This window comes from Streptomyces sp. M41, from assembly GCF_043673425.1.
Classification (GTDB): domain Bacteria; phylum Actinomycetota; class Actinomycetes; order Streptomycetales; family Streptomycetaceae; genus Streptomyces.
In genome coordinates this window covers 1-57,671 of record NZ_JBIMKE010000039.1, presented here as the reverse complement: position 1 = coordinate 57,671, position 57,671 = coordinate 1, and the positions used below count along the sequence as shown (strand labels likewise).

Genomic DNA, 57,671 nt, shown 5'->3' with positions numbered 1-57,671 from the left:
CCGCATCTGCAAACGTGACTGAACTCCGCTGAAGCACCCCCCGTCACCGGCCGATCTCCGGCATACGGGAGAATCGAGCCATTGGCCCGCCCGTCTCCCACCACCACCCTGTTCGAGCCCTGCGGGCGCCCTTTTGGATTCAACCACGGGGAGGAACCGTGTCCGGATTCGTAGAAAAGCCTGAGCCGATCCAGGTTCCGGGCTTGGTGCATCTGCACACCGGCAAGGTGCGCGAGCTGTACCGGAACGAGGCGGGCGACCTCGTGATGGTCGCCAGCGACCGCATCTCCGCATACGACTGGGTGCTGCCGACCGAGATCCCCGACAAGGGCCGCGTGCTCACCCAGCTCTCCCTGTGGTGGTTCGACCAGATCGCCGATCTGATCCCCAACCATGTGGTGAGCACCGACCTGCCCGCCGGCGCCCCCGCCGACTGGGCGGGCCGCACCCTCGTCTGCAAGTCCCTGAAGATGGTCCCGGTGGAGGCCGTGGCCCGCGGCTACCTCACCGGCTCCGGCCTGGTGGAGTACGACGAGTCCCGCACCGTCTGTGGCCTCGCCCTCCCCGAGGGCCTCGTCGACGGCTCCGAGCTGCCCGCCCCGATCTTCACCCCGGCCACCAAGGCCGCCGTCGGCGAGCACGACGAGAACGTCTCCTACGAGGAGGTCGCCCGCCAGGTCGGCGCCGACACCGCCGCCCGGCTGCGCCAGGCGACCCTCGCTGTCTACGCCCGCGGCCGGGACATCGCCCGCGAGCGCGGCATCATCCTCGCGGACACCAAGTTCGAGTTCGGCTTCGATGGGGACACGCTCGTCATCGCCGACGAGATCCTCACCCCGGACTCCTCCCGCTTCTGGCCCGCCGACCAGTGGGAGCCGGGCCGCGCGCAGCCGTCGTACGACAAGCAGTTCGTGCGTGACTGGCTGACCTCGCCGGCCTCCGGCTGGGACCGCAGGAGCGAGCAGCCCCCGCCGCCGCTGCCGCAGGACGTCGTGGACGCGACCCGCGCGAAGTACGTGGAGGCGTACGAGCGGCTGACGGGCACGAGCTGGAGCTGACCCGCATGACCTGATCCGCATGACAAAGGCCCCGGTCGATGACCGGGGCCTTGATCTGGAGCGAACGACGAGGTTCGAACTCGCGACCTCAACCTTGGCAAGGTTGCGCTCTACCAACTGAGCTACGTTCGCATGCGCCGTGGCGCGAGAACCACTATACCCAACCTCGCTCCCGTGCGAGCCGCACCGCCGCGTGCCGGTTCTCCGCCCCCAGCTTGGAGACGGCCGAGGACAGATAGTTCCGCACGGTCCCCTGCGACAGCGCGGCCCGCTCCGCGATCTCCGCGACGGGCGCCCCGTCGGCGGCCAGTTCCAGCACCTCCGCCTCCCGCGCGGTCAGCGGCGAGTCCCCGGCGGCGATCGCGTCGGCGGCCAACTCCGGGTCGACGTAACGGTTTCCGGCGTGCACGGTCCGGATGATCTCCGCGAGCCGCTGAGCGCTGACGGTCTTCGGGACGAACCCGCGCACACCGGCCTCCAACGCCCGCTTCAGATGCCCGGGCCGCCCGTGACTGGTCACGATCAGCACCTTGCAGCCGGGCAGTTCGGCACGCAGGGATGTGGCGACCTTCACACCGTCCGCGCCGGGCATCTGGAGATCCAGCACGGCGACGTCGGGCTCGTGGGCCCGGGCCATCGCCAGCGCCTCGGGACCGGTGGCGGCCTCGGCGACGATCACGAGGTCGTCCTCCAGGGACAGCAGGGTGGCGAGCGCGCCCCGGATCAGATGCTCGTCGTCGGCGAGCAGCAGCCGCACCGCGGCGGTCGCGGTCATACGGTGACCTCCCGCAGGCCGGCCGCCAGCGGCACCTCCGCCACCAGCCGGAACTCGCCCTCGCCGACGCGTCCGGCCGCCAGCGTCCCGTCCACCGCCGCCAGCCGCTCCCGCAGCCCGGCCAGACCGGAGCCCCCACCCCCGTCGGGGGCTCCGGCCGCACCGTCGTTCTCCACCGTCAACACCACGTGCCCTTCCGTCACCCGCACTCCCACCGCGCATCGCCCGGCGTCCCCGTGCCGCAGCACATTGGTGGTCGCCTCCCGCACGACCCAGGCCAGCGCCGACTGCACCTCGACGGGCAGCCCGGCCGCCTTCCCGGTCACCTCGCACCGGATCCCGGCCGCCGTCAACACGCCCTGGGCTCCGGCGAGTTCGACCTCCAGGTCGGCCTCGCGGTAGCCCCGTACGACATCGCGCACCTCGCGCTGCGACTCCTGCGCGATCCGCTGCACCTCGATCATCTGCTCCACGGCCTCCGGCCGGTCGCGCCGCGCCAGCTGCACCGCCAGCTCGCTCTTGAGGGCGATGACCGCCAGATTCCGGCCCATCACATCGTGCAGATCCCGCCCGAACCGCAGCCGTTCCTCGGCGACCGCGAGCCGGGCGCGGGTCTCGCGGGCCTCGTCGAGTTCGTAGACGGCCCTGAGCAGCCAGACCGAGAAGACCGCGGTGAAGGCGATGAACGCGCCGCTGATCAGCACCAGCAGCGCTCTGACCAGCGCGGACAGGGCGGGCTGCCCCAGCAGGAGGGCGAGCAGTCCGGTGGCCGCCGCGAACCCGGTGACAAGGGCGGACACCCGCCGTCGGCTGCCCACCCCCAGCGCGATCATGCCCAGGCCGAAAGTGAGGACGACGCCGAAGGCCCCGTTGGCCGCGGGCGCGGCCCCGTCCGGACCGCGCTCGGCGATGGCGAGGGCCGTGACAGCGATCGTCGCGGTCACCGCGCCGAGCGTCCACAGCAGCCGTACGGGCTGCCCACCCCGGCCGCACACCCAGCTCAGCGCCCGGGACACGGTCAGCGAACACAGGGCCGCGTGCAGGCACACCATGAGCATCAGCCAGCCCGTCAGCTCGTGCCGGGCCTCGGCCATCGGCACCGTGGCCGACACGACCTCGGCCGCCGCGAAGAAGTGGAACGACGACCGTGTGTAGGTCTCCACCTTCGCCGGTGTGCTCTTGCTCCGCCACCACTTCCCCGGCCCGCGCATCCCGCCGCTCTCCCCCTGTGTCCCTACGTCACCGCCGTGGCTCCCACCTGAACCACCGCCGTACAGCAAACACGCCGACGGCCGTCCAGGCCAGGGCGGTCGCCACCGCCCCCAGCGCCTCGCCCGCCGCCAGCTCCCCGGTCCAGCCGCCGCGCACCAGCGTGATCACCGGGGTCAGCGGCAGCAGTTCGCACACCGAGGCCACCTTGTCGGGCAGCACCTCCAGCGGGACGGCCATGCCGGAGCCGAGCATCGAGACCATCACCACCGGCAGCGTGGTGACCTGGGCGCTCTCGGTGGTGCGGGTGAACGCCGAGGTGACCGCCGCCAGCGAGGCGCACAGCACCAGGCCCAGCAGCAGCGCCGGCACGGCGAGATAGGGGGCCGGCGGCGCGGGCATGTCCAGCAGGACCATGCAGCCCACCGCCAGCACAAGGGACTGCACCAGTCCCGTGGCGACCGCCGGCAGCGCGGACCCGGCGAGGATCTCGGTGTCCCGCAGCTCGCCGGTGCGCAGCCGCTTGAGGACGAGTTCCTCGCGCCGGGCGGTGAAGACGCCGACGAGGGCGCCGTACACCGCGAAGAGGAGCGAGAACCCGATCGCGGCGGGCAGGACGACGGTGCCGGGGGTCAGGCCGGACTTCTCCAGGTCCATGTCCTTGGTCGCGGACCACACGCTGAACGGCAGGACCAGCGGCACGAACAGGGCGGCGACGAGAGTCCCTCTGCTGCGTCCGAGCAGCGTCAGCTCGGCGCGGGCCAGCGCCGTCATCCGGCCCGCCGGGGTGGTGACCGTGCCGCTCATGCCGCGTACTCCTTCGTCGCCTTCTTCTTCGTCGCCGTCCCGTCGGAGGCCGCGGAGGCGTCCCGCGCGATCCCCAGGAACGCCTCTTCCAGCGAGGCGGAGCGCACATCGAGCCGGTGCAGCTCCACCCCGGCCTGTTCGGCCCAGACCAGCAGCCGGGTCGCCGCCCGTTGCAGCTGCCGGGTCCGTAGCCGGATGACCCGGCCGTGCACCTCGTGCCCGGACACGCCGAGCTCGGCCAGCGGCGGCAGGTCGCCGAGGAAGTAGCCCTCGGGCAGCTCGAAGGAGATCCGCGAGGGCTGGGCCGCGGTCACCTCGGCCGGTGTCCCGGTGGCCGCGATCCGCCCCTCGTGCAGGATCGCGAGCCGGTCGGCGAGGTCCTCGGCCTCCTCCAGGTAGTGCGTGGTCAGCAGCACGGTCGTCCCGGCGTCACGCAGCGCCCGCACCAACTCCCAGGTGTCCCGGCGCCCTTCGGCGTCCAGTCCGGTCGTCGGCTCGTCCAGGAACAGCACCTCGGGGTCGCCGAGCAGCGCGAGCGCCAGGTCCAGTCGCCGCCGCTCACCCCCGGACAGCTGCTTGACCCGGACACCGGCCTTCCCGGCCAGCCCGACCCGCTCCAGCACCTCCAGCGGCGGCCGTGCCCCGCTGACGCAGCCCGCCCACATCCGCGCGGTCTCGATGACCGTCAGCTCGGACGGAAAGCCCCCTTCCTGCAGCATCACCCCGGTCCGCGGCCGTACGGCGGCCCGCTCGGCGCAGGGGTCGTGTCCCAGCACCCGCACCCGCCCCCCGGAGGGCGGGGCGAGTCCCTCGAGCAGCTCCACGGTCGATGTCTTGCCGGCGCCATTGGTGCCGAGCAGTGCGAAGACCTCCCCGCGGTCCACGGAGAAGGAGATGCCGCGTACCGCCTCGAACCCGCCCCCGTACACACGCCGCAGGTCGGTGACCTCAATCACGTGTTCGCGTTCGTCGATGTTCATGACATCAGCGTCCCCGCGGCGGGGGCCCGGCAGCAGTGCGCGCTGTCACCACTCGGCATGACAAATGTCAGGCGCAGACGCGGGCCTCGGGAAACACGAAAAAGCCCCGGTCCGAAGGACCGGGGCTTTCATCAGAGCGGACGACGAGGCTCGAACTCGCGACCTCAACCTTGGCAAGGTTGCGCTCTACCAACTGAGCTACGTCCGCATTGCCTCCGACCGGCTCTCACCGATCGGTGCGAGCACCAGCCTACCTGATCCACAACAGTGGTCCGTACGGCCGATGCAGAGCGGGTGACAGGAATTGCACACTGCGCCTTCCCCCTGGAAGGGGGATGTTCTACTACTGAACTACACCCGCATGCCCTGCGAGCTGGACTTTTCCGTCCCGCCCGGCGGCGTGTCCCAGACATTAGCTGATCGGCAGGGGGGTAGCGCAAGTCGGTTGCGCCCCCCGTCCAAGTCGACTGTCCTCAGGGCCCGCTGACGGGCCCTGAGGACACCCTTCCGGTCACCTCACTGCGCGGAGGCGAAGGCCTCGTAGACCTTCTTGGGGATCCGGCCGCGGGCCGGCACCTCCATCTTGTTGGCCTGGGCCCAGGCCCGGACGGCCGCCGGGTCCGGGGCCACCTCGGTCTGCTTGTACGCCTTGCCTGACTTCGACCGCTTGCGGCCGGCGTCCACGTACGGCGCGAGCGCCTTACGCAGTTTCTCGGCATTGGCTTCATTCAGGTCGATCTCGTACGACTTGCCGTCGAGTCCGAAGGCGATCGTTTCCGCCGCTTCTGAGCCGTCGATGTCGTCAAAGAGAGTGACCACGACCTTCTGCGCCACGAATATCGGTCCCTTCGTACGGCACGCTGACAATTCATTTGTACCGTGCCCGACAATGCAATGTGAAGCTCGACTAAATCCTCCCGCGTGTCAGAAATCAAGGGGGAGCGGAAGTGACTTCGATGGAAGGGTGGTGGTGGGAGACGGGCGGGCGCAATAGGTATCGGGTGTCGATCCGGGATCTTTTCCGGAACTTTTCGCCGACGGGCGCCCCGACCCCTGCTCGTGACTGCAGTCACGTAGCTTCCTACAAGTCGACGCGCGTAGAAATTTTGTGCAGGTAGTCTGAAACCACTGCAGGAACCTGCTCAGCACCACACCACCGGGAGTGCACGTGGCACGCGTCGTAGTCGACGTCATGCTCAAGCCGGAGATCCTCGACCCCCAGGGCCAGGCGGTGCAGCGCGCACTGCCGCGTCTGGGTTTCGAAGGCATCTCGGACGTCCGTCAGGGAAAGCGTTTCGAACTGGAAGTTGAGGGGCCGGTCGACGAGGCCGCGCTCGCCCGCATCCACGATCTTGCGGAATCCTTCCTCGCCAACACCGTGATCGAGGACTTCACCGTCCGCGTCGAGGAAGTCGCGGAGGCCGTGAAGTGACCGCTCGTATTGGCGTCGTCACTTTCCCGGGCTCTCTGGACGACCGGGACACACAGCGTGCGATCCGGCTCGCGGGCGCCGAACCCGTAGCCCTGTGGCACAAGGACAAGGACCTCAAGCAGGTCGACGCGGTGGTGCTGTGCGGCGGTTTCTCCTACGGCGACTATCTGCGCGCCGGAGCCATCGCCCGTTTCTCGCCGGTGATGGAGCCCCTGCTGGAGCAGGCGAAGGCCGGTCTGCCGGTGCTCGGCATCTGCAACGGCTTCCAGATCCTCACCGAGGCCCATCTGCTGCCGGGCACGATGCTGCGCAACGACCACCTGCACTTCATCTGCCGTGACCAGAAGCTGCGCGTGGAGAACGCCGAGACCTCCTGGACCACCGACTACACGGCCGGCCAGGAGATCCAAATCCCGCTGAAGAACAACGACGGGCAGTACGTCGCCGACGCGTACACGCTCGACCAGCTGGAGGCCGAGGGCCGCGTCGCCTTCCGGTACCTGGTCCGCGGCGAAGCCGCTGATGGATACGGCAACCCCAACGGCTCGCAGCGGGACATCGCCGGCGTCACCAACGAGGCCGGAAACGTGGTCGGCCTCATGCCGCACCCCGAGCACGCCGTCGAGCCGCTCATCGGCACCGGCCGCACCGACGGCCTCCCCTTCTTCACCTCGATCCTCAAGAAGCTGGTCAACGCATGAGCCGGACGCCTCTGGACACGGTCGAGCACGCGGCCGCGACCCCCGACGTCGAGCTGCCCTGGGCCGAACTCGGCCTGAAGAAGGACGAGTACGAGCGGGTCGTGGAGATCCTCGGCCGCCGGCCCACCGGCGCCGAGCTCGCCATGTACTCCGTCATGTGGTCCGAGCACTGCTCGTACAAGTCGTCGAAGGTGCACCTGCGCCAGTTCGGCGAGAAGGCGCCCCAGTCGGACGCGCTCCTCGTCGGCATCGGCGAGAACGCCGGCGTCGTGGACGTCGGCCAGGGCTACGCGGTCACCTTCAAGGTCGAGTCGCACAACCACCCGTCGTACGTCGAGCCCTACCAGGGCGCGGCCACGGGTGTGGGCGGCATCGTGCGCGACATCATCGCGATGGGCGCGCGGCCCGTCGCCGTCGTCGACCCGCTGCGGTTCGGCGCGGCCGATCACCCCGACACCAAGCGGGTGCTCCCGGGTGTCGTCGCCGGAATCGGCGGCTACGGCAACTGCCTGGGCCTGCCCAACATCGGCGGCGAGGTCGTCTTCGACGCCTGCTACCAGGGCAACCCGCTGGTCAACGCCGGTGCCATCGGTGTGATGCGGCACGAGGACATCCACCTCGCGAAGGCGTCCGGCGCGGGCAACAAGGTCATCCTGTACGGGGCCCGGACCGGCGGTGACGGCATCGGCGGCGCCTCGATCCTCGCCTCGGAGACCTTCGACGACGCCAAGCCGTCCAAGCGTCCCGCCGTCCAGGTCGGCGACCCCTTCCAGGAGAAGCTGCTCATCGAGTGCACCCTGGAGGCGTTCAAGGAGAAGCTGGTCGTCGGCATCCAGGACCTCGGCGCCGCCGGCCTGTCCTGCGCCACGTCCGAGCTCGCCTCCAACGGCTCCGGCGGCATGCGCGTCACCCTCGACGACGTACCGCTGCGCGACTCCACGCTCTCGCCCGAGGAGATCCTCATGAGCGAGTCGCAGGAACGCATGTGCGCGGTCGTCGAGCCGGCGAAGGTCGACCGCTTCCTGGAGATCTGCGAGAAGTGGGACGTCATCGCCACCGTCATCGGTGAGGTCACCGACGGCGACCGGCTGGAGATCTACTGGCACGGCGGCAAGATCGTCGACGTCGACCCGCGCACGGTCGCGCACGAGGGCCCGGTCTACGAGCGCCCGTACGCCCGCCCGTCCTGGCAGGACGAGCTCCAGGCCGACGACGCGAACAAGCTGCCCCGGCCGGGGACGTCCGAGGAGCTGAAGGACCAGGTCCTGAAGCTTGTGGCGTCACCCAACCAGGCGTCCAAGAAGTGGGTCACCTCGCAGTACGACCACTTCGTGCAGGGCAACACCGTCCTCGCCCAGCCCGAGGACTCCGGCATGATCCGCATCGACGAGGAGACCGGCCTCGGCGTCGCCATCGCGACCGACGGCAACGGCCGTTACGCCAAGCTGGACCCGTACCACGGCGCCCAGTTGGCGCTGGCCGAGGCGTACCGCAACGTCGCCACGACCGGCGCCAAGCCGCTCGCCGTCTCCGACTGCCTGAATTTCGGCTCGCCCGAGGACCCGGCGGTGATGTGGCAGTTCGCGGAGGCCGTGCGCGGACTGGCCGACGCCTGCCAGCAGTTGGGCACGCCGGTCACGGGCGGCAACGTCTCGCTCTACAACCAGACGGGCGAGGCGGCCATCCACCCGACCCCGGTCGTCGCGGTCCTCGGCGTCATCGACGACGTGGCCCGGCGCACGCCGGTCGCCTTCCAGGAGGAGGGCCAGCTGCTCTACCTCCTCGGCGACACGCGTGAGGAGTTCAGCGGCTCGGCCTGGTCGCAGGTGATCCACGACCACCTCGGCGGCCTGCCCCCGCAGGTGGACCTGGAGCGGGAGCGGCTGCTCGCCGAGATCCTGATCTCCGCCTCCCGCGACGGCATGATCGACTCCGCGCACGACCTGTCCGACGGCGGTCTGATCCAGGCGGTCGTGGAGTCGGCGCTGCTCGGCGGCAAGGGCGCGCGTCTGGTCGTACCGGACGGGCTCGACGCCTTCACCTTCCTCTTCTCCGAGTCGGCGGGGCGTGCGGTCGTCGCCGTGCCGCGCTCCGAAGAGGTCCGCTTCAACGACATGTGCGGGGCGCGGGGTCTGCCGGTCACCCGCATCGGTGTCGTCGACGGTGACTCGGTGGACGTCCAGGGCGAGTTCGCGCTCGGCCTGGAGGAGCTGCGCAAGGCCCACGAGGAGACCATTCCGGCGCTGCTGGCCTGAGTTCCGAACCTCCCTCGAAGCCCCCGTCCGGTCCGCCGGTCGGGGGCTTCGGCGTGCGCGGGCCCCCTGTCCGCCCCGTTCCGCCGCTTGCACGTAATTACGTAGTTCCGTAATATCGAGGTGTGGAACTCGAAGAACGCGTCGCCGACCTGGAGCGACGACTGGCCGCGCTGGAAAGCGCGCAGCACACCGCTCCCCGCCTTGGCGAGGGAGACTTCTGGGCCCTGGAAGGGTTCAAGGAGCAGCTGGCCGAGCTGAAGGCGGTCGACGGAGGAGTGCTGTTCACCGGCGCCGTCCGGCTGCCGACCGGGGAGCAGTACGAGTGGCAGCACGGGACGCTGACCGAGGGGCTGCTGGACGACGACTGGGCCACGGCCGCCGAGTCGTTCGCGGCGCTCGGTCATCCGGTCCGGCTGCGGCTGCTCCGCGAGATCCTCGGCGGCCGGCGCACCGCGGCCGAACTGGCCGAGCCCGACGAGGTCGGCACGACCGGCCAGATCTACCACCACCTGCGCCAGCTCACCGGCACGGGCTGGCTGCACACGACAGGACGGGGCCGATACGAGGTGCCGCCGGGGCGGGTCGTACCGCTGCTGGTGGCGTTGTCCGCGGCCCGTCCGTAACAGCGACCGAACTGGGGAAACGATGTCCGGACGCAAGCTCGTCAAGATCGTCTACCGCGCACTGCACCTGACCTTCCTCGCCCTGGTGATCGCCGACCTCACCCTGGGCCTGGGCCATCCCATGTGGTGGAACTTCCTGCCGCTCGTCCTGTCCTATGTGATCCTCGTCGTGGCCCATCGCTGGGGCGGCGCCCCGGACAGCCCCCGCGCCGCCCGCGAGCCCGTCGAGGTCGCGCCGCCCGTCACCGGCCGCTGGTCCGCGCTGAACAGCCCGGCCGACCGCACCCCCAGCCACGGCACGCACGCCTACGGCCAGACCTACGCCATCGATGTCGTCGCCGAGCCCGAGCCGAGCGCCCGCCCCGCCTTCCGCTGGCTGTGGCCGATCGCCCGCCGCAGCAGTGCCTTCCCGGCGTTCGGCGCCCCGCTGCTCGCGGTGGCCGACGCCACCGTCGTACGGGCCGTCGACGACCAGCGCGACCACCTCAGCCGCACCTCACTGCTCGCGCTGCTGTACCTGATGGTCGTGGAGGCGTCCGTACGCGACCTGGCCGGCGTCAAGCGGGTCGTCGGCAACCACCTCGTCCTCGACCTCGGCGACGGCACCTTCGCGCTCTACGCCCATGTGCAGCGCGGTTCGTCCACCGTCCGCGAGGGCGACCGGGTGACCGCCGGACAGCAGCTGGCCCGCTGCGGCAACTCGGGCAACTCCACCGAACCCCACCTGCACTTCCAGCTGATGGACGGGCCCGACCCGGACACCGCTCGCGGCGTCCCCTTCACCTGGCGCGGCGTGGGCGTACCCCGCAACCGGGAGATCTTCGAGCTCCCCACGTCGGCCTCGCAACCCGCCTAGGCTGCCGTCCATGTCCCCGGCCAAGAAGCGCGCCCGCACCTACGACCCCGCCAGGATCCGCACCGCGGTCCTCGCCCAGTTCGGGAACGTCCGACAGGCCGTACGTACCCTCACCGACGACCAGCTCGCCGCCCCCACCCGACTGGCGGGCTGGACCGTCCGGGACCTGGCCGCGCACATGACCACGGCCGTGGAGACCGTCAGCCGCAACCTCGACCGGGACGAGCCGGCCAAGGCCGAGCTCACCCTCCTTCAGTGGCCCTTCACCACCGCCGCCCGCGCCGACGACATCGCCGACGGCACCCGCGAACTCGCCGCCGCCGACCGCGACCTCGACGCCCTGTACGCCCGCACCGAGGAACGCCTGGCCGAGAGGCTGGCGGACGCGCCCGGCGACCGGCTCCTCGCCACCCGCACCGGCGCCATGACCCTCGCCGACTACCTGGTCACCCGCACCGTCGAACTCGTCGTCCACTCCGACGACCTGAACGCCGCCGTCCCCGGCCTCGACCTGCCCTACGACCGCCAGGCCCTCGCCGCCTGCACCCGCTTCCTCGCCGACGCGCTCGCCGCGCGGGCGCCCGGCGGTTCCACCGAGGTGCGGATCCCGCCGTACGCCGTCGTGCAGTGCGTCGAGGGGCCGAGGCACACCCGGGGCACCCCGCCGAACGTCGTCGAGACCGACCCGCTGACCTGGATCCGGCTCGCGACCGGCAGGGTGACCTGGCCGGACGCGATAGCGCAGGCCAAGGTGAGCGCGAGCGGGGAGCGGGCGGACCTGAGCGGGCTGCTGCCGCTCATGGGGTGACGCCGGCGTATCCGCGGAACCAGTCCCGTTTCCCTCCCGTCCCACCGGCATGAACACATTCGGCACACTCGGCAAGGACAAGCAGCGACTGACCGCCCTCGCCACGCTGACGCTCCTCCCGCTCGCCGTCGCCTGCGGCAGCGAGGACTCGGGCAGCGACTCGGTCGGCGCCGGGTCGTCGGCCTCCGTCTCCGGCGTCCACTGGGCGGTGGACGACGTGACCGTCGACGGCAAGAAGAACGCCGCCCCGAGCAGCGCCTACCTGTGGATCGCCGACGGCGGCGAGGTCAAGGGCAACCTCGGCTGCAACAACTTCGGTGCCGACGCCTCCTTCGCGGACGGCCGCGTCGCCTTCGACAAGCTCCAGGCGACCGAGATGGCCTGCGACGGCGTCCCCCCGAAGTTCGAGGAGACCCTCGCGCGCACCCTCGCCGAAGGCGACCTCACCAGCGAGGTCGACGGCGACAACCTCACCCTCACCACGAAGGACGGCGACCGGGTGGCCCTCAGCAAGCAGGAGGCCGCCCCGCTCAAGGGCACGAAGTGGACCGTCACCAGCCCCGACGCCGACGGCAAGGCGCACCTCACCTTCGACGAGAAGACCGGTCAGGTGGGCGGAAGCCTCGGCTGCAACAAGGTGAAGGCGACGGCGACGGTCAGCGACGGCCGTATCACGCTGGGCACCCCGTCCACCACCCGAATGATGTGCGACACCTCACTCATGAAAACGGAGAAGGAGCTCCTGAAGCTCTTCGACGGCACCGTGAAATACGAACTGAACCACCGGAATCTCACGCTGACCAGCGAAAACGGTGAGAGCGTCAGCGCGGCGGCAGCTGGGTGATCCTTTACGGCCGCGTATCCCCAATTCGGACCAGTGGTCGATCTCGCCTACACTCGGAGCCGTGCCACGTGGTGACGGTCGACTCAATCACGATCTGCTCCCCGGCGAGAAAGGCCCCCAGGACGCGTGTGGCGTCTTCGGTGTCTGGGCTCCGGGCGAAGAGGTCGCAAAGCTCACGTACTTCGGGCTCTACGCCCTCCAGCATCGGGGCCAGGAATCCGCGGGAATCGCGGTCAGCAACGGCTCCCAGATCCTCGTCTTCAAGGACATGGGACTGGTCTCCCAGGTCTTCGACGAGACCTCGCTCGGTTCGCTCCAGGGTCATATCGCGGTCGGACACGCCCGCTACTCGACCACCGGCGCATCCGTGTGGGAGAACGCCCAGCCGACGTTCCGTGCCACCGGGCACGGATCCATCGCGCTCGGTCACAACGGCAACCTCGTCAACACCGCCCAGCTCGCCGAGATGGTCGCCGACCTGCCCAAGCAGGAGGGTGGCCGCACCCCGCGCGTCGCGGCCACCAACGACACCGACCTGCTGACCGCGCTGCTCGCGGCCCAGGTCGACGAGGACGGCAAGCCGCTGACCATCGAGGAGGCGGCCCACCAGGTCCTTCCGCAGGTCCAGGGCGCCTTCAGTCTCGTCTTCATGGACGAGCACACCCTCTACGCCGCCCGTGACCCGCAGGGCATCCGTCCGCTGGTCCTCGGCCGCCTGGAGCGCGGCTGGGTCGCCGCGTCGGAGTCGGCCGCCCTCGACATCGTCGGTGCCAGCTTCGTCCGCGAGATCGAGCCGGGCGAGTTCGTCGCCATCGACGAGAACGGCCTGCGCACCTCCCGATTCGCGGAAGCGAAGCCCAAGGGCTGTGTCTTCGAGTACGTGTACCTGGCCCGCCCGGACACCGACATCGCCGGCCGGAACGTGTACCTCTCCCGCGTGGAGATGGGCCGCCGCCTCGCCAAGGAGGCCCCGGTCGAGGCCGACCTGGTCATAGCGACCCCGGAGTCCGGCACCCCGGCCGCCATCGGCTACGCGGAGGCGAGCGGCATCCCGTTCGGCGCCGGTCTGGTGAAGAACGCGTACGTCGGACGGACGTTCATCCAGCCCTCGCAGACCATCCGCCAGCTCGGTATCCGGCTGAAGCTGAACCCGCTGAAGGAAGTCATCAAGGGCAAGCGCCTGGTCGTCGTCGACGACTCGATCGTGCGCGGCAACACCCAGCGCGCCCTGGTCCGCATGCTCCGCGAGGCGGGCGCCGCCGAGGTCCACATCCGGATCTCCTCGCCGCCCGTGAAGTGGCCCTGCTTCTTCGGCATCGACTTCGCGACCCGCGCCGAGCTCATCGCCAACGGCATGACGATCGAGGAGATCGGCACCTCGCTGGGCGCCGACTCGCTGTCGTACATCTCCATCGACGGCATGATCGAGGCGACCACCATCGCCAAGCCGAACCTGTGCCGCGCCTGCTTCGACGGCGAGTACCCGATGGAGCTCCCGGACCCCGAGCTGCTCGGCAAGCAGCTGCTGGAGACGGAGCTGGCCGCCGGCCCGGCCGCCACGGCCGCCACCGACGCGATCCGCCGCCCGTAGACGGCCCCGTAACACCTGCCGTACGACACGAAGGTTCTCATTAGCCATGTCTGAGACACCCATCGCCGAGGGCGGCGCCAGCTATGCAGCCGCGGGCGTCGACATCGAAGCGGGCGACCGCGCCGTCGAGCTGATGAAGGAGTGGGTGAAGAAGACCCAGCGCCCCGAGGTCCTCGGTGGCCTCGGCGGTTTCGCCGGTCTCTTCGACGCCTCCGCCCTCAAGCGCTACGAGCGTCCCCTGCTCGCCTCCGCCACCGACGGAGTCGGCACCAAGGTGGACGTCGCCCGTCAGATGGGCGTCTACGACACCATCGGCCACGACCTGGTCGCCATGGTCATGGACGACATCGTGGTGTGCGGCGCCGAGCCGCTGTTCATGACCGACTACATCTGCGTCGGCAAGGTCCACCCCGAGCGGGTGGCCGCCATCGTCAAGGGCATCGCCGAGGGCTGTGTCCTCGCCGGCTGCGCCCTGGTCGGCGGAGAGACGGCCGAGCACCCGGGTCTGCTGGGCGAGGACGACTTCGACGTCGCCGGCGCCGGTACGGGCGTGGTGGAGGCCGACCGGTTGCTGGGCGCGGATCGCATCCGTACGGGTGACGCGGTGATCGCCATGGCGGCATCCGGCCTTCACTCGAACGGGTACTCGCTCGTCCGCCACGTGCTGCTGAACCAGGCCGGTCTCGCCCTGGACGCCCAGATCGACGAGCTGGGCCGCACCCTCGGCGAGGAGCTCCTGGAGCCGACGAAGATCTACTCGCTGGACTGCCTGGCCCTCACCCGTACCACCGAGGTGCATGCCTTCAGCCACATCACCGGCGGTGGCCTCGCGGCCAACCTGGCCCGGGTGATCCCGGACGGCATGCACGCGACCGTCGACCGCGCCACCTGGACCCCGGCCCCGATCTTCGACCTCGTCGGCAAGACCGGCTCGGTCGAACGCCTGGAGCTGGAGAAGACCCTGAACATGGGCGTCGGCATGATCGCGATCGTCCCGGAGGAGTCCGCGGACGTGGCGCTCGCGACGCTCGCCGACCGCGGGGTCGACGCATGGGTCGCGGGCGAGATCACGGACCGAGGCGACCACACGACCGGCGCGGAGCTGGTCGGCGACTACGCGGTCTGAACACCTGCGACAGCAACACCTGCGGACAGCGCAGAACCCGGCCGGTGGCAGTGCCACCGACCGGGTGAGTGCTCAATGCATGGTCAAGCGCCGCGACGGTGTTGTGAAGAAGAGGGACCGTCGTCTTCGTCCTCGTCGTCGTCCTCATAGAGGTCGGCGTATCGAGAGTAAAGATCGTCCTCGTCATCCTCATCGTCCTCGAACGGCTCGCCGTTCGGCGGCTGGCTCGAAGTCGATGCGCCCAGTTCACTGGCCAGACGTGAGAGGTCCGTCCCACCGCTGTTGTACTTCAGCTGGCGGGCGACCTTCGTCTGCTTGGCCTTGGCCCGGCCGCGCCCCATGGCTCGACCCCCTCGGTGACGGGGCTCGACGGCCCCAGAGTCTGACACGCGTTCATGATCCGGAACGGACTCTCCATGGAGAGGCCGATCCGTAGGGCTTCCACGGTACCTGAGCCCGCGCCCATACGGTACGTCGCCCGCAGCACGCGCGTGTGCACAGGACCTTCGAGGTGCCCTGTCCTCGCTGGTCAACCGCGATTTTAACCACTTATCGGCGGTCGACCCGCCGGTAGAAGTGAGAGTTCTCTCCAACTGCCCACCGGCGGGTACCGGTCAAACCCGTGTCATGCATTTTCGTCGGCTCCGTCCGCGCGGAGCCGACGCACCCGTCACAGTGCCCCGCGTGCCTCCGCCATCCGCTGCTCGGCGATCCGGTCGGCCGCTGCGGCCGGCGGAATACCGTCCGTCTTCGCACGAGCGAATATGGCCAGCGTGGTGTCGTAGATCTTCGACGCCTTCGCCTTGCACCGGTCGAAGTCGAAGCCGTGCAGCTCGTCGGCGACCTGGATCACGCCGCCGGCGTTCACCACGTAGTCGGGCGCGTAGAGGATCCCGCGGTCGGCGAGGTCCTTCTCGACACCGGGGTGCTCGAGCTGGTTGTTGGCGGCACCGCAGACGATCTTCGCGGTGAGCGCGGGCACGGTGTCGTCGTTCAGGGCCCCACCGAGCGCGCAGGGGGCGTAGATGTCCAGGCCCTCGACGCGGATCAGCGTCGCGGTGTCGGCGACGGCCGTCACCCCCTCGGGGTGCGCGGCGAGGATCCGGCCCACGGCCTCCTCGCGCACGTCCGTGATGAAGACTTCGGCGCCTTCTGCCCGCAGGTGCTCCACCAGGTGATGGCCCACCTTGCCGACGCCCGCGATACCGACCTTGCGGCCCCCCAGCGACGGGTCGCCCCACAGGTGCTGGGCGGAGGCCCGCATGCCCTGGTAGACGCCGAAGGCGGTGAGCACGGAGGAGTCGCCGGCGCCGCCGTTCTCCGGGGAGCGCCCCGTGGTCCAGCGGCACTCGCGGGCCACGACGTCCATGTCGGCGACGTAGGTGCCGACGTCGCACGCGGTGACGTAGCGCCCGCCGAGCGAGGCCACGAACCGGCCGTAGGCCAGCAGCAGCTCGTCCGACTTGATCTTCTCCGGGTCGCCGATGATCACGGCTTTGCCGCCGCCGTGGTCGAGCCCGGCCATGGCGTTCTTGTAGGACATCCCGCGCGCGAGGTTCAGGGCGTCGGCGACGGCCTCCTCCTCGGTCGCGTACGGGTAGAAGCGCGTACCGCCGAGCGCGGGGCCCAGAGCGGTGGAATGAATGGCGATGACGGCCTTGAGGCCGCTGGCGCGGTCCTGGCAGAGCACAACTTGCTCATGACCCCCCTGATCCGAGTGGAACAGGGTGTGCAGGACGCCGTGTGTTACGTCGGTCACTGTGGTGACTCCTGAGTACTGGCGGCGGTTGGAGCGAGCTCCCGTACAGGTGGCGGGAACTGTGTGCATGAGATTAGACCCGTGGGCGCCCGCTGAACCCGCCGTGCTCAGGATCACCTACTCCCGGAGTACAGCCGTGCGACGATTTGCATAGATTTCCCGCCGTTTTGTGAGCGGGTTTCGCAGGTTTTCCTGGCAGACGGCGGGGGAGGGAGCAGGCGTGCCCAAGGTGTCCTCGGTGATCGTCCCGTATGCGGCCTATCTGCGGGTGTACGAGCCACTGGCCGCCTTCCCCGAGCCGGAGCGCGGCCACTGGGACCGCTACGCCCGCCGTGCCGACCGCCCCTCGTACCAGGACGAACTGCGCCGCTCCCTGGCCGACTTGCTGCCCACCCCGCCGATCCCCGTGCCGGTGCACGAGAGCAGTGACGCCTTCGTGGCCGAGGTCGACGGCGTGCTGTGCGTGTGCCCGTGGCGCACCCGGCTGCGCGGCTGGCAGGCCCTCGGCGAGCTGGGCGACGAGCTGCCGGGGCCGGTCCTGGACGCGGTCCTGCCGGAGGTCGTACGGCGCCAGGCGGCCCAGGACTACGAGCGCTGGCTGGCCCGCAACCCCGACGCCCGGCCCTGGATCCGCACCTCGACCTGGCAGGTGCCGCTGCACTGGTTCGTGCTGGTGTCGGACGGGGAGCGGCGCTTCGAGAAGGGCTCGGGCGAGATTCCCCCGATGCTGCGCTACCGCACGCCGATGGTGCAGGCGCGGCGGCGGGTGGCGCGGGCCCTGCGGACGCTGAAGGACGCCATCGACGAAGGGCCCCTCATCGACGGCCTGCTGGACGTGGGGCGCTGGCTGGAGGAGTTCCACCCGCGCTCACTGGTCGAGCTGGACTACGGCGGTCTGGTGCACACCCTGCCGGCCGGCGAGCTGGAGGACGACCACTCGGCGGCCGACGTGGCCGACGGCATCGACGCGCTGCGGCGGGGCGACGGGGCGGGCGCGGGGGAGGCCTACGGGCGGCTCGTGGAGCGTTGGCGGGCGGTGCGGGAGCGACGGTCGGCGAACTGAGCGGGCCTGGTGTGATGTAACCCACCGTGTGACATAACGAACTGGCGTTTGACGACACGCCCGTTTTGGGGTTTCGTGCTCGCTCTGGGGTTCTTGATGCCTCGTCAACAACGGACGTAGAACCCGATCCGGGCGTATGCATCAAGCTGGCCGCAACGCGCGTAAGCGTGACGGACCGCACGTACGCGGCTCTTGCGCCGCTAACCCCCCCTCGTGCCAAAATAGGACAAGGAGTCCGGGGAGGACTCTAGCTCGACATTGCACGCTTTGGGGGGTCTTGAGACTCCTGCACGCCACTGTGACTGATCGTCACAGTGGCGTGACTGTCCGCTATGGCATGGTCCATCGGCATCCGTCGCTGATGAACACCTGGGAGGGCAATTCCATCGGTTTGGCCGACGCGGCTGGACAGATGGTGTAGTTGTAGTGCCGAGGACAAGCCGTTCGTCCTATAACCGACTCGACTCGCGTCCGCCATTTCGGGCAACGCGGGTCAAGGTGCAGAATTTAGAGGAAAGAACCGAGAAGGTTCGGTTCTCCCGAGGAGGCCGCTCATGACCGCTCGCACCCCTGATGCCGAGCCGCTGCTGACCCCGGCTGAGGTCGCCACCATGTTCCGCGTCGACCCCAAGACGGTCACGCGGTGGGCGAAGGCCGGGAAGCTTACTTCCATCCGTACGCTCGGCGGGCACCGCCGCTACCGCGAGGCCGAAGTCCGCGCACTGCTCGCGGGCATCCCGCAGCAGCGCAGCGAGGCCTGAACAACTTCATAACCGGGCAAACCGGCGGCTCCCCCAACTCGCCGCGGCGCCCGGACACTAGCTTCAAGCGACGCGGGTTCTGCCCCAACAGAGCCCACGCCCGAGCCGTACAGAGCTCTTAGGCACGCAACAAGGGTGCGTCGTAGATCGCGCTGGACTCCGCCGGGTCCAGCGCGATCTTTTTTGTGCGCGGGTGTGCGGGAGTGTGTGTGGGGCCGGTGTGTGCGGGCCTATGGGTGTGGGGGGCATGCGAAGCCCGGCGGCCGGCCCGGGGCCCCCGCGGGCCCTGCGGACGGGCTTGGCGGGGGCTGGGTGAGGGTATCGGGTCTCCTGTGGGCCCGCCCCGGATGGTCGCTCTGCGTACACGGTATGAGTACCGGAAGCTGGTGCAATTGCACATATTAAATTGACCAGTTGTAGGCGGGCTGTAAGTACCGCACTTCGTGAAAGCAATGCGGTGACACCCGTCACACATCCCGATGCTTGTTGCCTTGGACCCCGGTGCGCTAAAAGAGCGAGCCCACCCCAGCGGCCCATGCCGGCACCGGAGTTGACCCGTCCGGCGCCCTTACGGACCGTCACACCGTGGAAGGGCTTTCCTCCTCGACGACCTCGCCTTTCACCACCCAGGCGGCACGCGGCGGGGAGTCCATCGCCAATCGCAGCAGGTGGCGGCAGATCGGGCAGTGACGCGTCAGATGTCGTCGATAGGAGGCGGCGGCGGACAGGTGCGCGCGGAGCAGGGCCCGCGTCTCGTGCCTAACCGATGCCGCCATACGCCACCTCCGAGGGGCTTCGCGGGAAGGTGCCCTGATTTGTGAGTACCGAGGGAATGTGACTCCGTCAAGGCGCACGGGAGCCCGTCGAGGGGCGCGGACACGAAGAAGGCCCGCACCCCTCGGGGTACGGGCCTTGCTTCCCCTTGCGGTCCTGGCGGGATTTGCTGTCCCCGATTGCGGCTGCGCCGCGGGCGCGGCCTCCGCCTCGGCGGGGCGGGAGGTGAGTGCGGTGAGGGTGCAGAAAGGCCCGCGTCCCTGAGGGGGATGCGGGCCGATCTCGTTATTGCGGTCCTGACGGGATTTGAACCCGCGGCCTCCACCTTGACAGGGTGGCGAGCACTCCAAACTGCTCCACAGGACCAGGTTTCGCGGCGCTGATTCGTGCGTTGCGCTGCGAGAAGAGACTGTACAGGAGGGTGCGCCCGCTGGTCGAACTCACCCAGCGTACACGGCCCGTTACGGTGCCAGAGCGTCGATCGTCTTCACGATCCGCTTGTCGGAGACCGGGTACGCCGTGCCCAGCGCATGCGCGAAATAGCTCACCCGGAGCTCCTCCAGCATCCAGCGGACGTCCAGGACCTGCTGCGGCACCGGACGGCCCTGCGGCATCTGCTCCAGCAGCCAGCCGTACTCGTCCTGCATCTCGTGGACCTTCTCCATCCGCGTGGTGTCCCGCTGGACGTTCGTCGGCATCTGCTGGAGACGACGGTCCACCGCGATCAGATACCGCATGAGATCCGGCATCCGCCGCAGGCCCGCCTCCGTCACGAAACCGGGCCGCACAAGAGCGTCCAGCTGCTTACGCACGTCCGTGAGGTTCGCCAGCAGCGCCGGACTGCCCACCGCCTTCAAACGCCGCTCAGCGGCCTGCCAGGCCGCCAGGACCTGCTGCACCTGGCCAACCGTACGCACCGTGGTGTCGACGATCTCGGCGCGCACCTTGTCGTACAGCTTCCGGTACGACTCCTCGTCCCACGCCGGGCCCCCGAAGTCACCGATCAGCTTGTCCGCCGCCGCCGTCGCGCAGTCGTCGAACAGGGCCTGGATCGAGCCGTGCGGATTCGCCGACAGGGCGAGCTTCTGGGCGTTCGTCAGCTTCTCGGACGCGAACTTCGCCGGGTTCACCGGGATGTTGCGCAGGATCAGCCGACGCGTGCCCTTCCACATCGCCTGCTGCTGCTCCGCCTCCGTGTCGAAGAGCCGGACCGAGACCGTGTCGCCGTCGTCCACCAACGCCGGATACGCCTTCACCGGCTGACCGGCGCGACGCGTCTCGAAGACCCGGGTCAGCGAGCCGATCGTCCAGTCGGTCAGGCCCCCGCGCTCCAACGACTCACCGCCCGCACGGGACGCCGTGGCCGCCGCGGCCTGCGAGAGGGCCTTACGCGCCTTCGGCTTCAGCCGCAGCCGCAGGGCCTCCAGATCCTTGTCCTCCGCGAGCGTGCGGCGTCGCTCGTCGACGACCCGGAACGTGATGCGCAGATGATCCGGAACCTTCGACCAGTCGAAGTCGTCGGCGGTGAAGGGCACCCCGACCATGCGCTTCAGCTCCCGAGCCATCGTCACCGTCAACGGCTCCTGCAACGGGACCGCGGCATCGAGGAAACGCTTGGCGAAGTTCGGCGCCGGCACGTAGTTGCGGCGGATCGGCTTCGGAAGCGAACGGATCAGCTCCGTCACCAACTCCTCGCGCAGACCGGGGATCTGCCAGTCGAAGCCGTCGCCCGTCACCTGGTTCAGCACCTGAAGCGGAACATGGACCGTCACACCGTCCGCGTCCGCGCCCGGCTCGAACTGATACGTCACCCGGAACTTCAGCTGGCCCTGCCGCCAGGAGTCCGGATAGTCCGCCTTGGTGACCGCCTCCGCCGATTCCCGGACGAGCATCTCCCGCTCGAAGTCCAGGAAGTCCGGCTGCTCATGCCGCTTGCGCTTCCACCACGAGTCGAAGTGCGCGCCCGAGACCACATGGTCCGGGACCTTCTGGTCGTAGAAGTCGAACAGCGTCTCGTCGTCGACCACGATGTCCCGGCGCCGCGCCCGGTGCTCCAGCTCCTCGACCTCGCTGAGCAGCCGGCGATTGTCCGCGAAGAACTTGTGATGCGTGCGCCAGTCACCCTCGACCAGGGCGTTGCGGATGAACAGCTCCCGGCTGACCTCCGGGTCGACCCGGCCGTAGTTCACCTTGCGCTGCGCCACGATCGGCACGCCGTACAGCGTCACCTTCTCGAACGCCATCACCGCCGCCTGGTCCTTCTCCCAGTGCGGCTCCGAGTACGTGCGCTTCAGCAGATGCCCGGCGAGCGGCTCCACCCACTCCGGCTCGATCCGGGCGTTCACCCGGGCCCAGAGCCGACTCGTCTCCACCAGCTCCGCGGACATCACAAAACGCGGCGGCTTCTTGAACAGGGCCGAACCGGGAAAGATCGCGAACTTGGCGTTCCGGGCACCCAGGTACTCGTTACGGCCGCCGTCCTTGCGCCCACCGGAACCCGGACCCGAGTCCTTCGATTCCTTCACGTCCTTCATGCCGATGTGCGACAGCAGACCGGCGAGGAGAGAGACATGGACCCGGTCGGCAGGAGCGTCGTCCTCGTTGAGGTGGATGCCCATCTGCTTGGCCACCGTACGCAACTGCGTATAGATGTCCTGCCACTCACGAATGCGCAGGAAGTTCAGATACTCCTGCTTGCACATCCGCCGGAACGACGACGAACCTCGCTCGCGCTGCTGCTCGCGCACATACCGCCACAGGTTCAGATACGCGAGGAAGTCGCTCGTCTCGTCCTTGAACCGGGCGTGCTGCTGATCCGCCTGCGCCTGCTTGTCCGCCGGACGCTCACGCGGATCCTGGATGGACAGCGCAGCCGCGATGACCATGACCTCACGCACACAGCCGTTCCGGTCCGCCTCCACGACCATGCGCGCCAGCCGCGGATCCACCGGCAGCTGGGCCAGTTTGCGGCCCATGTCCGTCAGTCGCTTCCGGACATCCTTCTGCGACGGATCCAGCGCCCCCAGCTCCTGAAGAAGCTGCACACCGTCACGAATGTTGCGATGGTCCGGCGGGTCGATGAACGGGAACTTCTCGATGTCACCGAGCCCGGCCGCGGTCATCTGAAGAATGACGGAGGCCAGGTTCGTCCGCAGGATCTCCGCGTCCGTGAACTCCGGACGGCCCTCGAAGTCGTCCTCGGAGTACAACCGGATGCAGATACCGTCGCTCGTCCGGCCGCAACGGCCCTTGCGCTGATTGGCGCTGGCCTGCGAGACCGCCTCGATCGGCAGCCGCTGCACCTTGGTGCGATGGCTGTACCGGCTGATCCTCGCGAACCCGGGATCGATGACGTACTTGATACCCGGGACGGTCAGCGAGGTCTCCGCCACATTGGTCGCCAGAACGATCCTGCGCCCGGTGTGCGGCTGGAAGACGCGATGTTGCTCCGCGTGGGACAGGCGGGCGTACAGCGGCAGGATCTCGGTGAAGCGGTACTGCTTCTTCGTCAGCGCGTCCGCCGTGTCGCGGATCTCCCGCTCACCGGAGAGGAAGACGAGGATGTCGCCCTTCCCCTCCCCCATCAACTCCTCCACCGCATCCGTGATCGCGGTGATCTGATCACGGTCGGTGTCGTCCGAGTCCTCCTCGAGGAGCGGCCGGTAGCGCACCTCGACGGGATAGGTACGCCCGCTGACCTCGATGATCGGCGCATCACCGAAATGCCGGGAGAAACGCTCCGGATCGATGGTCGCCGACGTGATGACGACCTTCAGATCCGGCCGCCTCGGCAGCAGCTGAGCCAGATACCCGAGCAGGAAGTCGATGTTCAGCGACCGCTCGTGCGCCTCGTCGATGATGATCGTGTCGTACGCGCGCAGCTCACGATCCGTCTGGATCTCGGCCAGCAGAATGCCGTCCGTCATCAGCTTGATGAAGGTGCCGTCCGGGTTCACCTGGTCGGTGAACCGGACCTTCCAGCCCACGGCCTCCCCGAGCGGGGTGTCCAGCTCCTCCGCGACCCGCTCCGCGACCGTACGCGCCGCGATACGACGCGGCTGCGTATGCCCGATCATGCCGCGTACACCGCGTCCGAGCTCCAGACAGATCTTCGGGATCTGCGTCGTCTTTCCCGACCCCGTCTCACCGGCGACGATCACGACCTGATGGTCACGGATCGCGTCCGCGATGTCGCTCTTCTTCTGGCTGACCGGCAACTGCTCCGGATACGCCACCTCGGGCACCCGGGCCCGCCGGCCGGCGATGCGCTCCTCACCCTTGGCGATCTCCGCCTCGATCTCGGCGAGCACAGCGGCACGCGCCTCCGGCTTACGGATCTTGCGCGCACCTTCGAGCCGCCGGCCGAGCCGCTGCGCATCACGCAGGGAGAGCTCGTTCAGGCGGGAGGCGAAGGCGCCGAGGGCGGGGGCAGGGTGCGTAGACATACGCGATCCAGGATCTCATCCCACCGAAATCTGTGGCGAACGCTTTTGCCGCGCGGGCGGTCGAGCGGCGGATGAGGCGGATGAGCCCGGAAGCACGGGAACACAACAAAGCCCCGATCCGAAGGTCGGGGCTTTTGCTGTGGCTGGGGCCGGGGTCGAACCGGCGACCTATCGCTTTTCAGGCGATCGCTCGTACCAACTGAGCTACCCAGCCGCAAGGCTTCTTTCGAAGCCTTTGCGGTCCTGACGGGATTTGAACCCGCGGCCTCCACCTTGACAGGGTGGCGAGCACTCCAAACTGCTCCACAGGACCTTGCGATGCGTACGACAGTGTCGCACACCGTACTGCGTGCCCCCAACGGGATTCGAACCCGTGCTACCGCCTTGAAAGGGCGGCGTCCTAGGCCGCTAGACGATGAGGGCTATCGGCCCGCCTGGGCGCTTCTCAGCGCGTCGGGGACGTGAGAAGCATATGGGATGGCGGGAGGTATCGCCAAAACGGTTTACGGGGAGCGGCTGCCGGGGGCGGTCGGGGAGCCGGCAGAGGTGTCGGCAGGGGTGTCGGTCGGGGTGTCGGTCGCGCCGGGCTGGTTCTCCTCGACCAGGTGGCGTCGTACCTCCGCGGTGGTGAGCCCGAGGCCGCCCAGTTCGATCTCGTCCCAGGCCTGGAGGCGGCGGGTGTCGCGGTCGAAGTAGAGGATCGAGGTCTGGATCGGGTCGGGGTGCTTGCCCTCGACGGCGCGCAGTCCGCTGCCGCCCGTGGAGCCTTCGATGCGCAGGCGGGTGCCGTAGGGCAGCACCTCCATCTCCTGGTGATGGATGTGGCCGGCCAGGGCCAGGGGTACCTCGCCGTCGGTCTGCTGGGCGGCGACCGGTTCGTGGGCGACGGCGACGTCGACGGGGGTGCCGTCGGCCTTCTGGTCGCGCAGGGCGGTGGCGAGACGGGCGCCGGCCAGTTCGTTCGCGGCGTCGCCGCCGGGGACCTGGGAGCGGTCGGGGGTGAACTGGGGGTCGCCGATGCCGGCGAAGCGCAGGCCGGCGACGGTCTTGGCCTTGCCGTCGTCGAGGACGTGGACGTTCTTGAGGTCGCGGAGGTAGCGCTGGGTCTCGCGGGAGTCGTGGTTGCCGCGGACCCAGACGTACGGCGCGCCGAGGTCCTCGATGGGGTCGAGGAAGCCGTTCTCGGCGGCGGTGCCGTGGTCCATGGTGTCGCCGGAGTCGACGATCACGTCGACCCGGTACTGCTCGACGAGCGAGGCGATGATCTTCCAGCTCGCCGGGTTGAGGTGGATGTCGGAGACGTGCAGGACGCGGATGGTGCTCGGGTCCGGCGCGTAGGCGGGGAGTGTGGAGGTGGCGTCGTAGAGCTTGGTCACGTTGGTGACCAGCCGGGCCAACTCCTTTTGGTAGACGTCGAATTCGGTGACGATGCTGCGCGCGTTGCCGACCAGGGACGGTGCGGAGGAGAGCAGGCCGGAGAACTTGGGTTCGAGGACCGACTCGGGGTTCCAGGTGGCGTACGCGGTGCCGCCGGAGGCGGCGAGGAGGGTGAGGGCGAGGCCGCCGGCCGCGAGGGCGTGGCGGGGGCGCCGGTAGACGGCGAGGCTGAGGGCGGCGGCCCCGGTGACGACGGCCACGCCGCTGCGCAGGGCGAGGTCGCGGGTGCCGTGGGTGACGTCCTGGGTGACTTCGTCCTGGAGCCCGGAGAGCCGTTCGGGGTGGTCGACGAGGGCCTGGGCGCGATCGGGGTCCAGTTGGTCGACGTTGACGTCCAGCCGGACGGGGGCGATGTGGCTGTTCAGCTGGAGCGCGCCGAGCGGGGAGATGTTGATCTTCGTGCCGCCGGTGAGTGACGGGCGCAGCGTCATGGTGGTGTTCATGGGGCCGACAGGTACGCGTACGTTGCCGACGATCAGCAGGCCCAGCCAGGTGCCGATCAGGACGACGGTGACGAGGCCGAGCGCCCGGGTCCAGGGGTGGGGCTGGGTGACGAGCTCGGGTGTGGGGTGGGGTCGGCGGGTGGCGTAGCGGCGGGCGAGGGCGCGCGGGGCGCCGGGGAGGCGGCCGAGGGCTTTCAGGACTGCGGCGGGGACGCGGGCCATTGATCCCGTATGCCCGGGTGCGGGGGTGGATATGCGGGGCCGTTGGCGGCTCCTTCCCGGGGTGTGGTGCCGGACAATGGGGCTGTGCTGGAGATGACACGCGAGGCGTTCGAGGAACTGGTCGCCGAGGCGCTGGACCGGATTCCGCCGGAGTTGACGCGGTTGATGGACAACGTCGCGGTGTTCGTGGAGGACGAGCCGCCGGCGGACGACCCCGAGTTGCTCGGGTTGTACGAGGGGACTCCTTTGACGGAGCGCGGGGAGTGGTACGCGGGGGTGCTGCCGGACCGGATCACGATCTACCGCGGGCCGACGTTGCGGATGTGCGGGTCGCGGGAGGAGGTCGTCGAGGAGACCGAGGTGACGGTGGTGCATGAGATCGCGCATCACTTCGGGATCGACGACGCCCGGCTGCATGCGCTCGGGTACGGGTGAGACGTCCGGCCGCGTGCGCCGAGGTACGGGTGGGCGGCGGCTGACGGGGGGCGCGGGGGCCGTGCTGCGGGGCGCGTGTCCTCTTGTGGGCGGCGGGAGTTGGGCAGGTTGACTTCTCGCCCGCCCTGGAGGTGGCTCCCCGTGCGCCCTTTGTACGTTCATGTCCGTCTGGCTGCGGCGGTGGTGGCTGTCGCGGCTGCCGCCGGCTGTATGAGTGTCGGCGACGACGGTGGTGGGGGTGGGGCGAAGCCGTCGCCCTCGGCGGGGCTGCGTGGGGGTGCGGCGCCGGACGGCGGGTCGGCGGTGTCGGGCGGCGGGTCCGGGGCGGCGGCGCATGTGGAGGGCGGCAAGCGGCAGCGGGAGAAGGACGGCAAGGGCAAGGGCAAGGGGAAGCGTGGGGGCGGGAAGTCGGCGTCGCCGTCCGCAGGGCCTTCGGTGGAGGTGAGCGGGTCCGTTCCCGCGGGGGGCGGGGCGGGGCGGCCGGGGCAGAGCGAGAAGCCGGGGCCGACGCGTCCGGCGGAGCCGTCGCCGACGCGGACGCCGGATCCGCCGCCCACGCCGACGGAGCAGCCGGCGTCGCCGACGCCGACGCCCACGCAGGCGGAGCCGTCGTCGTCGGCGCATGAGGAGGCGGGGCCGCAGCTGGTGCAGCGGGAGCCCGCTCCGGCGGCGGGGTCGCCGGTGTGAGGCAGTGCGGGCGGGGCGGGGTGGGCGGTCCTCGGCCGGTGGTGGCGGGGCGGTCGGTGCTCGGCCGTTGGGGGTGGGGCGGCCGGTCGTGGGCCGCTGGGGATGGTGGCGAGTGACGTTGCCTACATGGGTGGCGGTCGGTTTGCCTCGGGGGGCCTGGGGTGCGTATGGTGGTAGATCGTTTGATCCCATTTGCCCGGCGCCATCGCAGAGCGCGCCGTGTGGCGCGTACTCTCCCTTGCCGTGGCTGACCGCATTGAGGCGGTCGTATTGCGAATCACGGAGTTGACGGGCGCGTGCCGACGAGACTCCGGAAGGTTTCGCATACGCATGTCCATTTCCAGTACTGATCACGTCGTCGTGCCCGAGAACGGCGAGAACGAGTCGGTCGAGGAGACCCCCACGGTCACCTTCGGCGACCTCGGTCTTCCCGAGGGCGTCGTGCGCAAGCTCGCGCAGAACGGCGTGACCACCCCCTTCCCGATCCAGGCGGCGACCATCCCGGACGCCCTGGCGGGCAAGGACATCCTGGGCCGTGGCCGCACCGGCTCCGGCAAGACGCTGTCGTTCGGTCTGCCGACGCTGGCGCGGCTGTCCGGTGGCCGTACCGAGAAGCACCGGCCGCGCGCGGTCATCCTCACTCCGACGCGTGAACTTGCGATGCAGGTCGCTGACGCGCTTCAGCCGTACGGTGACCAGCTCGGCCTGAAGATGAAGGTCGTCTGCGGCGGCACGTCCATGGGGAACCAGATCTACGCCCTGGAGCGGGGCGTCGACGTGCTGGTGGCCACCCCGGGCCGGCTGCGGGACATCATCAACCGCGGCGCCTGCTCCCTCGAGGATGTCGAGGTCGCCGTTCTCGACGAGGCCGACCAGATGTCCGACCTGGGCTTCCTGCCCGAGGTGACCGAGCTGCTGGACCAGGTTCCGGCGGGCGGTCAGCGGATGCTGTTCTCCGCGACGATGGAGAACGAGATCCAGACCCTCGTCGACCGCTACCTGAACGAGCCGGTCAGCCACGAGGTGGACGCGGCCCAGGGCGCGGTGACGACCATGTCGCACCACATCCTGATCGTGAAGCCCAAGGACAAGGCGCCGGTCACCGCCGCGATCGCCTCCCGCAAGGGCCGCACCATCATCTTCGTCCGCACCCAGCTGGGCGCCGACCGTGTCGCCGAGCAGCTGCGCGACGCGGGTGCGAAGGCCGACGCGCTGCACGGCGGTATGACGCAGGGCGCGCGGACCCGGACGCTGGCCGACTTCAAGGACGGGTACGTCAACGTGCTCGTCGCCACCGACGTCGCCGCCCGCGGTATCCACGTCGACGGCATCGACCTCGTCCTGAACGTGGACCCGGCCGGCGACCACAAGGACTATCTGCACCGGGCGGGCCGTACGGCGCGCGCCGGCCGCACCGGCACGGTCGTTTCCCTGTCCCTGCCGCACCAGCGCCGGCAGATCTTCCGGCTGATGGAGGACGCGGGCGTCGACGCCTCGCGCCACATCATCCAGGGCGGCAACGCCTTCGACCCCGAGGTCGCGGAGATCACCGGCGCCCGTTCGATGACCGAGGTGCAGGCCGAGTCGGCGGGCAATGCCGCGCAGCAGGCCGAGCGTGAGGTGGCCCAGCTGACGAAGCAGCTGGAGCGGGCGCAGCGGCGTGCCGGAGAGCTGCGTGAAGAGGCTGACCGTCTGGTGGCGCGGGTGGCGCGTGAGCGGGGCGAGGACCCCGAGGCCGCGGTGGCCGAGGCGCAGGCGGCGGCGGTGGAGGCCGTCGAGGTGACGGTGCCCGAGCAGCCGGTGGCGCAGGACGTCGAGCGGGGCGAGCGTGCGGAGGCTTCGGCGCCGTACGAGCGTCGTGAGCGTCGGGACGACCGGGGTGACCGGGGCGGATTCAACCGTGACCGTGAGCGTTCCTTCGACCGTGACCGTGGCGGGCGTTCCTTCGAGCGGCGTGACGACCGGGGCGGGTTCAACCGGGACCGCGACCGTGACCGTGGCTTCGAGCGTCGGGACCGGGACGGCGACCGCGGTGGCTTCCGCCGGGACGACCGGGGTGACCGTGGTGGGCGTTCCTTCGACCGCCGCGACGGTGACCGTGGTGGGCGTTCCTTCGAGCGCCGCGACGGCGACCGTGGTGGCTTCCGCCGGGACGACCGGGGTGACCGTGGTGGGCGTTCCTTCGACCGCCGCGACGGTGACCGTGGTGGGCGTTCCTTCGAGCGCCGCGACGGCGACCGCGGTGGCTTCCGCCGCGACGACCGGCCGGCGGGCCGTTCCTTCGACCGGCGCGACGAGCGTGGCGGTCACCGGGGCAGCGACCGCCCGTTCAACCGGGACCGCCGTGACGACCGCCCCGGCTTCCGCTCCGGCGGCCACGAGCGTCCGTACGGCCGTCGTGACGACCACCGCGGCGGCGGCTCCTTCGGACGCCGCGAGGACAAGCCGCGCTGGAAGCGCAACGGCTGAGGCCGCAGCCCCCTGCGCCTGAGGCCGGCGGCTGACGCCGACTGATCCGGAAGGGCCCGCACGACGGATGTCGTGCGGGCCCTTCGGCGTTTTGCTGCCTGGGGCGCCCGAACCGGTCAATCCATAGCACTCCGGTGCAGGAAGGCTCATTCGGCCGCCCTCCGCCACCGCCGACGCGGCCGTGACCCGGATACCCGATCGGCGTCGCGGCCACGTCCGGCTATGCTCGGGGTGGCAACATCGCCTGGGCCCTTAGCTCAATTGGCAGAGCAGTGGACTTTTAATCCATTGGTTGTGGGTTCGAGTCCCACAGGGCCTACGGTTCGCAGGCGGGCAATCTGCCCTCTGGCCTGCTGTGCGGCGCCCGGGTCGGCTTCGGTCGGCCCGGGCGCTGTTCGTGTTGTCGGCGGTCCCACCGCCCTTGTCGAGTACGGCGGACTGCCCCGTGCGGACCCGGGTTGCCGGCGCTGTGCGGGCCCGAGGAAGCGTGAGGGCTCGGAGCAGTCATAGGGAAGGTCGTCGGGGTTCGTGCTCACCGGGGAGGGGCTGCCTCACCCCACCACCCCCAGGATTGCCACACCCTGCCCCACTAAGTCCCCCCTGGCGCATGGCGAGTTTGCGTCAGTTGGTGATCTCTTCTCCGCGAAGTATCAACAGAAATAGGCCCCTTGAGGGAAGCTAGGCGATCATCCGGGATCACATTCCGGTCCGCGGCGGTCGAAGGTGCTCGATACGGCCGCCGACGTCTACGTTCCTTCAGCACCAGGGATCACCATGCCCCCCACCCCCCACCCGGCCCCGATACCGGGCGCCAAGCGCGCCGTTCGTATCGCCGTGGCCGCCGGACTCGTCGCCGCGCTCTGTGCGGCCGGGCCCGTGCCCCTCGCCCTCGCCGCGGACGGCGCACCCGCCGCCGCGGCCGACCCCGGCGTCAAGTCCGCCCACGACAAGCTCGGTTCGGACGACGCCGACCTCCTCGCCGAGGCCAAGGCCCAGCGCGACAAGACCGTCACGATGATGATCGCCACAGCACCCGGGCAGACCGAGAAGGCCGCCGCGGAGCTGGACGCGATCAAGGGCGGCTCGGTCGGCCGTACGTACGACAAGCTCGGCTACGTACGGGCGACCGTGCCGACCGGCAAGGCCGACGCGGCCATCGCCGCCGCCACGCGGCTCTCCTCCGTGCAGGCCATCGACCTGCGGGACGAAATACCCCTGGAGGAGCCGAGCCTCGACGGCGGCGGCAAGTCGGCCGCCTCCGCGGCCACTTACCCCGGCCCCGGGAAGAACACCCCGGCGAAGAACCCGTACAACCCGGCCTTCGAGACCGGCGCGGTCGACTTCGTGAAGAAGAATCCGAAGGCGGACGGCCGAGGCGTGACCATCGGCATCCTGGACTCCGGCGTCGACCTCGCGAGCCCCGCGCTCCAGAAGACGACCACCGGCAAGCGCAAGATCGTCGACTGGGTGACCGCCACCGACCCGATCACCGACGGCGACGGCACCTGGCGGGCGATGACCACCTCGGTGACCGGGCCTGCCTTCACCTACGGCGACAAGAGCTGGAAGGCACCCGAGGGCGCCTACCGGATCAGCACCTTCCGAGAGGCCGTCACCGCCCAGGGCAAGGTCACCGACGGCGACGCCGACGGCGACGTCAACCGCGACGGTGACACCACCGACGACTGGGGCGTGCTCTACGACCCGGCCACCGGCACGGCCACCGTCGACGTGAACGACAACGGCGACTTCACCGACGACACCCCGATGAAGCCGTACAAGGACGGCCACCAGGTCGGCCGCTTCGGCACCGACGACCCGGCCACGGACACCCCCGAGAGCCAGGACTTCGTCGTGGAGGTCCGCAAGGACGTCCCGATGGACCCGCTCGGCGGTGACTGGGTCGGCAAGAAGGCCGACTTCGTCAACATCGGCCTCACCGCCGGAGCGCACGGCAGCCATGTCGCCGGCATCACCGCCGCCCACGGCCTGCTCGGCAGCAAGAACATGAACGGCGCCGCCCCGGGTGCGCAGATCGTCTCCTCGCGCGCCTGTGTGTTCGGTCCCGGCTGCTCCAGCGTCGCCCTGACCGAGGGCATGATCGACCTCGTCGCCGACCACGGCGTCGACATCGTCAACATGTCCATCGGCGGCCTGCCCCCGCTGAACGACGGCAACAGCGCCCGCGCCGAGATGTACACGCGCCTGATCGACACCTACGGCGTCCAGCTGGTGCTGTCGGCCGGCAACTCCGGCCCCGGCGCCAACACCGTCGGTGACCCCGGCCTCGCCGACAAGGTCATATCCGTCGGTGCGGGTGTCTCCAAGGAGACCTTCGCCGCCAACTACGGCACCGGGGTGCGCTCCAAGTACCAGCTGTTCAACTTCTCCTCGCGCGGCCCGCGTGAGGACGGCGGCTTCACCCCGACCGTCGTCGCCCCCGGCTCCGCGGTCAGCACGATCCCGGCCTGGATGCCCGGCGCGCCCATCGCCGAGGCGGGCTGGAAGCTGCCCGCCGGCTACGCGATGTACAACGGCACCTCGATGGCGGCCCCGCAGGCCGCGGGCGCGAGCGCGCTGCTGCTGTCGGCCGCCGGACAGAAGGGCATCGACCTCACGCCCGAGCGGCTGCGCACCGCGCTGACCTCGACGGCCAGGCACATCAAGGGAGTTCAGGCGTACGAGGAGGGTGCCGGGCGCATCGACATCCTCGACGCCTGGAAGGCGATCAGGGCCGGCGCCACCGCCCACGACTACGCCGTCAAGGCCCCCGTCGACACCGCCCTCGACCAGGCGCTGAAGACACCGGGCTTCGGCACCGGCGTCTACGACCGCGAGGGCGGCCTGAAGGCCGGGAAGAAGCGGACGTACGACGTCACCGTCACCCGGACCTCCGGCCGCGCCGGCTCGCTGCCGCACACCCTGCGCCTGGCGAACAACAAGGCCCGCACCTTCTCGATCCTCGGCCCGCGCGTGGTGAAGCTGCCGCTGAACAAGCCGGTGACCGTGAAGATCCAGGCCGCGCCGAGGAGCGCGGGCATCAAGAGCGCGATCCTGGAGGTCGACGACCCCAAAACGGTGGGTGTGGACAAGCAGATCCTCAACACCGTCGTGGTCTCCGTCCCGGTGAAGCACACCTTCAAGTCCTCCGGCTCGGTGCAGCGCAACAGCTTCCGGTCGTACTTCGTGACCGTCCCCGAGGGCGCGAAGTCGCTCCAGGTCACACTGGGCGGCCTGAAGGAGGGCAGCCGGACGGTGTTCAGCGCCATCAGCCCGTACGGCGTCCCGGTCACGGACAGCGACCCGGACACGACGGACATCGCCTCCTACGAGGACCCGCTGCCGGGTGTCTGGGAGATCGAGGTCGACGCGCGCCGTACGTCGGCGCCGCTGGACAACCCGTACAAGCTGAACGCCACCGTGTACGGCGCGTCCTTCGACCCGGCGTCCGTGACCGTCCCCGAGGCAGAGGTCGGCACGCCGGTCGACGCCTCCTGGACGGTGACCAACAAGCTGGCGGCCGTCGACGGCACCCTGAAGGGCGGTGCCCTCGGCTCGTCGAAGACCGCGCGGCCGACCATCAAGAACGGTGAGACGCACACCAGCACCGTCGAGGTGCCCGAGGGCACCAGGTCGCTGGACGTCGCCATCGGCGGTGTCGCCGACGCGGGCGCCGACCTCGACCTGACGGTGTACGACGCCCAGGGCAAGGCCGTCGCCCAGTCGGCGGACGGCGACTCGGACGAGTCGGTCTCGGTCGCGAACCCGGCCGCCGGCACGTACACCGTCGAGGTGGCCGGCTTCGAGGTGCCGTCCGGTTCGACCGCGTACGACTACCGGGACGTGTTCTTCTCCTCCGCGCTCGGCAAGGTCGCCGTCGACGAGTCGACGCCGGTGAAGCTCGGCACGGGCGCCACCATGAAGGTGTCGGCGCAGGTCACGGTCGCCAAGGCGGTGGGCGAGGGCCGCGAACTCCTCGGTGAGGTGCGGCTGCTGAACACGCGCGGGACGACCGCGGGTGTGGGCGGGGTGACGATCGAGAAGGTCACGCCGTAGCCGTCAGACCAGTGCACAGCAGGTGAGGGGCGGGTGTCCGGTGCCGGACGCCCGCCCCTTCGGCGTACGTCGTCCGGTCGTCCGTCCCTTCGGTCGCCGGGTGCGCAGGATCGCCGTCCGCTCAGCCCGCGTCGAGTGCCGCGAGGTCGCCCAGCGGCAGGGTGTGCTGGGTCTGGAGGACCTTCGCACGCAGATAGCGGACGTTGTCCGGGGTGGCGAAGACCCCGGTGGGGACGCGGTCCCGGACCTCGATGCCGAGGGCGCGCAACTGGTCGGCCTTGTCGGGGTTGTTGGAGAGCAGGTCCAGTTCACCGATGCCGAGCGCGGTCAGCATCTGAGCCGCGGCCGTGTAGTCGCGGTCGTCCTCGGGCAGGCCCAGCGCGGCGTTCGCGGCGTAGGTGTCGAGGCCCTGGTCCTGGAGGGCGTAGGCGTCGAGCTTGTTGTAGAGACCGATGCCCCGGCCCTCCTGGCGGAGGTACAGCAGCACGCCGCCGCGCTCGGCGATGCGCTCGACGGCCTCGCGCAGCTGGGGGCCGCAGTCGCAGCGGGCCGAGCCGAACACATCGCCGGTCAGGCACTCGGAGTGCAGCCGGACCAGCGGGGTGGTGCCGGGGGCCGGGGCGCCGAGGACGACGGCCACATGCTCCTGGCCGTCGGCCAGCCCGTGGAAGGTGACCAGTTCGGCGTCGGCGCGATAGCCGTCGGGGAAGTGCAGCGGGACCCGGACACGGGCGCGCTGGGCGGCGGCGGTGAAGTCGGGCATGCGGGATCTCCGGGTTCCGTCTGTGGCCGACTGCTTCAAATTTGAAGCAGCTCCTCGGATCAGGACCCTACCTCATGCTTTAAATTTGAAGCAACAAGAGTCTCGCGTACGTCATGCGCCCGACGTCCGCCTCATGAACCGGACTTGAACCTCACGCACGGGCGGCCCGGAGCCTCATGAGCCGGACTCGAATCTCATGAGCAGGGCTTGGTGGAGCGCCGCCGCCAGGGCACGTCGTCCCCGCCGGCCTGTCCGCCGTCCCCCTGGAACCCCTTGCCGATCGCGGTGAAGATCTCCTCCAGCTGTCCGACTTGTCGTGGGGTCAGCCGGTCGAAGAGCAGGGACCGTACGGTCTCGACGTGGCCCGGTGCCGCCTGCTCCAGGACGCGCATGCCGTCGTCGGTGAGGGCGGCGACGCTGCCGCGCTTGTCCCAGCGGCAGTCCTCCCGCCGGACCAGCCCGTCCTTCTCCAGGCGTGTCACGGCGTAGGTCAGTCTGCTGCGGGTGATCTTCAGTCCCTCGGCCAGCTCGGTCATGCGCAGCCGGCGCTCCGGGGCGTCGGACAGGGTGGCGAGGATGGAGTAATACAGATGGGGCATGCCGGCTTCCTGCTGGAGCTGCCGGTCCAGCGCGTCCTCCATGAGCGCGGCGGCGGCGATGTACGCGCGCCAGGCGCGCTGCTCCTCGGGGGTGAGCCAGCGAGTCGTCATGCCACCAGGGTAGGTTTGTTTCAAACTTGAACCAAGCCTGACACTTGAAACAGCCCGAGACCGCCGAGCGGAGAGCGCGCCGATGCCGTACCCCTACGTCCTGCTGTCCGCCGCCGTCTCCCTGGACGGCTACCTCGACGACACCACCCCCGAGCGGCTGCTGCTGTCCAGCCCCGCCGACTTCGACCGGGTCGACGAGGTGCGGGCGTCGGTCGACGCCATCCTCATCGGCGCCGGCACCATCCGGGCGGACAATCCGCGGCTGCTGGTGAACTCGGCCGGGCGGCGGGCGGCACGGGTGGCGGCGGGCAGGCCGGAGTACCCACTGAAGGTCACGGTCAGCGCCTCGGGCGAGTTGGATCCGACGGCCAACTTCTGGCACACCGGCGGCGAGAAGATCGTCTATACGACGGAGACGGGAGCCGAGCGGCTGCGTCGGGCGCCGGTCGCGGCCGACGTGGTCGCGCTGGGCCCGGAGCTGGACTGGCGGGGCCTGCTGGCACACCTGCGCGAGGTCCGCGGCGTCGAGCGGCTGATGGTGGAGGGCGGCGGCACGATCCACACCCAGCTGCTCCAGCAGGGGCTGGCCGACGAGGTGCAGCTGGTGCTGGCGCCGCTGTTCGTGGGGGACCCGAAGGCGCCGCGGCTGTTCGGGCCGGGCGGGTACCAGGGCGGGCGGCTGCGGCTGATCGAGACGCGACGCATCGAGGACGTCGTACTGATGCGCTACGAGCCGACGGCACCCGGCACCGGCGCGCTGCCCGGCGCCGCCGACCGGCACTGGCTGGCACTGGCCTGTGACCTGGCCGCGCAGTGCCCGCCGTCGGGGACGGCCTTCAGTGTCGGGGCGGTGGTGGTGGCGGCCGACGGGACCGAGCTGGCGCGCGGGCACTCCAGGGAGGGCGGCGATCTGGTGGTGCACGCGGAGGAGGCGGCGCTCGCGAAGATCGACGCCGGGGATCCGCGGATGGCCGCCGCGACGGTGTACACCAGCCTGGAGCCGTGCACGCGCCGGGCGTCGCGGCCGTTGCCGTGTGCGCAGCTGATCCTCCGGGCGGGGGTGCGCCGGGTGGTGACCGCCTGGCGGGAGCCGGACACGTTCGTGGCCGGTGCCGACGGCAGCGGGATGCTGGCGGGACACGGCGTGGACGTCGTCGTCCTGCCGGAGTACGAGGAGCGGGCCAAGGCGCCGAACAAGCATCTGCTCACCTGAAAAATCGCAGGTGGCGGCCGGGGCGCGGAAAGGCGTGTGCTTTGGGCCCCGCGGATGGCGTACTATGGATTCACCGACGCGGGGTGGAGCAGCTCGGTAGCTCGCTGGGCTCATAACCCAGAGGTCGCAGGTTCAAATCCTGTCCCCGCTACTGAAGGCTCAGGGCCGGAACTCTTGGAGTTCCGGCCCTGAGTATTTCTGGCGCCAAGTGTGTGGGTCCAGATGTGGCGCTGAGTGCGTGGCGCTGAGTCTTCCCGCCCTGAGTCTTCCCGCCCTGGGTGTTCCCGCCCTGCGTGTTCCGGCGCTGAGTGCCGACCGGCCCGGCACGCCGCCGATCTCGTCCGGTCGGCCCCCACCGCTCGCCCACGGCCCCCGCTTCGGCAACCCTGGTGAGGTGGAGGAACGCCGGATCTCGTACGCACGCCGGGTGGTCCGATCGCTCCCCGCCCTGCTGATCGCGGCCGGAGCCGTGTACGACCACCTCACCCCGACGCCCTACACCGGCGCCCCGTTCTTCACCGCCGCGCCCCTGGGTGCCGCCCCGCTCTACTCGCTGCGCGGCACGGTGCTCACGGGCCTCGTGGCCATCGCGGCCCTGGCCGTGCTGCGGGTCCCGCACGGCGGGCTGCCGCTGGCGGAAGTGATCACCGAACTGGCGACCGTGATCACCGTCTCCGTCCTCGCCGTCCTCATCAACCTGCTCGTGCGCCGCAGCGACGCCCGCCTCGCCTCCGCCCGCGCGATCGCCGAGGCAGCCCAGCGCGCCGTGCTGCCCGAACCACCCGAGCGGATCGGCGGGTATCAGATCGCGGCGCGGTACGAGGCGGCACAGGAGGGCGCCTCCATCGGCGGTGACCTGTACGCCGTGCAGGACAGCCCGCACGGCATCCGGCTCGTCGTGGGCGATGTGCGCGGCAAGGGCATGGGGGCCGTCGGCGTCGTCGCCGTCGTCATCGGGACCTTCCGGGAGGCGGCCGAGCAGGAGACCACGCTGGAGGCGGTCGCCCAGCGTCTGGAGCGGGCGCTGACGCGTGAACGCGCGCGACGGGAAGCGGTGGACGCCCGGGAGGGGTTCACCACCGCCGTCCTCGCCGAACTGCCGCACGGCGAGGCGCTCGTACGGATCGTCAACCGCGGGCATCCGTCGCCGCTGCTGCTGTACGCCGACGGCACCGTGCGCTCCCTGTTCGCCCCCGAGCCCGCGCTGCCCCTCGGCATGGCCGAGCTCGGCGCCTGGCCCGACCGGGCCCAGGAAGCCGAGTTCCCGAGCAGGGCCACGCTGCTGCTGTACACCGACGGCCTGTCCGAGGCGCGCGACGAGAATGGGCGGTTCTACGACCCCGAGGTGCGGCTCGCGGGGCGGGCCAACGCCCACCGCGAGCCGGCCGCCCTGCTCGGCGCCCTCGCGGCGGAGGTGCGCCGGCACTCCGGGGGCGGGATGGCGGACGACATGGCGCTGCTCGCCGTACGCCGCCCCTGACCACCGTCACCACCAGTGACCGGATGAGAGCCCTCCGCATAACAACTGACGCACTGTCAGCAGTCATGCGACTGCTGAGCCTTGGCCAACTCGCCCGATTTGGACTGCTCGTGACCTGTTAGTCCCCGCGAAAATCGTTAACGATCAACCGGAACAGCTTGGAATCCGCACCCCGCGTCTATTAACGTTCGATAACGCAGCGCGGTCGTCCCAGCCGTCACAAGAGGCGGCTCCGTGCGCACGCGCCGAATCCTGTACCCAGTACGGGAACCGGGGAACCACCACCCTGGGGTGAATCGCGCTGAAACCACCGTGGACCCACGGCCGGTATACGCGCGTAGGAGACCTTCCTGCTCCGAACCCGTCAGCTAACCCGGTAGGCGAGAAGGAAGGAAAGGAGTACGCCCACGTGGCGTCCAACAGGCCTGCTACGCAAGCCCCGTTCATACCGGGTCAGCGCAGCACCGACACCTTCGGCTACGACCGCGACCGCACCACCGACGGCCCGTTCGAGGAGTGGAATCCCACCGCGGACACCGTTCGTCCCGTGCGCGGCCGGCATCGCGTGGCCAAGCAGCGCGGTGGGGGACTCGCCCGCAGCTCCACGGTTCTCGGCGTCGGTGTCATAGCCGCCGTCGGCGCGGGCGGCATGGCCACCGCGCAGACCGGCAAGCCGCCGGTTGCCATCACCATGCCGGACCTGCCGCTCATCGACGACGACGAGGCCGCCCCGGCGGACACCGGTACGGCGCTGAGCACCATGGGCGCCACGACCGAGGAGGCCACCGAGGGCACCGGCGACGCCGGTGAGGCCCTGCGGGCCCGGATCATCGCCCAGGTCGAGCAGCAGCAGGACCAGATCGACAGCAAGGCCGCCGCCGAAGCGCTCGCCGCCGCCGAGAAGGAAGCCGCCGCTGCCGCCGCCAAGGCGGAGAAGGAAGCCAAGGCCAAGGCCGCCGCCGCGAAGGCCGAGGCCGAGGAGGAGGCCCGCAAGAAGGCCGAGGCCGAGCGCCTCGCCGAGCTGGCCAAGCAGTACGCACTGCCGACCTCCTCGTACACCCTCACCTCGACCTTCGGACAGGCCGGCGCTTACTGGTCCTCCGGCTACCACACGGGCCTGGACTTCGCCGCGCCCTCCGGCACCCTGATCAAGGCTGTGCACACCGGCACCATCACCTTCGCCGGCTGGGACGGCTCCTACGGCTACAAGACGGTCCTCACCCTCGAGGACGGCACCGAGATCTGGTACGCCCACCAGTCCTCGATCAGCGCCAGCGTCGGCCAGAAGGTCAACACCGGTGACGTCATCGGCCGCGTCGGCGCCACCGGCAACGTGACCGGCGCCCACCTCCACCTCGAGGTGCACCCCGACGGCAGCGGCAGCGGCATCGACCCCCTGGCGTGGCTGCGCGGCAAGGGCCTCACGCCCTGACCCACGGCGGCCCCTGCGGCCACCGCCCCACGGCTGTTTCCCGGCGGCCCTGACGACGACCCCCCGACGTCAGGGCCGCCGGCCCTTTCCGTGCGCGCATTCTTCACACACGCTCATCGACGCCACCGCGGAATAGGCCCCGCACTCAGGGAAGTTGACGACGAGCATGACTTCTCTGCGCAAGCTCGGCTCCTCCGACCTCGAGGTCTTCCCGCTCTGCCTCGGCGGCAACGTCTTCGGCTGGACGGCCGACCAAGCCGAGTCCTTCGCCGTCCTCGACGCCTACACGGCGGCGGGCGGCAACTTCATCGACACGGCCGACTCGTACTCGGCGTGGGTCGAGGGCAACGCGGGCGGCGAGTCCGAGACCGTCATCGGCAGCTGGCTGAAGGCGCGCGGCAACCGGGACGACGTCGTGATCGCCACGAAGGTCAGCCAGCACCCCGACTACCAGGGCCTGAACGCCGCCACCGTCAAAGCCGCCGCCGACGCCTCCCTGCGCCGCCTCGGCACCGATCACATCGACCTCTACTACACCCACTTCGACAAGCCCGACGTACCGGTCGAGGAGATCATCGGCGCGCTCGACGAGCTGGTGAAGGCGGGCAAGATCCGGCACATCGCCGCCTCCAACATCTCCGCCGGGCGGCTGAAGGCGTCCCTGGACTTCTCCGACGCGGAGGGCCTCGCCCGGTACGTCGCCCTCCAGCCCCACTACAACCTGGTCTCCCGCCACACCTACGAAGGCGAACTCCAGGACCTCGCCGAGCGTGCGGGCCTCGGGGTGGTGCCGTACTACTCCCTGGCGTCCGGCTTCCTCACGGGCAAGTACCGCGCCGGTACGACGGTGGAGGGCCCGCGCGCCGGGGGCGCCGCCAAGCACCTTCGGACCGAGCGGGGACGCCGGGTGCTCGACACCCTGGACGAGATCGCCCGCGCCCACGAGGCTCCGGTGGCCACCACGGCGCTGGCCTGGCTCGCCGCCCAGCCCACGATCACGGCCCCCATCGCCTCCGCCCGGACGGTGGAACAACTGCCGGCACTGGTGGGAGTGGGAGAGCTGCGGCTCACCGAGGAGGAACTGGCGAGGCTGACGGCGGCTTCCGCCTGAGGCGAGCGCCTTCGCGGTCAGGTCCGGTACGGGTTGTACGCGGGGTAGGGCGCCGCGGGCCCGTACACCGGGCCATGGGGCCGGCCGGCCGGCGCTGCCTGTCCGACGTGCCCGGTATGGCTGACGTGCCCGGCATGGCCGTACGGCGGCCAAGGGGTCGGCACGGGCGCCCCATAGCCGTACGCCCCGTACCCCCCGTACCCGTGCCCCGGCGGCCATGCCCGCGTCACGGCGACCGCGTGCTCCAGCGCCGGTCGGGCGAACTCCCGGCGGTGCCACAGCTCGTGCAGCAGCTCCCGTTCCCGGAGGAGGAAGTCGGCGTCGGCCCGCCCGCGGCGCCCCCGGTGCCGCAGGAACGCCAGCGACGTGGCGTACGCCTCGTACTGCGCCACCGCACGGGCCGCCGCCCGGCCGCCGCGCCGGTGCGCATACTGCCGGGCCACCCGCCGCGCCCGCATCGAGCCCAGCGCGAACGGCTCGCCGGGGGCCAGCCACCCGGCGACGACATAGGCGGGCAGCTCCTCCCGCACGGTCCTCAGTTCCCGCTGCCGGGTCCAGATCACCAGCCAGGTCAGCAGCCCGAACGCGGGCACCATGAAGGCCGCGTACACGGCGAAGAACCCGTACTCGCCGAAGGCCGACGAGCCGTTCCACATGGCGTGCATGCCCATGGCGAGCAGCAGCCCGAGGAGGGGGAGCAGGACGCGGCGCACCTGCCGGCGCTCACCCGACAGCGCGGCGATGCCGAAGCCGATGCCGGTGAGGACCGTGAACAGGGGGTGCGCGAAGGGCGACATGATGACGCGGACGAAGAAGGTCGCGGCCGTGACGGAGGCGATGCCGCTGTCGCCGGTGAGCTGGTCGGTACCGAAGGCGGTGCCCAGGTAGAGGATGTTCTCGGTGAAGGCGAAACCGGTGGCGGTGACGCCGGCTATCACCACACCGTCGACGATCCCGGTGAAGTCCCGTCGTCGGAAGAGGAACACGAGCAGGATCGCGGCGGCCTTGGCCGTCTCCTCCACGACGGGCGCTATGACGGTCGCGCCGAGGGTGTCCGCATGCGACGGATCGGCCGTCGCGGTCGCTATCCACCGGGTCGCGAAGCTGTTCGCGACGATCGCTATCAACGCCGCCGCGCAGGCGCCCCAGGCGAAGGAGAACACCAGATTGCGCCAGGGCCCCGGCTCGACCCGGTCCAGCCAGCGGAAGGACGCGACGAGCAGCGGCACGGGCAGCACGGCGAGTCCGAGCCCGACCAGGAACCCCTCGGTGCCGGTCTGCTCGCGGACCAGGGCGAGGATGACCAGCCCGGAGAGCGTGAGCAGCGTGCTGAGCGCGCCGTAGCGCACCCACCGCCTCTGCCACCAGTGCGCGTGCCGCAGCGTGCCGCCGGTGGGACCGGTGGGGTGCGTCGGGTACGGGGGACGGGTGGCCACGGCATCGACCCTAACGAGACAGGGGCGCCGCCCGCAGCAGCGCGAAGGGGCACGGGCGCCGGCGGGGGACTGTCGGTGCTGCTCCTACCGCTGTACGCGCCGGAAGAGCAGGTCGTTCACCACATGACCCTTGTCCAGTCCCTGTCCCTCGAAACGGGTCAGCGGCCGGAACTCGGGACGGGGCGAGAAACCGCCGTCCGCCCGGGTGTTCTCGAAGTCGGGATGCGCCGTCAGAACTTCGAGCATCTGTTCGGCGTACGGCTCCCAGTCGGTGGCGCAGTGCACGAGGCCGCCGGGCTTCAGCCGGGTCGCGGCCAGGCTGAGGAACTCCGGCTGGATGAGGCGCCGCTTGTGGTGCCGCTTCTTGGGCCAGGGGTCGGGGAAGTAGACGCGCAGCCCGTCGAGCGCATCGGGGGTGAGCATCTCGCGCAGCAGGATGATGGCGTCGCCGTTGCCGACCCGGAGGTTGGACAGTCCGTGGTGGTCGGCGAGGTTGAGCAGGTTGCCCTGGCCGGGGGTGTGCACATCGACGGCGAGGATGTTGGTGGCCGGGTCGGCGGCGGCCATCTGGGCGGTGGCCTCGCCCATGCCGAACCCGATCTCCAGCACGACCGGGTTGTCGTTGCCGAACAGCTCACCGAGATCGACGACGCGCTGCCCGTCGATGTCGAGCCCCCACTTGGGCCACAGCCGCTGCAACGCGTCCGCCTGCCCCGCGGTCACCCGGCTGCGCCGCGGCTGGAAACTGCGGATCCGCCGCTCGAAGTGCGACCCCGCGGGATCGGCCTTGGGACCGTCCGGGAAACGGGGCTCGCCCTTGGCCCGGGTGTGCCGGACGGAGACACCGGGGGCGTGGTGGCCCTGCCCGTCGACGGTCTCGTGCTGAGCCGGGGTGCCGGGCTGGGGGGCTTCGGGGGCGTTGAGGGATTCAGACACAGTGGGGTCGATTTTACGGGGAGCGGGACACGGCCGGCCCGGGGCCGCCGCCCACCGGGCACATCAGGGGCGGCTGCTCCGACGTCCGCCCCCGGTCACATCTGCTCCAGCACCGCCAGCGCCCTGCGCGCCACCTCCCGCCCGATCGGCAGCGAGGCCGTCGCCGCCGGGCTCGGGGCGTTCAGCACATGCACGGCCCGCGGACCCTCCCGGATCAAGAAGTCGTCCACCAGCGACCCGTCCCGCAGCACCGCCTGCGCCCGCACCCCCGCCGCCGCCGGCACCAGATCGTCGGACGTCACCGCCGGCAGCAGCCTGCGCACCGCCCCCGTGAACGCCCGCCGCGACACCGACCGCCGCAGCTCCCCCGCGCCGTACCGCCAGTGCCGCCGTGCCATCCGCCACACCCCGGGCCAGGCCACCGTCGCCCCGACCTCTCGCGGTCGTACGACACCCCAGCCGTATCCCTCGCGGGCCAGTGCCGGCACCGCGTTCGGCCCGATGTGGACGCCTCCGTCGATCCCGCGCGTGAGATGCACGCCGAGGAACGGGAACGCCGGGTCCGGCACCGGATACACCAGGCCCCGCACCAGCTCGGGCCGTGCCAGCGAGTAGTACTCGCCGCGGAACGGCACGATCCGCATCTCCGGTTCGTCCCCCGTCATCCGGGCCACCTCGTCGCAGTACAGCCCGGCACAGTTCACCAGCGCCCGTCCGCGCACGATGTCGCCGCGCGTGGTCCGTACGGCCACTCCCAGCTCGGCGCGCCGGTCGACCGCCTCCACCCGTGCGCCGTACCGGATCTCCGCCCCCGATGCCTCGGCCAGCTGCCGGGCCACCCCGGCGAAGTCGCACACCCCCGTCGTCCCGACGTGTATCGCGGCGAGCCCCCGCACCTCGGGCTCGTACTCCGCGATCTGGGCGGCTCCCAGCTCCCGGACCGGAATGCCGTTCTCCCGGCCGCGCTGCACCAGGGCGTGCAGCCGGGGCAGCTCCTCCCGCTCGGTCGCGACGATCAGCTTGCCGGTGACGGCGTGCGCGATGCCGTACTCCGCGCAGAACTTGACCATCTCGGCGGCGCCCCGCACCGCGTACCGCGCCTTCAGCGACCCCGGGCGGTAGTAGATCCCGCTGTGGATGACCCCGCTGTTGCGCCCCGTCTGGTGCCGGGCTGGTCCCGGCTCCTTCTCCAGCACGGTCACCCGCGTGCCCGGAGCGGCACGCGTGATCGCATACGCCGTGGACAGCCCGACGATCCCACCGCCGATGACGAGCACGTCACAGTCGTAAGCGAGCCTGAGCACCTGCCCCACCTCCCGGTTCCGATAATGCACTGCGCCACTGACAACGCCCTCAAACCCGCGGCGCGCCGCCGGTGGCGCGGACGTGGGAAGGGGGACGTGCGGTCGGCGGTGCGGTCATCGGGGTCGTGGAAGCGGGCGCGGCCGGGCGGGACGACACGTCGGGGCGCCCCGGTCCGGGCAGGAGGGCATGGGCACGCTCAGGCGGGTGTCATCAGCAGGGGCCGCGCCCGCTCCCGCAGCTCGACGACCCTCGGTTCGTCGCCGTACGGCTCCAGGCGGTGCAGCAGGTCCTTCACGTACTCGGTGGTGCGCGCGGACGATATCCGCCCCGCGACCTCCACCGCCCGTACGCCCTGCTCGCATGCCGCATCGAGGTTGCCCGACTCGAGCTCGGCGACCGCGGACACGACGAGCCGCAGCCCGTGCGAGCGCACGAACTCCTCCGTCGGCTTCGACAGGGCCTGCTCCGTGAACCGCCGTACCTGGCGCGGAGCCTTCAGGTCCCGGTAGCACTCGGCGGCGTCCGCGCAGAACCGGTCGTAGGAGTAGAACCCCAGCCACGACGGGTCGTTGTCCCCGTCCCGGGACCGCTCCAGCCAGCCCTCCGCCGCCTTCAGGGCCGCGCCGGCGGCCTGTGCGTCACTCGCGCGTGCGTGTGCGCGTGCCTCGACCAGGCGGAAGAAGCTCATGGTGCGGGCCGTGGCGAGCCCCCGGTTGCGCTCCAGGGCCGCCTGGGCGAGGTCGACGCCCTCGTCGCCGAAACCGCGGTAGGTCGCCTGGAGGGACATCGACGCCAGCACATACCCGCCGAGGGGTACGTCGGCCGCGGCTCGGGCGAGCCGCAGCGCCTGGATGTAGTACCGCTGGGCCGCCTCCTGCTGCCCGGTGTCGAAGGCCATCCAGCCCGCGAGCCGGGTGAGCTCGGCGGAGGCCCCGAACAGGGCCCGCCCCACCTCGTCGGAGTACGAGCCGAGCAGCAGCGGTGCGGCCTCCACCCGTAGGCATTCGGGCACCATGGACGAACGCCAGTCGCCGCCTCCGTACTTGGAGTCCCAGCGCCTGGCGTCCTCGGCGGCCTCCCGCAGCTTCTGCACATCGCTGTGGCCGACTTTGAGCGGTGCGCCGGAGCTCTCGGACGGGCTCACCTCACGCGCGACCGAACTGTCGGCCGGGGTTATCAGCCACCGTGAGGCGGGCGTTGCGTATGCGCTCACCGCGAAGGAGCCGGCCAGCGACTGCCAGATGCCGCCGGTGCCGGCGCGGCGTCCGGCGAGGTCGAGACGGTACAGCTCGGTCGCCGATTTCACCGCCTGGCCGACGTCCCGGGGAAAGGCGAGGCCCACTTCGGGGGCGGGGTCCGCGTCCGCCAGGCCGATCTCGTGGAGCGGCACCGGACGGCCCAGCTTCTGGCCGATCGCGGCGGCGATGAGGTGCGGCGCGGCACCCTGCGGCACCATGCCCTTCGACACCCAGCGCGCCACCGACGTCTTGTCGTAGCGAAGAGTCAGGCCCCGCTGAGCGCCAAGGTCGTTGACGCGTCGGGCGAGTCCTGCGTTGCTGATTCCCGCGAGGGCGAGAACGGCGCCGAGCTTTTCGTTCGGCCCGCGTTGCTCCCTGGACATGCGCCACCCCTCGACACAGACGGCTGCCGCGCTGGCATAACCACGCGGCATTCGTAAACCCAGCGTAGTTCGCCGCATCCCAAGCGTTAAGGGGCATTCTTCCGGATGGCGGGATTGTGGTCCGCACTCAAGTGCGCACCCCCTACGCACAGTTGTGGCGTGCCCCCGCCGTGTGGCCGTGCGCCCGTCCGTGCGCTCTTCTCCGGCCATCGGGGGAGCGGTTCCATGGCTTCTGCGTGGGTCGGCCCGCTGTACTGGATCCAGTGGGCTGGGGGATTCCGCCGCCTCCATCCCCGCGGGCGGCGGAACGGTCCGGGGGGCGTCCTTTCGTTCCCCGGACTGCGCGCACGGCGAGCACGGCGAGTAGCGCGCGGCAGTGTACGGAGCGTGCGCGAGCCTGTCCTTGCGGCGCCGATTTGGCTGAAAAGCGACCCTGCGCTCTCGGGGTGATTGCCGCTCTCACCACGGAACTTGAGGGCGCGAAGGGCGTTTTCGGGGAGCGCATCGAGGGCGCATTCGCGCCGCAGTGCTTGGCCGACATCCCTGCCCCGCCCGGGAGTTCGAACAGTGTGCGCAGGCCACGGGGGCGCTCGCGCTGGCGCAATTGGGGGAGTTCGAGCGGCTCCGTCGCCGCTCCGGCACGCTTCCTTCATGGCAGCATGGTGAACCGGTTCGTACGGTGCACTGGTTGTCCACAGCCTGTGGAGGCGGCGATGCGGTGGTTGGTGGGATGGAGCAGCACCGCCGCGGTGACCGCCGGGATCGATTCCGCCGGGTCCACCGGAAGCGACGGTGAGACCGTGCACCCGGTCGGCTCCCAACTCCTGTGGGGCGACCCCGACCCGCTGTGGGCCGTCGGCGACTGGCGCCCCGACGAGGTGCGCGTGGTCAAGGCCGACGCACAGACCAGGATCGCGGTGCTGGGGACGTGCGGCGCCAGCGACGAACAACTGCGGGTCGGTCTGTTCGCCGCCAGGGGCGGGGCACTTCGGCATCTGACGGCGTGGTCCGGCAGCTACACGGCCGTCGTCCAGGTGGGCCGCAGGGTCACGGTCTGCGGTGATCTGGCAGGCGCGCGCCCCGTGTTCTACACCCCCTGGGCGGGCGGTACGGCGTATGCGACGGCCGCGCTGCCCCTCGCCGACCTCATCGAGGCCAACCTCGACTTCGGACACCTCGCCGCACTGCTCGCCGCCCCCGACGTCCCGGCTGCCGTGCACGACTCCACCCCTTACGACGGCGTACGGCGCATTCCGCCGGGGCATGCGCTGATCCTGCGCACCGGCGCGCGCGAGATCGCCGGGTACGAGCCGGTGGCCTCCCTCGCCGTGGCCGCGCCGGCGGCGGACCCGGACAGCGCGGTGGACGCCGTGCGCGACGCCCTGGTGGAGGCGGTACGCGCCCGTCTTTCGGCGCCCCGCCATGTGCCCGGCACCGACATAGACCCGGGCCCGGTGCCGGGGATGGGTCCGGCCGAGCGGCGTGCGGCGCGCGGGATGCCGGTGCCGGGCATCGGCGCCGACCTGTCCGGCGGCCCCGCCTCGGCCACCCTGGCGCTGCTGGCCGCCGGCCTCCCCGGTATGCCGGGCACGGTCCTGGGCCACGGCACGGGCGCGGGGGAGCGCCTTCTCGCGGTGACCTTCAACGACCTCGCGGTCGGCGGCCGGGAGGCCGAGCTGGAGCGGGCGGGTGCCCTCGCGGCCAACCCGCGCCTGCACCACGTGGTGGTCGCGGGCGGCGAGGAGACACTGCCGTACGCCGACCTGGACGGGCCGCTCACGGACGAGCCGGGTCCGAGCTTGGTGACGGCGGTGCGGCACCGCGCCCGACTGGCGTCCGGCAGCGCCGACCACTTCACCGGGCACGGCGCCCGCCAGGTCCTGGACGCCCACCCGGCCCGCCTCGCGGACCTGTTGATGGACCGCAAGCGGCGCCACCTGGTCCGCCCGGTCGCGGCGCTGGCGAAGGCGGACGGCTCGGTCCTGGTGCCCGCGCGCGTGTACGGCGCGGCACGCAAGCTGGCCCGCACCCCGTACCGGACGGGCCTGGACACCCTGGCCGACCGGCTCATGCACCGCCGCTTCGACGAGCCCGGAGGTGCCGTAGGGGCGTCGCTCGCCGCGCTCACCTGGGCCAGACCGGGCCCGGCGGCCCGGTGGCTGACCGGCGAGGCACTGGCTGAAGTATCGGTTCGGCTGCAAGCGGCGACGAACCGCAACGGGGTGGGCCCGGGGCAGCGCCCCGGTGACTACCGCGCGCGTGCGGCCCTCGCCCGGCACGCGGCCGACCTGCGCGTCCTCGAACAGGCCGCCGAGATCCGCTTCCAGCGCCTGCACGCCCCGTTCCTCGACAACCAGGTCGTGCGCGCCTGCCGGGTCCTACCGGAGGCCCTGCGCGTCCAGCCCGGCGCCCGCGCGGCGATCCTCCGTACGGTCCTGGAGGGCGCCGGAGTGGCCGACCTCCCCGCCGGCTGGGGCGTGCCGTCGCACGCTTCCTCGGCGGTGGCGGCACGCACCGGCATGAGAGTGGCCGCGGACCCGCTGATGTCCCTCTTCGGCACCCCCCTCCTCGCCGAGGCGGGCCTGGTGGAGGCCCGGGTCGTCCGCAAGGCCCTGCGCGCGGCGGCCGAGGGCGAACCCCTGCCCCTGGACGGCCTCGCCGACCTGGTCTCCCTGGAACTCTGGCTGCGCCGCCTCCTCGCCCGCCGCGGCACCTGCTGGACCGGCACCCCGGCCCGCCAGCGCGCGGTACCGGCGGGCATCCCGCCGCGGCGGGGGGCGTTGGGGGCGGGGGCGCGCCGGGGGTAGTGCGCGTCGAGGGTCGGTGAGTGTCAAGTGGCGGTCGGCGTCGAGGGGCGGTGAGTGGCCCCCCCGGCGCCGGCGCACCCGGCCGAACCGCCTCACATGCAGCTGAACCTCGACTCCGCCCAGTCCGCGAGCAGCAGGCTGTCGACGGTGCTGCGCGGTTCGACCACCAGCCGTACCGTCTCCCGCCCGGCGAGGTTCACATGGACCGGTACCGCGGGGTCCCCGCCCTCGATCACTCCCGACCGCCACAGCAGTACGCCGTCGGCATGGACGGAGAAGGAGAACGCGCCGAGCCCCAGGGTCGAGTCGTCGACCCCGACCATCGCGTCGTAGGCGGAGCAGCGCCGGTTGAGGTCGATGGTGACGGAGGACCGGCCGTGCACGGTGACCCCGTGCGCGTACCGCTTGCCGGCGATCGGCACGCCGTACCGCTGCCACACCCAGTTGCTCTCGCCGATCCGCATCTCGGGCGCATCGCCGTCACCGGCGATGTCGTAGGAGAGCCGGTTCCACTGGTAGACGACCGGGGCGGGCGGGGGAGCGGGCGCGGGCGGCGGAGGCGGGGTCGGCGTGGGTGTCGGGGTGGGGGTCGGAGTCGGAGTCGGAGTGGGCGTGGGCCGTGGGGTGGGTGTGGGTGACGGGGGCCTGGGCGGAGCCGGGGCCGGCTTCGGCCCGGTGGCCGGGTCGGCCACCGGCGGCTGTGCGGTGGGCTCCCGCTTCGGTGGCTTCGTCGGCTTCGGCGGTTTGGTGGGCGTCGGCGGCTCGGGCGTCGGCGTCTCCTCGACGACGGGAGACGGCACGGAGGGCGGCTTGGCGTCCTCCCGGCCGTCCGGTTTGTCGTTGCCGGCCAGCGCGAGCACGATCGCCGCCGTCACGCCCACGGCGACCACACCGGCCGCGATCCCGGCCTTCAGTGGTGCGCCGAGCCCCTCGGAGACCGCCGCGCCACCGCTGCCCGCCCCACCGGACGAACCGCCCCCGGCCCCACCGGCCCCACTCGCGGCCCCGCTTCCGGCCCCGGCACCGCTCGACGAGCCGCCCGCCACCGCGGTCGCCCCCGCCGCACCGGCCGCGCCCACTGAGGCACCACCGGCGATGAGACCGGCCGCCTTGGCGTACCCTGCGGCGCCGAACCAGCCGATGACGGCGACCGGCACGACGGCCGGGATGCCGCCGGCGACTTCCTTGATCTGGCCCGCGGCCAGCCGGCACTTGGCGCACTCCTCCAGATGCTTGCGCAGCCCCCGCTCGGCACGGGCGCGCAGACTGCCCCGGGCGTACGCCCCGAGGCGGTCGGCATGGCGGGCGCACTCCTCGTCGCCGGCGAGGCTGGCGCTGACATGGGCCTGGAGATAGGCCTGCTTGAGCCCCTCCCGGGCGCGGCTGGCCAGTACACGCGTGCCGTTGGCGTCGAGCCCGAACAGCGTGGCGACCTCGCTGGGCGACTCGTCCTCGACCTCGGTGTGCCACAGCACGGCCTGCCAGCGCTCCGGCAGCGACCGGAAGGCCCGCATGGCCATGGACCGTTCGGCCTCGTGCATCGCCAGCACATCGGCGCCCAGGTCCACGCTGTCGTGGTCAGCGACGTCGGAGACCCGCGCGGACTGCGCGGCGAACACCGCGAAGTCGTCGACCAGTTGCTCGCGCCGCGCCGACCTCGTCCAGTCCGCGGCGGCCCGCCGGATCGAGGTGAGCAGATACGCGCGTACGGCGTGCTCGGGGCCCGAGCCGCCGCGTACCGCCTGGAGCATGCGGGCGAAGACCTCGGCGGTGAGGTCGTCGGCGGTGTGGGCGTCACGGCAGCATGAGCGCGCGTACCGGCGCACCGCCTGCGCGTGGCGTCGGTACAGCTCCTCGTAGGCGGTGTCGTCGCCCGAGCGCATACGGCCGATCAGGTCGGCGTCCGACGGCGGCAGTTCGTGCGGCGGCAGTACGTGTGTCGGTGCCAGTTCGTGCGGCGATGGCAGATCGCGGGGAGGTTGCGGTTCGCGCGGCGATGGCAGTGCGCTGTCCTCGCGCCGGTCGCGCTGTGCCGGGACGACGCCCTCGGCGCCGCCCGGTGCGCGGCCCTCCGTGCTGCCGCCGCCCGGTGGCAGATCCGCCCGGCCGCCCTGACTCGGCACCTGCCCAGTCGCCGAGTCGTCGTCCCCGGGTGACTCGTCCCGCCCGTCAACGCTCATCGAGGAAAGCCCCCGCCGCCAGCTCCACCAGTCCAGGACACCGGGTCAGGGTGCCATATTGGCTTTTGGTCAGGCCCCGCGCCGACGGACATCCACCCGTCCGTGGGGACTTCCCGCATGGCAGTACTAGCCCTCGCCCGCACAGGGAAGGCTCGACCGACGCTCAACGGGCGGGAGTTGAGCACCATCCGGGACGTGCCCGGCAAGGGGTTCCCGTCGGTGTTCGAGGCGGGACGCCACAGCGCCGGGCACAGCACCCGGCACAGCAGCCCCCCGCCCCTCGGTCACTCCGAGCCGGCCGCGCGCCGGCTCACGCCTGAGGCCGCGACCGCAGCCCCTCCAGCAGGATGTCCAGCAGCCGTGACGACGCCGCCGCCTGCTGCGCCGCGTCCGGCAGCGAGGGCGCCGCCGTGGCGATCACCAGCAGCACGTCCGACACCGACACGTCGGCCCGCAGCTCACCCGCCGCGCGCGCCCGCTCCACGAGTCGGCCCACGACGTCGAGCAGCGCCGCCGCCCCCGCGTCGTCCACCGGGTCCGCCGGCACCGCGGCCGGCTGCTCCGGCACCAACCGCAGCTCCCCGACGCCCGGCTGCATCCGCTGCTGCGGCACCCGGGCCTCGTCGAGCGCGCCGCCGTCCTCGGCCACCCCGACCCGCAGCACCTGCGGCGGCAGCAGCCGGCCGGCGCCCGAGGCCACCGACGTACGCAGGAAGCGCGACAGCGCCGACCACGGCTCGTCCTCCTGGCCGAGCGCGGCACGCGCCTGGTCGGTCAGCCGGGAGGTCTCCTCCTGGGCTATGCGCCGCACCAGGACGTCCTTGCTCGGGAAGCGGCGGTACACCGTCCCGACGCCGACCCGCGCGCGGCGTGCCACGTCCTCCATCGGCGCGCCGTAGCCCAGCTCGCCGAAGACCTCGCGTGCCGCACGCAGCACGTGCTCCAGATTGCGCTGTGCGTCCACGCGCAGCGGCGTCGTACGCGCGCTGTCCGCGCGTCCGTTGCCTGTGGCCGCGCTCATCGCTGCGCCGACCGCTGCGCCGGCCGGTGCGATGGCCGCCGCCGAAGACCAACGAGAATCCTGAACATGCATAAGCGATCCCCCGGTAATGACGTCTCCCCCCGGAGACTCCCCGTCATTGCAAGCCGGAGCGTCGCGGAACAAGCCCGGACAACGAGCCCGCCCTGTGTCATCGCGGACCCGAGAGCGCATCCCCCTACACCCCGTCGACACACGAACATAGTTGAGAGGAAGTCAATTCAGAAGGGGCACGTTCCGCACGGAGCGCCCCCCGATCGGAGTACGGGTCGTTTACGTCCGGATTGCGCCACCCCAGTCCCCCCGGCGCACACCCTGTGACCTGCGCACTTTCCGCGCACTCCGGCATTTCGGCCAAATCGCGGCACCGACGGCCTCCGGTCACACAAATTGTCGAGCCTGTGGACAAACGCAAGCGCCGGGTGCGTCATGGGATGGTGAAGGAACGTGCGCGCATTCTCGTTGTCGGCGGCGGCTACGTCGGGATGTACACGGCCCTGCGTCTGACGCGGAGACTGAAACAGGAACTCGCGCGGGGCGAGGCCGAGATCACGGTCGTCACTCCCGACCCGTACATGACGTATCAGCCGTTCCTCCCCGAAGCGGCTGCCGGGTCCATCTCCCCACGTCATGTGGTCGTACCGCTGCGCCGTGTGCTGCCCGGATGCCGGATCATCATCGGCGAGGCCACCGCCATCGACCACGCGGGGCGCACCGCCACGCTGACCACCCTCGCCGCCGAGGAGGAGGGCACCGGCACCGAACAGCTGTCGTACGACGAACTCGTCCTCGCGCCCGGCTCCGTCTCGCGCACCCTCCCCGTGCCCGGCCTCGCCGACCACGGCATCGGCTTCAAGACCGTCGAAGAGGCCATCGGCCTGCGCAACCACGTCATCGAGCAGATGGACATCGCCTCCTCCACCCGCGACCCGGCGATCCGCGACGCGGCCCTCACCTTCGTCTTCGTGGGAGGCGGCTACGCGGGCGTGGAGGCGCTCGGCGAACTCGAGGACATGGCCCGCTACGCCACGCGCTACTACCACAACGTCCGGCCCGAGGACATGAAGTGGATCCTCGTCGAGGCATCCGACCGCATCCTGCCCGAGGTCGGCGCCGACATGGGCCGCTACACCGTCACCGAACTGCGCCGCCGCAACATCGACGTACGCCTGCACACCCGCCTCGACTCCTGCGTCGACCGCGTCGCCGCCCTCAGCGACGGCGCCCGCTTCCCCACCCGTACGGTCGTCTGGACGGCCGGCGTCAAACCCCACCCGGTCCTCGCCGCCACCGACCTGCCCCTCGACGAACGCGGCCGGCTCAGGTGCACCCCGGAGCTCGCCGTCCAGGGCACCACGCACGCGTGGGCGGCGGGAGACGCCGCCGCCGTCCCCGACGTCACCGCCGACGAGCCCGGCACCCAGTGCGCCCCCAACGCCCAGCACGCGCTGCGGCAGGCGAAGGTCCTCGGCGACAACATCGTCCACTCCCTGCGCGGCGAACCCCTTCAGACGTACGCGTACAAATACGCCGGCTCCGTCGCCTCCCTCGGCTTCCACAAAGGTGTCGCGCAGGTCTACGGACGCAAGCTGAAGGGCTACGCTGCCTGGTTCATGCACCGCGTCTACCACCTCAGCAGGGTGCCGACCTTCAACCGCAAGGCCCGCGTCCTGGCCGAATGGACGCTGTCGGGACTCTTCAAGAGGGAGGTCGTCTCCCTCGGTTCGCTCGAACACCCCCGAGCGGAGTTCGAACTCGCGGCCGGTGGAAAGCATCCACACAACCCGGGAGGCGACCCGAAGGGGTCGTCCTGACCGGACCCAGGAACTCCACCGACCGGGCGGGCGTCTGACGGGTGTCGGCCAGGTCGGCCGCACTGCCAGACTGATCCCGAACCGATCCCGACACCGCACGCGAACCGACCCCGACCCCTGGACGACCTCGGACGGGCCCCGCCCGCCCATCGACCCACAAGGCTCTCCCACAGTGCTGCAAACCCGGGGTACCGCCGCCCCTCAGGCCCCCGGCCGGGTCCGGAGCTGGCCGAAGACGACGACACGAGGCAAGGATTCGTGAACTTCACGCGCTGGAGCGCCCGGCTCCCCGGAACGCAGCGCCGCGCCGCAGCGCGGACCGAACCCACGGTGGCCCTCACGCCGGACCGCAGGGGGGACGGCCCCGGTGCCGTTCCCGCGGCCCGCGCCGAACATCTCACCGACGAGGACAAGCCCAACCCCGCCCTGGACGAACTGCCGGTCCGGGAGGTCCTGGACCGCGTCCCGTCCCTGGTCGCCCTCGTCCACGGCACCGACCACCGCCTCGCCTACGTCAACGACGCCTATGTGACCGCCTTCGGTGTACGCCCCCCGGGTGAACCCGCCCGCGAGGCCCTCCCCGAACTGGCCGAACTGGGCCTGCTTCCCCTCCTCGACCAGGTCCTGCGCAGCGGCAAGCCCCGCACCCTCAAGTCCCGCAAGGCCCCCGACGGCCGCTCCTACACCTTCATCTGCACCCCGGTGACCGAGCGGGACGGCGGTGTCCTCGTCTTCGCCACCGACGTCACCGACCACGCGGAGGCCGCCGAGCGCCTGCGCGCCAGCGAACGCCGCCAGCGCGAAACGGCCGTCACCCTCCAGCGCTCCCTCCTCCCCCAGGAGCTCGAACAACCGGACGACCTGCGGATCGCCGCCACCTACCACCCCGGCGGCACCGAGGCCGCCGTCGGCGGCGACTGGTACGACGTGATCACCCTGGGCGGCGGTCGCACAGCGCTCGTCATCGGCGACGTGATGGGCAGAGGCGTCCGAGCGGCAGCGGTCATGGGCCAACTCCGTACGGCGGTGCGGGCCTACGCCCGACTGGACCTCCCCCCGCACGAGGTCCTCCAGCTCCTCGACGGCCTGGCCACCGAGATCGACGCCAACCAGATCGCCACCTGCGTCTACGCCATCCACGACCCGAACGAGGGCCGCCTGGTGTACGCCTCCGCCGGCCACCTCCCCATCCTGGTCCGCGACGAGAACGGCCAGGTCCAGCGCGCCGACGAACCCACGGGCCCGCCACTGGGCACCGGCGGCTGGATGCACGCGTCCGGCTCGATCGCCCTGAGCCCCGGCTCCACGGCCGTCCTCTACACCGACGGCCTGGTGGAACGCCGGGACGAGGACCTCGACGAGGGAATCGCCTCGCTCGCACGCGCCCTGGCCGGCGCGACCGGCACCCCCCAGGTGGTCTGCGACCGCCTGGTGCGCAGCGCGGGCGTGACCGCCGACCACGACGACGACGTCGCCGTCCTGGTCCTCCAGCACCCGGCCCGCACCGGCCCCGACAGCGACCTCTTCCGCAACGCGGCCCTGGAGCTGCTGGGCGGCGTCGAGGCAGCGCCCCGAGCCCGCGCCTTCGCCTCCGGCGTCCTGACGAGCTGGCGTTTCCCGGCGGATCTGCACGACCTGGGTGTCCTGGCCACCAGCGAACTGGTCGCCAACTCCCTCCAGCACGGCACGCCACCCATGCGCCTGCGCCTGCGCCGCACCGACCGCCGCCTGATCATCGAGGTCACCGACGGCGACGACCACCTCCCCCGCCGCCGCCGAGCCGAACCGGGCGACGAGTCGGGCCGAGGCATCGCCATCGTCGCGACGATCGCCTCGGCCTGGGGCTGCCGCCGGACCCCCGGCGGCGGAAAAGCGGTGTGGTGCGAGTTCGCCCTGCCGAAAGGCGCGACCCGGGGCACCTAGGGCCCTCGCTCAGGCGTGCGCCCGAGCCTGCCCGGACGGCGCCGCGGTCCCCTGCGCCACGACCAGGCTCCCGGCGAGCGCCGGCTGATCCTGAACCGCGGTGAGCCGGCGCCCCAACCGCAGCGCGAGATACGTGATCCCCAGCGAGAACCCGAAGAACGTCACCACATACGGCCCGTGCAGCGCGGCCCCCATCGGCCCGCCCACCGCCGGCCCCACGGCCAGCGCAAGCTGCTTCACCAAGGCGAAAGCGGAGTTGTACTGCCCGGCCATCCCCTCCGGCGCCAGATCCGCCACCAGCGGGGGCACCGTCGGCGACAGCATCGCCTCACCGAGCCCGAACAGGGCGTAGGTCGAGATGAAGGCCGCCGTGGCCATCGCCTGACTCCCGTGTCCGAGCCCGGCATACCCCGCCGCGACCCAGGCCAAGGCCCAGATCAGGCCCACGGCCGCGATCACCCTGGACCGCCTGCGCCGCTCCACGAACTTCAGCACGGCGAACTGCGCCACCACGATCATCGCGGTGTTGGCCGCCAGCGCGGCCCCGAGCGCCGACGTCGAAACCCCGGCGGCTTCCACCCCGTAGGCGGCGAGCCCCGACTCGAACTGGCCGTAGCAGGCGAAGAACAGCACGAAGCCCAGCACACACAGCTGCACCATCGCCCGGTTCCCGAGCAGCTGCTTCCAGCTCCCCTTCGCCGAGGCACCGCCGGGTACCCCCTCGATCCTGGGCGCCCGCGGCATGCGCACGGTCGACATCACCACGACGAGCAGCAGGAACATCGCCGCCTGAATCGCGAACAGCAGAGTGAAGGACGAGACGCTCGACGCGTCGACGAGATGGCCGCCGATCAACCCGCCGACCCCGAGTCCCAGGTTCTGCAGAAAGAACTGCGTCGCGAACGCCCGCGACCGGGTCGCCGACGGAGAGCAGTCCACGATCATCGTCGCGAGCGCCGGCTGCATCACGGCCTGCCCCGCCCCGAGCGCCGCCGCCGACAGCAGTACGGTCGCCGCGGTCCCCGCGAGCCCGAGGCTCAGCGATCCCAGCGCGGCGGTGACCAGAGCGGCGAGCAGCACCGGCAGCGGGCCTCGCCGGACGATGGCCCGTCCGGCGAACGGCAGTACCACCAGCGCGGCCACGGCGAAGACGGCGAGGACCAGCCCCGCCGTCATGGCACCGAGCCCTCGCACCTGCGCGACGTAGACATACAGGTAGGGGACGGTGAAACCGAGCCCGAACGCGCTGAGTGCGTTGCCCACATGGATCCGGCGCATCGCTGCGCCCATCGCCCTGGTCACGTTCACCTCTCTCGATGTAGGTCTGAAGACTTCAAAGCTAAAGTTCGAAGCTAAAGAGTACACATCGAAGGACTTCAACGCCAAGCAGGCCCGTGCCATACTCGGCCCATGGGCGACACCCCCGGCATCAGCGAACCGACACTCGAAGAACAGATCGCCGCGTACCAGCGCGAGTTCCAGGACCTGGACCCCCAGGTCGAGAAGGTCGTCTCGGCCCTGTCCCGCCTCAACCGCCGCATGAACGTCGCCTACGGCCGTCAGACCGCAGCGCTCGGCATCAGCAACGCCGAGTGGGAGGTCCTCAAGGCCCTCGTCCTCTCCGGCGCTCCCTACCGCCTGGGCCCCAGCGACCTCGCCAAGCGTCTCGGCCTCACCCCGGCCGCGATGACCCACCGGATCGACCGCATGGTTTCCGAGGGTCTGGTGACCCGGGAACGAGACGAGACCAACCGGGTCCGCGTCATCGTGGAACTGACCGTGGAGGGACGGGAGAAGTGGCTGGAGGCGATGCGACTGGCGTCGGTCTTCGAGGAGGACCTGCTCCAGGACCTCTCGGCGGACGAACGCACCACCCTCGGCGAGGTGCTCACCCGCCTGCTCCGCAGGGTGGAGGACGCACAGCCGGACGCCGGCGGGCGCCTGAGCGACCTGGACTGAGCCGGGCCTGCCCGCCCCACAAAAGATCTTGACAGTGGACGCTTGACAGCCCTCTGCCCGGTCCGTAGTGTTCTCCGGGTTGCCGCGGAGCCGTAACGGTTCTACGACAGCACTCCCGCCGCTAGAGCGGCAACCCAAACCACCAGCATGATCTCCCACCCGGGTTGATTTCGGCGTGCCCGAATTCAATTCGAATTGGGACCGGCGGTCCGATTAGGAATCGCCGGGAGGATCCGCTAAGGTTTGAGACGTCGGAACGGCCCAACGGCCGGGAAGACAAGCCCCGCTGACTGGGAGTCAGGCCCGAAAGGATCTGATAAAGTCGG

Annotated in this window: 44 protein-coding genes, 9 tRNA genes and 1 riboswitch (1 of these 54 running past the window's edge); of the genes, 27 read left to right on the top strand and 26 right to left on the bottom strand. The window is 70.9% G+C overall.

Features of this window, described 5'->3' with window-relative positions:
* Positions 1 to 22 carry the 3' portion of a N,N-dimethylformamidase beta subunit family domain-containing protein gene (locus ACHBTE_RS32560; protein ID WP_394728746.1) on the top strand. Its footprint begins 1,469 nt before the window's first position, so the window shows 22 of its 1,491 coding nt (coding positions 1,470-1,491); its start codon lies off the left edge, out of view; it ends in the stop codon at positions 20 to 22.
* Between the two features lie 136 nt (positions 23 to 158).
* Complete coding sequence (locus ACHBTE_RS32555) at positions 159 to 1,058, top strand: phosphoribosylaminoimidazolesuccinocarboxamide synthase (RefSeq protein ID WP_394728744.1); 900 nt, start codon at positions 159 to 161, stop codon at positions 1,056 to 1,058.
* A 56-nt stretch (positions 1,059 to 1,114) separates the two neighbouring features.
* Here the strand turns inward: ACHBTE_RS32555 and ACHBTE_RS32550 are convergent.
* From ACHBTE_RS32550 to ACHBTE_RS32515, 8 genes are all read right to left on the bottom strand, one after another.
* A tRNA-Gly gene (locus ACHBTE_RS32550) sits at positions 1,115 to 1,190 on the bottom strand.
* Positions 1,191 to 1,212: 22 nt separating this feature from the next.
* Positions 1,213 to 1,833: a response regulator gene (locus ACHBTE_RS32545; protein WP_394728742.1), complete on the bottom strand. Its 621-nt coding sequence runs from the start codon at positions 1,831 to 1,833 to the stop codon at positions 1,213 to 1,215.
* A complete protein-coding gene (locus tag ACHBTE_RS32540; protein ID WP_394728739.1) occupies positions 1,830 to 3,044 on the bottom strand; it encodes a sensor histidine kinase in 1,215 nt (404 codons plus the stop codon). Before ACHBTE_RS32540 ends, ACHBTE_RS32545 begins: the two co-directional genes overlap by 4 nt.
* 28 nt (positions 3,045 to 3,072) lie before the next feature.
* Positions 3,073 to 3,849, bottom strand: coding sequence for an ABC transporter permease (locus ACHBTE_RS32535; RefSeq protein WP_394728737.1), 777 nt, complete (start codon positions 3,847 to 3,849; stop codon positions 3,073 to 3,075).
* Positions 3,846 to 4,829 (bottom strand): ABC transporter ATP-binding protein, encoded by a 984-nt coding sequence (locus ACHBTE_RS32530; protein ID WP_394728735.1) that lies wholly within the window; start codon positions 4,827 to 4,829, stop codon positions 3,846 to 3,848. Before ACHBTE_RS32530 ends, ACHBTE_RS32535 begins: the two co-directional genes overlap by 4 nt.
* 135 nt (positions 4,830 to 4,964) lie before the next feature.
* Positions 4,965 to 5,037: transfer RNA gene (locus ACHBTE_RS32525), tRNA-Gly, on the bottom strand.
* An 81-nt stretch (positions 5,038 to 5,118) separates the two neighbouring features.
* Positions 5,119 to 5,190 (bottom strand) — tRNA-Gly (locus tag ACHBTE_RS32520).
* A 155-nt stretch (positions 5,191 to 5,345) separates the two neighbouring features.
* Entirely contained in the window at positions 5,346 to 5,663 is a 318-nt protein-coding gene (locus ACHBTE_RS32515) for an Lsr2 family protein (protein WP_394728733.1), read from the bottom strand.
* Between the two features lie 334 nt (positions 5,664 to 5,997).
* On the opposite strand from ACHBTE_RS32515, the gene purS reads away from it, so the two are divergent.
* The 9 genes from purS (at position 5,998) to purM (ending at position 15,065) form a co-directional block, all read left to right on the top strand.
* Positions 5,998 to 6,261, top strand: coding sequence for a phosphoribosylformylglycinamidine synthase subunit PurS (purS, locus tag ACHBTE_RS32510; protein WP_394728731.1), 264 nt, complete (start codon positions 5,998 to 6,000; stop codon positions 6,259 to 6,261).
* Positions 6,258 to 6,962 carry a phosphoribosylformylglycinamidine synthase subunit PurQ gene (gene purQ / locus ACHBTE_RS32505; RefSeq protein ID WP_394728729.1) on the top strand — a complete coding sequence of 235 codons (705 nt, stop codon included), beginning with the start codon at positions 6,258 to 6,260 and terminating at the stop codon, positions 6,960 to 6,962. Before purS ends, purQ begins: the two co-directional genes overlap by 4 nt.
* Positions 6,959 to 9,217 carry a phosphoribosylformylglycinamidine synthase subunit PurL gene (purL, locus tag ACHBTE_RS32500; RefSeq protein ID WP_394728727.1) on the top strand — a complete coding sequence of 753 codons (2,259 nt, stop codon included), beginning with the start codon at positions 6,959 to 6,961 and terminating at the stop codon, positions 9,215 to 9,217. The genes purQ and purL overlap by 4 nt, the downstream gene beginning before the upstream one ends.
* A 122-nt stretch (positions 9,218 to 9,339) precedes the next feature.
* A complete protein-coding gene (locus tag ACHBTE_RS32495; protein ID WP_394728725.1) occupies positions 9,340 to 9,840 on the top strand; it encodes an ArsR/SmtB family transcription factor in 501 nt (166 codons plus the stop codon).
* A gap of 22 nt (positions 9,841 to 9,862) precedes the next feature.
* Positions 9,863 to 10,696 (top strand): M23 family metallopeptidase, encoded by an 834-nt coding sequence (locus tag ACHBTE_RS32490; protein WP_394728723.1) that lies wholly within the window; start codon positions 9,863 to 9,865, stop codon positions 10,694 to 10,696.
* Between the two features lie 10 nt (positions 10,697 to 10,706).
* Positions 10,707 to 11,504, top strand: coding sequence for a sterol carrier family protein (locus ACHBTE_RS32485; protein ID WP_394728721.1), 798 nt, complete (start codon positions 10,707 to 10,709; stop codon positions 11,502 to 11,504).
* Positions 11,505 to 11,553: 49 nt separating this feature from the next.
* Complete coding sequence (locus tag ACHBTE_RS32480) at positions 11,554 to 12,348, top strand: META domain-containing protein (RefSeq protein ID WP_394728719.1); 795 nt, start codon at positions 11,554 to 11,556, stop codon at positions 12,346 to 12,348.
* Between the two features lie 61 nt (positions 12,349 to 12,409).
* Entirely contained in the window at positions 12,410 to 13,939 is a 1,530-nt protein-coding gene (gene purF / locus ACHBTE_RS32475; RefSeq protein WP_394728717.1) for an amidophosphoribosyltransferase, read from the top strand.
* Positions 13,940 to 13,985: 46 nt separating this feature from the next.
* Entirely contained in the window at positions 13,986 to 15,065 is a 1,080-nt protein-coding gene (gene purM / locus ACHBTE_RS32470; RefSeq protein ID WP_394728715.1) for a phosphoribosylformylglycinamidine cyclo-ligase, read from the top strand.
* An 83-nt stretch (positions 15,066 to 15,148) separates the two neighbouring features.
* On the opposite strand, the gene ACHBTE_RS32465 is transcribed toward purM, so the two are convergent.
* Together ACHBTE_RS32465 and ACHBTE_RS32460 are read right to left on the bottom strand one after the other, a co-directional pair.
* Complete coding sequence (locus ACHBTE_RS32465; RefSeq protein ID WP_055624925.1) at positions 15,149 to 15,406, bottom strand: DUF3073 domain-containing protein; 258 nt, start codon at positions 15,404 to 15,406, stop codon at positions 15,149 to 15,151.
* A 329-nt stretch (positions 15,407 to 15,735) separates the two neighbouring features.
* Entirely contained in the window at positions 15,736 to 16,824 is a 1,089-nt protein-coding gene (locus ACHBTE_RS32460) for a Leu/Phe/Val dehydrogenase (RefSeq protein WP_394728712.1), read from the bottom strand.
* A gap of 220 nt (positions 16,825 to 17,044) precedes the next feature.
* Between ACHBTE_RS32460 and ACHBTE_RS32455 the strand changes: the two genes are divergently transcribed.
* Positions 17,045 to 17,887: a hypothetical protein gene (locus ACHBTE_RS32455; protein WP_394728710.1), complete on the top strand. Its 843-nt coding sequence runs from the start codon at positions 17,045 to 17,047 to the stop codon at positions 17,885 to 17,887.
* 554 nt (positions 17,888 to 18,441) lie between these two features.
* Positions 18,442 to 18,648, top strand: coding sequence for a developmental transcriptional regulator BldC (gene bldC / locus ACHBTE_RS32450; RefSeq protein WP_003949541.1), 207 nt, complete (start codon positions 18,442 to 18,444; stop codon positions 18,646 to 18,648).
* Positions 18,649 to 19,226: 578 nt separating this feature from the next.
* Here bldC and ACHBTE_RS32445 read toward each other — a convergent pair.
* The 7 genes from ACHBTE_RS32445 to ACHBTE_RS32415 form a co-directional block, all read right to left on the bottom strand.
* Entirely contained in the window at positions 19,227 to 19,424 is a 198-nt protein-coding gene (locus ACHBTE_RS32445; RefSeq protein WP_394728706.1) for a DUF6274 family protein, read from the bottom strand.
* Between the two features lie 289 nt (positions 19,425 to 19,713).
* Positions 19,714 to 19,788 (bottom strand) — tRNA-Asp (locus ACHBTE_RS32440).
* A gap of 95 nt (positions 19,789 to 19,883) precedes the next feature.
* Complete coding sequence (gene hrpA, locus ACHBTE_RS32435) at positions 19,884 to 23,867, bottom strand: ATP-dependent RNA helicase HrpA (protein ID WP_394728704.1); 3,984 nt, start codon at positions 23,865 to 23,867, stop codon at positions 19,884 to 19,886.
* Between the two features lie 140 nt (positions 23,868 to 24,007).
* Positions 24,008 to 24,081, bottom strand: a tRNA-Phe gene (locus ACHBTE_RS32430).
* Positions 24,082 to 24,105: 24 nt separating this feature from the next.
* Positions 24,106 to 24,180: transfer RNA gene (locus ACHBTE_RS32425), tRNA-Asp, on the bottom strand.
* A 37-nt stretch (positions 24,181 to 24,217) separates the two neighbouring features.
* Positions 24,218 to 24,290, bottom strand: a tRNA-Glu gene (locus ACHBTE_RS32420).
* An 80-nt stretch (positions 24,291 to 24,370) separates the two neighbouring features.
* Complete coding sequence (locus ACHBTE_RS32415) at positions 24,371 to 25,969, bottom strand: metallophosphoesterase (RefSeq protein ID WP_394728701.1); 1,599 nt, start codon at positions 25,967 to 25,969, stop codon at positions 24,371 to 24,373.
* A gap of 84 nt (positions 25,970 to 26,053) precedes the next feature.
* Between ACHBTE_RS32415 and ACHBTE_RS32410 the strand changes: the two genes are divergently transcribed.
* The 5 genes from ACHBTE_RS32410 (at position 26,054) to ACHBTE_RS32390 (ending at position 33,616) form a co-directional block, all read left to right on the top strand.
* A complete protein-coding gene (locus ACHBTE_RS32410) occupies positions 26,054 to 26,404 on the top strand; it encodes a metallopeptidase family protein (RefSeq protein ID WP_394728699.1) in 351 nt (116 codons plus the stop codon).
* Positions 26,405 to 26,545: 141 nt separating this feature from the next.
* Positions 26,546 to 27,091, top strand: coding sequence for a hypothetical protein (locus ACHBTE_RS32405; RefSeq protein WP_394728697.1), 546 nt, complete (start codon positions 26,546 to 26,548; stop codon positions 27,089 to 27,091).
* Positions 27,092 to 27,421: 330 nt separating this feature from the next.
* Positions 27,422 to 29,560 carry a DEAD/DEAH box helicase gene (locus ACHBTE_RS32400; RefSeq protein ID WP_394728695.1) on the top strand — a complete coding sequence of 713 codons (2,139 nt, stop codon included), beginning with the start codon at positions 27,422 to 27,424 and terminating at the stop codon, positions 29,558 to 29,560.
* A 246-nt stretch (positions 29,561 to 29,806) separates the two neighbouring features.
* Positions 29,807 to 29,879: transfer RNA gene (locus tag ACHBTE_RS32395), tRNA-Lys, on the top strand.
* A gap of 455 nt (positions 29,880 to 30,334) precedes the next feature.
* Entirely contained in the window at positions 30,335 to 33,616 is a 3,282-nt protein-coding gene (locus ACHBTE_RS32390; protein ID WP_394728693.1) for a S8 family serine peptidase, read from the top strand.
* A gap of 121 nt (positions 33,617 to 33,737) precedes the next feature.
* Here ACHBTE_RS32390 and ribA read toward each other — a convergent pair whose 3' ends face one another.
* Positions 33,738 to 34,379: a GTP cyclohydrolase II gene (ribA, locus tag ACHBTE_RS32385; RefSeq protein WP_394728691.1), complete on the bottom strand. Its 642-nt coding sequence runs from the start codon at positions 34,377 to 34,379 to the stop codon at positions 33,738 to 33,740.
* A 194-nt stretch (positions 34,380 to 34,573) separates the two neighbouring features.
* Positions 34,574 to 35,089, bottom strand: coding sequence for a MarR family winged helix-turn-helix transcriptional regulator (locus ACHBTE_RS32380; RefSeq protein WP_394728689.1), 516 nt, complete (start codon positions 35,087 to 35,089; stop codon positions 34,574 to 34,576).
* Between the two features lie 82 nt (positions 35,090 to 35,171).
* Between ACHBTE_RS32380 and ACHBTE_RS32375 the strand changes: the two genes are divergently transcribed.
* The 5 genes from ACHBTE_RS32375 to ACHBTE_RS32355 all read left to right on the top strand — a co-directional run bounded on the left by ACHBTE_RS32375 (position 35,172) and on the right by ACHBTE_RS32355 (position 40,325).
* A complete protein-coding gene (locus ACHBTE_RS32375) occupies positions 35,172 to 36,302 on the top strand; it encodes a dihydrofolate reductase family protein (protein WP_394728687.1) in 1,131 nt (376 codons plus the stop codon).
* Positions 36,303 to 36,379: 77 nt separating this feature from the next.
* Positions 36,380 to 36,453, top strand: a tRNA-Met gene (locus ACHBTE_RS32370).
* 243 nt (positions 36,454 to 36,696) lie between these two features.
* Positions 36,697 to 37,782, top strand: coding sequence for a PP2C family protein-serine/threonine phosphatase (locus tag ACHBTE_RS32365; RefSeq protein WP_394728685.1), 1,086 nt, complete (start codon positions 36,697 to 36,699; stop codon positions 37,780 to 37,782).
* A gap of 233 nt (positions 37,783 to 38,015) precedes the next feature.
* A riboswitch (cyclic di-AMP (ydaO/yuaA leader) is annotated at positions 38,016 to 38,180 on the top strand.
* 11 nt (positions 38,181 to 38,191) lie between these two features.
* Entirely contained in the window at positions 38,192 to 39,214 is a 1,023-nt protein-coding gene (locus ACHBTE_RS32360; protein ID WP_394728683.1) for a M23 family metallopeptidase, read from the top strand.
* Positions 39,215 to 39,380: 166 nt separating this feature from the next.
* Complete coding sequence (locus ACHBTE_RS32355; RefSeq protein WP_394728681.1) at positions 39,381 to 40,325, top strand: aldo/keto reductase; 945 nt, start codon at positions 39,381 to 39,383, stop codon at positions 40,323 to 40,325.
* 17 nt (positions 40,326 to 40,342) lie between these two features.
* On the opposite strand, the gene ACHBTE_RS32350 is transcribed toward ACHBTE_RS32355, so the two are convergent.
* The 4 genes from ACHBTE_RS32350 to ACHBTE_RS32335 form a co-directional block, all read right to left on the bottom strand.
* Positions 40,343 to 41,761, bottom strand: coding sequence for a PrsW family intramembrane metalloprotease (locus ACHBTE_RS32350; RefSeq protein ID WP_394728679.1), 1,419 nt, complete (start codon positions 41,759 to 41,761; stop codon positions 40,343 to 40,345).
* Positions 41,762 to 41,845: 84 nt separating this feature from the next.
* Positions 41,846 to 42,697 (bottom strand): tRNA (guanosine(46)-N7)-methyltransferase TrmB, encoded by an 852-nt coding sequence (trmB, locus tag ACHBTE_RS32345; RefSeq protein WP_394728677.1) that lies wholly within the window; start codon positions 42,695 to 42,697, stop codon positions 41,846 to 41,848.
* Between the two features lie 95 nt (positions 42,698 to 42,792).
* The gene (lhgO, locus tag ACHBTE_RS32340; protein ID WP_394728675.1) at positions 42,793 to 44,001 is read right to left on the bottom strand and encodes an L-2-hydroxyglutarate oxidase; all 1,209 of its coding nucleotides are present in this window, start codon (positions 43,999 to 44,001) and stop codon (positions 42,793 to 42,795) included.
* Positions 44,002 to 44,198: 197 nt separating this feature from the next.
* A complete protein-coding gene (locus ACHBTE_RS32335; protein ID WP_394728673.1) occupies positions 44,199 to 45,623 on the bottom strand; it encodes an MFS transporter in 1,425 nt (474 codons plus the stop codon).
* Positions 45,624 to 46,336: 713 nt separating this feature from the next.
* On the opposite strand from ACHBTE_RS32335, the gene ACHBTE_RS32330 reads away from it, so the two are divergent.
* Entirely contained in the window at positions 46,337 to 48,430 is a 2,094-nt protein-coding gene (locus ACHBTE_RS32330) for an asparagine synthase-related protein (protein ID WP_394728671.1), read from the top strand.
* A gap of 92 nt (positions 48,431 to 48,522) precedes the next feature.
* On the opposite strand, the gene ACHBTE_RS32325 is transcribed toward ACHBTE_RS32330, so the two are convergent.
* Together ACHBTE_RS32325 and ACHBTE_RS32320 are read right to left on the bottom strand one after the other, a co-directional pair.
* A complete protein-coding gene (locus tag ACHBTE_RS32325) occupies positions 48,523 to 50,610 on the bottom strand; it encodes a sigma-70 family RNA polymerase sigma factor (RefSeq protein ID WP_394728669.1) in 2,088 nt (695 codons plus the stop codon).
* 310 nt (positions 50,611 to 50,920) lie between these two features.
* On the bottom strand, positions 50,921 to 51,703 hold the full coding sequence (locus ACHBTE_RS32320; RefSeq protein ID WP_394728667.1) for a TetR/AcrR family transcriptional regulator: 783 nt from the start codon (positions 51,701 to 51,703) through the stop codon (positions 50,921 to 50,923).
* Between the two features lie 380 nt (positions 51,704 to 52,083).
* On the opposite strand from ACHBTE_RS32320, the gene ACHBTE_RS32315 reads away from it, so the two are divergent.
* A complete protein-coding gene (locus tag ACHBTE_RS32315) occupies positions 52,084 to 53,463 on the top strand; it encodes an NAD(P)/FAD-dependent oxidoreductase (protein ID WP_394728665.1) in 1,380 nt (459 codons plus the stop codon).
* Positions 53,464 to 53,721: 258 nt separating this feature from the next.
* Positions 53,722 to 55,386, top strand: a complete 1,665-nt coding sequence (locus tag ACHBTE_RS32310) for a SpoIIE family protein phosphatase (protein WP_394728663.1) — start codon at positions 53,722 to 53,724, stop codon at positions 55,384 to 55,386.
* Positions 55,387 to 55,395: 9 nt separating this feature from the next.
* On the opposite strand, the gene ACHBTE_RS32305 is transcribed toward ACHBTE_RS32310, so the two are convergent.
* Positions 55,396 to 56,664: an MFS transporter gene (locus tag ACHBTE_RS32305; RefSeq protein ID WP_394728750.1), complete on the bottom strand. Its 1,269-nt coding sequence runs from the start codon at positions 56,662 to 56,664 to the stop codon at positions 55,396 to 55,398.
* Between the two features lie 132 nt (positions 56,665 to 56,796).
* On the opposite strand from ACHBTE_RS32305, the gene ACHBTE_RS32300 reads away from it, so the two are divergent.
* The gene (locus ACHBTE_RS32300) at positions 56,797 to 57,345 is read left to right on the top strand and encodes a MarR family winged helix-turn-helix transcriptional regulator (protein ID WP_394728661.1); all 549 of its coding nucleotides are present in this window, start codon (positions 56,797 to 56,799) and stop codon (positions 57,343 to 57,345) included.
* Positions 57,346 to 57,671 lie beyond the last annotated feature (326 nt).

Coding starts and splice junctions, on each gene's coding strand:
- ACHBTE_RS32335 (WP_394728673.1), bottom strand. CDS start 45,623: ATGTCCAGGGAGCAACGCGGGCCGAACGAAAAGCTCGGCGCCGTTCTC.
- ACHBTE_RS32465 (WP_055624925.1), bottom strand. CDS start 15,406: ATGGGGCGCGGCCGGGCCAAGGCCAAGCAGACGAAGGTCGCCCGCCAG.
- purL (WP_394728727.1), top strand. CDS start 6,959: ATGAGCCGGACGCCTCTGGACACGGTCGAGCACGCGGCCGCGACCCCC.
- hrpA (WP_394728704.1), bottom strand. CDS start 23,867: ATGTCTACGCACCCTGCCCCCGCCCTCGGCGCCTTCGCCTCCCGCCTG.
- ACHBTE_RS32390 (WP_394728693.1), top strand. CDS start 30,335: ATGCCCCCCACCCCCCACCCGGCCCCGATACCGGGCGCCAAGCGCGCC.
- ACHBTE_RS32535 (WP_394728737.1), bottom strand. CDS start 3,849: ATGAGCGGCACGGTCACCACCCCGGCGGGCCGGATGACGGCGCTGGCC.
- ACHBTE_RS32540 (WP_394728739.1), bottom strand. CDS start 3,044: ATGCGCGGGCCGGGGAAGTGGTGGCGGAGCAAGAGCACACCGGCGAAG.
- ACHBTE_RS32305 (WP_394728750.1), bottom strand. CDS start 56,664: ATGCGCCGGATCCATGTGGGCAACGCACTCAGCGCGTTCGGGCTCGGT.
- ACHBTE_RS32485 (WP_394728721.1), top strand. CDS start 10,707: ATGTCCCCGGCCAAGAAGCGCGCCCGCACCTACGACCCCGCCAGGATC.
- ACHBTE_RS32545 (WP_394728742.1), bottom strand. CDS start 1,833: ATGACCGCGACCGCCGCGGTGCGGCTGCTGCTCGCCGACGACGAGCAT.
- ACHBTE_RS32480 (WP_394728719.1), top strand. CDS start 11,554: ATGAACACATTCGGCACACTCGGCAAGGACAAGCAGCGACTGACCGCC.
- ACHBTE_RS32320 (WP_394728667.1), bottom strand. CDS start 51,703: ATGCATGTTCAGGATTCTCGTTGGTCTTCGGCGGCGGCCATCGCACCG.
- bldC (WP_003949541.1), top strand. CDS start 18,442: ATGACCGCTCGCACCCCTGATGCCGAGCCGCTGCTGACCCCGGCTGAG.
- ACHBTE_RS32400 (WP_394728695.1), top strand. CDS start 27,422: ATGTCCATTTCCAGTACTGATCACGTCGTCGTGCCCGAGAACGGCGAG.
- purM (WP_394728715.1), top strand. CDS start 13,986: ATGTCTGAGACACCCATCGCCGAGGGCGGCGCCAGCTATGCAGCCGCG.
- ribA (WP_394728691.1), bottom strand. CDS start 34,379: ATGCCCGACTTCACCGCCGCCGCCCAGCGCGCCCGTGTCCGGGTCCCG.
- ACHBTE_RS32415 (WP_394728701.1), bottom strand. CDS start 25,969: ATGGCCCGCGTCCCCGCCGCAGTCCTGAAAGCCCTCGGCCGCCTCCCC.
- ACHBTE_RS32375 (WP_394728687.1), top strand. CDS start 35,172: ATGCCGTACCCCTACGTCCTGCTGTCCGCCGCCGTCTCCCTGGACGGC.
- ACHBTE_RS32325 (WP_394728669.1), bottom strand. CDS start 50,610: ATGAGCGTTGACGGGCGGGACGAGTCACCCGGGGACGACGACTCGGCG.
- ACHBTE_RS32300 (WP_394728661.1), top strand. CDS start 56,797: ATGGGCGACACCCCCGGCATCAGCGAACCGACACTCGAAGAACAGATC.
- ACHBTE_RS32355 (WP_394728681.1), top strand. CDS start 39,381: ATGACTTCTCTGCGCAAGCTCGGCTCCTCCGACCTCGAGGTCTTCCCG.
- ACHBTE_RS32530 (WP_394728735.1), bottom strand. CDS start 4,829: ATGAACATCGACGAACGCGAACACGTGATTGAGGTCACCGACCTGCGG.
- ACHBTE_RS32380 (WP_394728689.1), bottom strand. CDS start 35,089: ATGACGACTCGCTGGCTCACCCCCGAGGAGCAGCGCGCCTGGCGCGCG.
- ACHBTE_RS32330 (WP_394728671.1), top strand. CDS start 46,337: ATGCGGTGGTTGGTGGGATGGAGCAGCACCGCCGCGGTGACCGCCGGG.
- ACHBTE_RS32490 (WP_394728723.1), top strand. CDS start 9,863: ATGTCCGGACGCAAGCTCGTCAAGATCGTCTACCGCGCACTGCACCTG.
- ACHBTE_RS32445 (WP_394728706.1), bottom strand. CDS start 19,424: ATGGCGGCATCGGTTAGGCACGAGACGCGGGCCCTGCTCCGCGCGCAC.
- ACHBTE_RS32315 (WP_394728665.1), top strand. CDS start 52,084: ATGGTGAAGGAACGTGCGCGCATTCTCGTTGTCGGCGGCGGCTACGTC.